Genomic DNA, 57,671 nt, shown 5'->3' on the forward strand with positions numbered 1-57,671 from the left:
CATCAACGCTACCCTGCTCGATGGGAAAATAAAAGTACAGGACCAGATCCTGCGCCCTGGTCAGCAGGCCGTACTGGCACTTGCCGGACATCAGCTCACGGTAAAAGATGCCGATGTCAATAAAATTATGGCCTGGAAAAACGGGCTGTTWGTATTTAATAATATGGATCTGCCAACCATACTACGGGAAATAGCCCGCTGGTATGATGTGGAAATAGTATATAATACCGCACCCGGTAAGGAACTGTATGGTGGCGGGATCAGCCGGAATCTTAATTTATCAGCCGTATTACACGTATTGGAAGAAAACGGAACAAATCACTTTAAAATAGATGGAAATAAAGTAATTGTATTACCGTAAGACCTGTAAAAAAAATAGATGAAGTAAACTTTTGAACAATGGAAAACCGGAGGTGGTGACACACCCCCGGCCAAAGTCCAGCATCCTGTAAGATCGAGCAAAAGATCATTTAAGAATTCTAAACCTTATTAAAAGTATGCATTTAAAATTTAAGGAGATACCATTTCTCCCCAAGGGACTTTTATTAACCAAAATTTTGCGGGTTATGAAAATGACCACCTGGCTGATCCTGATTGCCTGCTTACATGTAAGCGCCAGGAGTTTTTCACAACAGGTTACCCTCTCTGTGAAAAATATGCCGTTACAAAAAGTGTTTGCAGAAATAATCCTGCAATCGGGCGTCACGATCGTGTATAACGAGTCGACGCTTAAAAATACCGTCCCCGTTACGTTGCAGGTCAACGGCGCTTCGGTGCAATCCGTTCTGGAGCAATGCCTGCTCTATCAACCGGTTACCTTTACTATCAACGATGGTGTATTTGTGATCCGCCCTAAATCATCGCCACCACTACCTGTTGCCGATACCCTGGGTAAAATATCTGGCATCGTAAAGGCGGCAGATGGGACACTACTGCCCGGCGCTACGGTGATGGTAAAAGGAAGCACCCGGGGCAATGCCACCAATGGTGGCGGGCAATTTACCGTTGCCGCCAATCCGGGTGAAATACTGGTCTTCACCTTTACCGGTTATGATAAACAGGAACTGTCCGCCCGCCAGGGCATGCAGGTAACACTCCATGCCAGCAACAGTCAGCTGGACCAGGTAGTGGTAGTGGGCTACTCCGATAAGAAGAAAAGTGAATTGACCAGTGCCGTTACCGTAGTAGATGCCACTAAGCTGAAAGATGTGACCACCAACGATGTAGGCACCATGCTGCAGGGCAAGGTGGCCGGTTTACAAGTGGTAAGCAGCTCCGGTGTACCCGGCGCCTCCGCCGAAATACGCATGCGCGGCATCTCCTCGGTGAATGCCTCCCAAAGTCCACTGATAGTGGTAGATGGTATCATTGGCGGCAACTATGATCCTAATGACATTGCTACTGTAACGGTGTTGAAAGATGCGGGCGCCACAGCCATGTACGGCTCCCAGGCCAATGCAGGCGTCATCATCATTACCACCAAAAGAGCCGCTACCGGCAAAACACAATTCCAGGCGAAGATCACCACCGGCTTCCGTACCCCGGATTTCGGCACCATGGATATGATGAATGGCAGCGAATTGTACGAGCGTCAGAAAGAATTTTACCGCGATTATATTCCAGGCGCAACAGATAATTCCTACAAAATAGACCTGATCAAATTTTACAACGAACGCCCGCTGGCATTGAAAAATCAAAACTATAACTGGTTAACAGATATGTTCCGCCGCGCACCTATGACGAATGTATACCTCTCTGCCAGCGGCAAAACAGAAAAGTCAGATTACTACCTCGGGCTCTCTTACTATAACGAGAAAGGTACTTTTATGAATACCAATTATCAGCGGATAAACTTAAGAGCCAATTCTACTTATCATTTTACAAAAAATATCAGTCTTACCAACAACATTAACCTGAGTGGTAATTTCGGTAAAACGTACGACTACAATGACATGTATTACGCGTACCTGAACATGCCCTGGGATAACCCCTACGATAGCAGTAACAGGGCCCTTTACGTAGATGGCAACTCTCCTTTCAAATGGTGGTCGCGTGATAAAGTAAATCCGATTCATACCATTCAGAATTCCGAGCATCCCTATAAAAATTTTGATGTGAATTATGATATGGGACTCAACATCGGCATCACCAGCTGGCTCACCTTCGCGAGTACCAACCGGTTGTCGCTCGGCTATAACAAAAGTAAAACCTGGTATTCACCGCAGGTAGCCGGACAGTTTCATGGTGATGGCTTCCTGAACGAACAGAGTACCCTCAACTATGGCTATGTGTCTAACAACCTGTTGAAAGTAGATTTTCATATGAACAATCATCGCATCAGTGGTCTTGCAGGTGTGGCATTTGAAGGGAGTAATACCGATTTGTTGGGCGCTTCCGGAAAAGGACTGCCAGTGGGCTTAAAGGTCCTGAATGTGGTATCCCGTAATCAACAGGCGTATGGTAATGTAAATGAGGCCATCATACAATCATTCATCTCACAGGTGAACTATAGCTACCTGGATAAATATTTCCTTACCGGATCTTTCCGTGTAGATGGTTCCTCCAATTTTCCTTCCAGCAACCGCTATGCTCCTTTCCCGGCTATATCTGCTGCATGGTTAATGAGTAATGAAGATTTTTTGAAAGACAATGCTGTTTTCAATAGTGTAAAACTCCGTGCAAGCTACGGTGTTACCGGTACACAGGACATCGGGTCATCGCGTTACCTGGCCTTGTTTTCATTGTCCAGTAAATACAATCAGCAATCGGCTGCCACTCCTTCGCAGTTGCCCAGTCCGGACCTCACCTGGGAAAGCAAATACCAGTGGAATGGTGGAATTGATATCAGCTTGTTTAAGCGTATAGACCTGAGCGTAGATGTCTATAACAACATCACGAAAAACCTGTTGCTGCAGGTATCGCAACCGCTGTCTGTTGGTTTTGAAACCAGATGGGAAAACGTGGGAGAGCTGGTGAATAATGGGGTGGAACTGGGATTGAGTACCCTGAATGTTCGCGCCGGCAAGTTCCGCTGGAACACCGATTTTAATATCAATTTCAATACGAATAAGCTACAGAAATTCCCGGCAAATATTATCAATACACAATCCACCTGGAGTATTTCACAGATCTACCGCAACGGTGGTAACCTGTATGAATTTTACATGCCTAAATGGTTAGGAGTGGATAAACAAACCGGTGCACCGTTATGGGAAGTCGTCAATAAAGATGGCAGCAGGAAAGCTACCTCAGATTATGCCAGCGCTACTTACCAGGAAGTGGGATCTGCCTTGCCAAAGTTCCAGGGAGGCATGACCAACACCTTTACTTATGACGGTATTTCGCTGGGGGTGAATATCTATTTCCTTTCCGGCAACAAAGTATATAGTAACAATCTGCGTTTTGTGGAAAATGATGGTAACGAGCCTTATTACAACCAGGTGAATCTGCCTAAAGGCAGCAGTATCTGGAGTAAGCCGGGAGATGATGCCACTGAGCCCAGTCCGCAGAATTCAGCGAATTCAACGCAAACGTCTACACGCTTTTTAAAAGATGGGAGCTTCCTGGCGTTGCGTAATATCAGTTTGAGTTATGAACTGCCGCATGCATTGGTGAGCCGGTTAAAGATGGAAGGTGTTACTGTAGGTTTCACAGCCGACAATGTGCATACGTTCACCAATTTTTTGGGACAGGATCCGCAAACGACTATCACGCCCGGATCACAGGTGATGCCAGGCGTATCGGATTTCAAGTATCCGAATAACCGTCAATACCTGTTCAACATTAATTTCAGATTTTAAACTGCCTGTCATGAGATCAGCTATTATAATATTGATATTACTGCCGTTGTTGTTATGGCAAACCGGCTGTATGAAAGATGTAAATCCCAGTGATGCGCTGACCACAGAAACGATCACCGGCTCACCGGAAGGCCTGAGAAATGCCGTGAACGGGGCCTATTCCCTGCTTAAAGATCACGTGCCTTTTAATGGTACTACCGATGATAATAACATGTACCTGCGTCAGTATTTCCAGTTGTCTGATTTTGCCAGCGATGATATTGTATGCGGACAAACAACAGAAGATCCGTTGTTTTATAGTTTCTCGCTGGATCATTCGCCAACGCAAACGAATACACGTTATTTCTGGTATATCTCTTACAAGATCATCAATGATGCTAACACGGTAATAGAAGCGGTTGAGAAGTTGTCTAACCCTGACGCCACTACGCAGCAATTGCTGGGTGAGTGTTACTTTATGCGTGCTTTCAGTCATTTTAACCTGGTGAAGTTGTTTGCCATGCCGTATACATTAAATCCGGCTGCTCCGGGTGTTATATTACGTACTTCCACCAGTGATCCGGCACAGAAGGCCAGGGCTTCTGTAGGGGAAGTGTATAAACAGATCATTGCAGATGCGAGGCGGGGAGCGGATTTAATGACGCAGGCAAGAGGAGCGCAGTATGCTTCCCGCGAAGCGGCATGGGCCTTGCTTTCCCGGGCTTACCTGTATGAAGGAGTGAACGACAGCACCATTTATTTTGCCAATAAAGTAATTGAGGGCGGCCGTTTTTCGCTGACAACGGCGGCTACTTATCCTGATTTGTTTGCAAAGGCGATTTCCGGTAGCGAAACTATTTTTTGTGTGGCCTTTAGCGCCGAGTCTGATGACTACGGCAAATTTGGTTCTATTGCCTCTATGATTTATTCTGATGGTAATTCCGGCTGGGGAGAGGAGTTTGCTTCTGCTTCCCTGAGAGATACCATGTCGGCCAATCCGGAAGATGTGCGCTGGAAATATATTGTGCCTTTAAAAGATGACAATGGTGCATTACAGCAGAAGAATGGCATAGACATTTACTATATCTCCAAATTCTCCGGGCAGGATAGCCGTCCTACGCTGAGTTCCCCGATTATGTTCCGGCTGGCGGAATTGTACCTGAACAGGGCAGAGGCGAATGCCAAAGCGGGTAACACCGGTGCCGCACTGGATGATGTGGATATGATCCGCAGCAACCGTGGTTTGGCCAATGCGTTGTATCACCGGCAGTTGCCTGCCGGTAAGTCGGCGCTGGACATTGTATTAAAGGAAAGAAGGCTGGAGCTGGCATTTGAAGGCCACCGGAGTTATGACCTCTATCGGAATAAAAGACCGATGAACAGAACTTACTGGGGCTATCATCTACCCGGACTGAAACAGTCGGATATCAACCCAGCTAAAAATCCTTCCGGTTATCCTAATATGCTGATACAGCCGGATAATCCCAAGATCATCTATTACATCCCGATTGATGAAGTAGAAACGAATAAACTATGCACCCAGAATCCTTAAAACTCCCTGAACATGCAAAAGCAATTGCTATATATATTATTGCTGCTCTGTGCAGCATCCGCCTGTAAAAAAGATGATGTGAAACCCGCACCAGTGGTAGTGTACACCATTGAAGTAGACGGAAATAAGGTAACGTTTAATAATACCACTACCGGCGCCACTTCCTGGAAATGGGATTTTGGTGACGGCACTACCGCTACTGATCAAAGCCCGGTGCATACCTATAAAGGTAAAGGGAAGTATGTACCTACCCTGTATGCTACTTCGGAAGATGGGGTGACCGCCGAAGGGTCAACGGTAATAAGGATCTCCAAAACATCGCCGGTGAAACTGACGGATAATAGCCTGGCTGATTGGGATACTATCAGCCAGAGCATGATGGTAGCTGGCCCGAAAGGAGGCGTATTTAAAAAGGCCAAATTTGATTATGATGGACAGTATGTATACTTCTATGCGGAGATGATGGGTAAGCAATCAGATGGGGTGATCTTCGATGTTTATATCGACAGCGACAATAATGCAGGTACCGGTTATCTGACGTCACTCTTTACTGGCGGTGCATATGATGTGTTGCTGGAAGGGCAGTGGTTACTGAAGGCGCCGGCTATACCTATGGCGATGTATTATCATAGCGGGGCACAAACCGGGTTCAACTTTGATCCGCAATCCGGCACTGATTTCTTTACAATAGGTACGGTATCAGAGGCTGCTGGCGTACTTCGTTTTGAAGGAAAACTGGACCGGTCAAAAATAAAAGGATTTACGGGTACGGCTATACGATTGGGCATGGTGGCCACTACCAGCGATTGGGGAACACAGTTGGGCACTATTCCTGACGAAGGCGCTCCATCTTTTTTATTAAATATGCCGGAATAATTATTAATTTAAGCCTACAATCAGGATAATGAACAGTACAACCAATGTCAACCAACGACTGATTTCCCTGGATGTGATGCGTGGAATTATCATGATTCTCCTGGCAGGAGAAAGTGCCCGCATATATGAGTCGATAGCGCAGTTGCATCCTGCCGGCATAGCCGGTATTTTGACAGAACAATTTTTTCATCATCCCTGGAATGGCCTGCGGGCCTGGGATTTGGTACAGCCGGCGTTTATGACCATGGCCGGATCTGCCATGTACATCTCTTATTATTATAAAACACAAAAGGGCATTACCTGGTCACAAAACTTCCGGCATATTGCACTACGTTGTTTAAAGTTGTTTATATTTGGTACTGCCCTCCATTGCGTATATGCAGGAAGGTTAGTATGGGAGCTATGGAATGTGCTTACACAATTATCCGTTACTACCCTCATTGCTTACCTGATCATACGCCGTTCCTATGGCTTCCAGCTGGGGGTAAGTCTGTTATTATTACTGGCCACCGACCTGCTTTATCGTTTTATACTGGTACCTGGTTATGAACAGCCATTTGTGCAGGATCATAATTTTGGATCTTTTATGGATATGGTGCTGATGGGGAAATTAAATGATGGCGGCGGTTGGGTCACCATTAATTTTTTACCTACCGCGGCACATACCATATGGGGAGTACTGGCGGGGAAGTTGCTCATCAGCAGCCGGTCATCTGCCGGGAAAATTAAAATACTGCTGGTAGCCGGAGCAATAGGACTAATTGCCGGTTTTGGGCTGGATTGGACGGGTATCACCCCTATTATTAAACGAATAGCCACTTCGTCTTTCACATTGGCATCAGGAGGCTGGGTGATGTTATTACTGGCATTGCTGTACTGGATCATAGATGTAAAGCAAAATGTGCGGTATGCCTGGCTGGCCACAGTAGTAGGAATGAACGCTATTTTTATTTACCTCTTTTTCGAAACAGTAGGTGTACAATGGGTCAATGGAGCCATCGGTATTTTTGTAAAAGGCTTCACTGGAATGGTGGGGGTACCGGAAAGTATACAGGAAATCATTTCCGCCTTTGCCGTGCTTGGACTGGAATGGGGACTGTGCTACTGGTTATATAAGAAAAAAATCTTCTTTAAGTTATAAGCTGTCTACTGAAACCCCTGTGAAAAAAAGCTCCGGCATACTTTGCCGGGGCTTTTACTTTTTTTAACATACCCTTATGTTTTTACAATTTTATTATTTACCTTGATTTCAATTTAGAAGTCATTTAGCCAAAATCTTTAGTAACAGCAGTTGAACAATGGAAGAAGTAGATTTCTTCCAATATCATTTATAATCATCAGAATCGGTAACCAGCTGTCTGCATACAGCAATAAGAATAGTTATGTGTTTATGTCACCTGTAAAGTATTATCACTAATAAGGCTGTCTTGTTAAATGAATCATCCTTCAGACATAGAATTGGTTGAACGGCTAAAGGACGGAGATGCCACCGCATACGATGCTTTATTTATGAAGTATCATAAGCTGCTTTGTGTGAATGCTTATTGGTTCCTGCGTAATGATGCGGAGGCAAATGATCTTGTTCAAACTTTCTTCCTGGATATTTGGGACAGAAAGTTATATCTTCAATTTAATGGTGATATTAAAGGATACCTGCATCAGGCAATTAAAAACCGTTGTCTGACACTGCTGAAAAAGCAAAAGGCGGAACGGCAGAAACACGCAGCATTTTCCCAGTTGCAGGAAGAAACTTGTGTAGGCATCCCGGAGGTTTCACCAGATTATTATAAACAGGTATTGACGACTATAAATGATATGGCCATCCAAAAAAGATCGGCTATAGAAATGGTATATATACATGGTAAGCGATATCAGGAAGCGGCAGATGAGATGGGCATCAGTATCAATTCTTTCAAAACCCATTTAAAGCGGGGGCTGAAAGTGTTGCGTCATGCAATCATTAATAAAGGGTATTAGCCCGCGTTTTGTTAACAATCATGGAAGTAGCAGCGGAAAAAATATTTGAATTATATATAGAACGTTTGTCGGGTACACTCTCTGCAGAAGAAGAAAGCTATGTGCAGCAGCAACTGCAACAGGATCCTGCATTTAAAGCTCAGTGGGATTTGCTGGTGAAGGAAGATGAAAGCATGAATGCCGGCGGCTACCTACAACGTATTAATTCAGATGCGGTGCTGAATACCATCAGGGAACAAAGAAAAGATCCTGTAGCCGCCAGAGTAGTGACCCTGAAAAAACTGATGATCGCTGCAGCGGTGACGCTGTTACTGGGTAGCAGTATTCTTGTCTTTTTTATTCGTTATAAAACTACCCGGGTATACTATTCTGCTGCTGCCGTGCAGCAACAACAAAAAAAGCCGGTACGACTACTGACGAGCCATGGAGAAGCTATTGAGCTGAGTAAAGACAGCGGCACCAAAACAATCGCTTTAAATAATGCCACGCTGAATACCAGCAACGGCGCTTTACAATATACCTCTTCAGATACCGTACAAAATACACTGGATGTTCCTGCGGGAGAAAGTTATAAATTAACCCTGTCCGATGGAACAGAGGTATGGCTGAATGCCGCCACCCGTTTACGTTTTCCTTTTCGTTTCGGGAAGTCTTCCAGGGAAGTATATGTAGCAGGAGAAGCTTATTTTAATGTAGCAAAGGATGCACAGCGTCCTTTTATCGTGCGTACTGCATTGAACAGTGTGCAGGTATTGGGTACAGCTTTTAATATTAATACTTATCAGGCCGGCACCGTGAAAACTTCGCTGGTATCAGGTGCTGTCATCGCCCATGGTAAGGGAACGGAAAAACAAATCCTGCAACCTGGTGTACAAGCCGACTACGGCACAGATAAAGGATTTACCACCAGTCATTTTGATGAAGAAGAAGTATTGTCCTGGCGCAACGGTGTATACTACTATCACCGGATGCCGCTGGTTTCGCTTATACAGGAAGCCACCCGTTTCTATGGGATGCACTTCGTCATGGATAAAGATAAATTTGCCGGCAAGTCCGTTACAGGATTGATGGACAGGAACAGGTTAGATGATTTTTTATCTGATCTTAAAACCACCGCGCATGTGGAATATCAATTATCCGGCAGCGAAATTATTTTGAAGTAAATATTCTCCATATAACTCCTTAAGATTGTCACCCGTTTTTCCGAAAACGAGTAGTTATACTGAAAAGCATTCGTGCATGTAAGTATGCTGTTTTCCCGTATACTTTGTAAAAACAGAGATGGGCTTTTCAACTGTTGTTCTCAATGTGTATTTCCTCACCGTAAATCTAAAATTGAACGAACATGAAAAAGTTCATTGTACTTCCTGTGCTATTCCTGATGATAGGATGGCAGTCTGTTAACACCGTAAAAGCGGCTACCAGTGACCACAGTCGCCACCTTCAGCCATCTGCTGTACGGCATTTTAGCCCATCTGCTAAAGTAGCCAGCATCGTGTTTAATCCGTATCCGGCATTAAGCCTGGTGGTGACCATGAACTGGGTATCTGTTTTCACCGGTGACGTGCAGGTGCAGTTCCAGTCGGATACCAAAACAGCTTATTATTATGGCTCGCATACCGTTACGTTTTACGGATTGCCTGTACAGCCGGGAGTAGAGCAAAGAATTACCAGTGAAGGTAACTGGTACACCAAGTTTATCTGGCCAGGTTCAGGCACTGCTGTGAACATCACCTACGAAGGGTATACTTATTAAAAAAAAAGTCCGCTCTGCCTGTCACCCGTTTTTGCAAAATCGATGTAGTTCTATTGATAAGCATTTGTAAATGCCATTTGCTGTATAATCGTTTTAACTTGTAAACAATTCCCGAATGAGAAAAAGTATACGCCACTGCCAACTGGCTATGCGAAGAGTGGTACGCTTACTGGTGCTATGCGGCCTTGTATGTACTTCATTTTTCACTGTGCAGGCACAAGCTCCAACGCCTTCATTACAGTCCATTGTTACTGTTACAGGAAATGATGTATCGCTGCTGCAGGTATTCCGTGCCATTAAAAAGCAAACTGGTCTCACGCTGGTGTACAGCAATCAGTTGCTGAATGATGGGGAGAAAATTTCACTCAATTTTCAACAAGCCAAACTGGATGATGTACTGAACTTTATTTTCAAAAGTAAAAACATCAGCTATGTTGTACAGCGGAACCGCATTGTATTGGATAAGAAAGCGGCGCCGCAGGAATCTGTTTCTGCAGCACCAGCTTCTGCTCCAACGGAAAAACAGGCAGAGTGGCTTATCCGGGGACTTGTAATGGACGCCGATGGTAATCCTTTACCCGGTGCCACTATTTCCGTAAAAGATTCAAAGAAAGGCACCGTTACCGATGTAATGGGTGTTTTTTCTATTAGTGCGGCAAAAGACGAGATCCTGAAAATTGCGATGATGGGTATGAAGCCGGAAGAAGTTCGGGTGAGTAGCCAGAAAACGCTGAAAATCAGTTTGGCTGCGAAAGTGGATGAGCTGAATGAAGTAGTGGTAGTGGGATTCGGGGCACAGAAAAAGGTAACAGTTACCGGTTCTGTGGCCTCTGTAAACATGGCAGATATGAAAACGCCGGTTCGTTCTTTAACGAATGCATTGGTGGGAAAAGTAGCCGGTGTGATTTCCATGCAGAGTGGTGGTGGCGAACCAGGCTACGACAATCCTAATTTTACCATTCGTGGGATCGGAAGTTTTACAGGTAGCACCTCTCCGCTGGTTATTGTAGACGGGGTGCAAAGAGAAGATGTAAACAGCACCTATGGTGGGGCTTTTAATAATATTGATCCCGAAGATATTCAGAGCATTTCCCTGTTGAAAGATGCATCTGCTACGGCGGTATATGGCGCCAAAGGCGCTAATGGGGTACTGATCATTACTACCAAAAGAGGTGTTGCCGGTAAGCCCAAAGTATCCGCTAAAGCAGAAACTGGTCTCAGTGGTTTAACGCAATTACCTAAGATGCTGGATGGAGTTACCTATATGAAGCTGTATAATGAAGCGCAGGTGAATATGGGGAATAAAGCAACTTATTCTGATGAAGTAATCAGGAAAACAGAAAGCGGACTGGATCCTTATTTGTATCCCAATGTGGACTGGCTCAATACTATTTACAAGAAATGGGCATCTATGACCAATGCCAATGTAAACGTCAGCGGTGGTGGAGAAGCCATGCGTTATTATGTTTCCATGTCCTTTTACAACCAGGATGGTCAATATAATGTATCTAAAGAAAAATATAATCCCAACCTTAATTTTAAKAGATACGATTTCAGAAGCAATGTAGATCTGAATGTCACCAAAACAACCGTTCTTTCCCTTAACCTTGCTTCGATGCTGGTGAACAGCCGCTATCCCGGCAACTCTGCCGGCGCCATCTGGTACTCTGCCTATGGCACTAATCCTATTTCATTCCCTGTTCAATACCCCGGTAATAAATGGGCTGGTCCCAGAAATAATGGAGGCACCAATCCCTTTAACCTGGTACAAAATTCCGGATATGCCACAGAGTTCAGACCTTCTGTGCAATCCGTGTTAAGTCTTAATCAGAAACTGGATGCTATTACACCTGGCTTGAGCGCCAACGGCAAATTTTCTTTTGATACCTATGGTGAATTTGATAACCGCCGGAGTGGAGCGAATGATCTCTGGTATGCTGACAGAAGGAACGAAGATGGTAGCCTGAATTTTGAGCGTACCCGTACAGGCGATACCTATCTCTATTATAGTTCCTCTTCTCAGGGAGAACGCATGATGTACCTGGAAGGTACCGTTAATTACGATCGTAGCTTTGGCAAACATAACATAGGTGCGCTGGTGGTAGGAGCCCTCCGGAACAGGTTAATAGGATCTGCCGATAATCTGAAAAGATCCATTCCTTTCCGCAGTCAGAATGCTGCGGCCAGGGTTACTTATTCGTATATGGATAAATACCTGGCGGAAGTGAATATGGGCGCTACCGGTTCTGAAAATTTTGAGAAAGGAAAAAGATGGGGATATTTCCCGGCAGCATCCATAGGATGGGTCATTTCAAAGGAAGATTTTTTCCAGCCATTGACCAAAACAATCAGTCTGCTTAAGATCAGAGGCTCTTATGGTATGACAGGTAATGACCTGATCGGAAATGGAAATGGTGCCGACCGTTTTGGCTATCTGACCTATTTGGAAGGTGCTAACGGCACCTCTTTTGGTGGTTCTGGCACTCCTACTTATTATGGCGGTATCGCCGCTACTGTAATTGGTACACAGAATCTTACCTGGGAAAAATCAGCTAAAACAAATATTGGCCTGGAACTGGGATTCTGGAATAAGCTGAATGTGGTGGTGGATGCGTTCCGCGATAAAAGAACTTCCATCCTGGTGCAACGTAGCTCTATTTCGTCTATTGGTGGTTATAGTGGTATTAACATCTATGGTAACCTTGGGGAATTGGAAAATAAAGGTATCGATGGAAGTGTAGAGTATTCCGATCGTATTGGCAAAGACATTACTTTCCGCGTATTTGGTAACATTACCTACGCTAAAAACAAGATCCTGTATGCAGACAGGCCTAAAGCGATCTTCCCTTATCAACAGTTGGAAGGCCATAGTTTTGGTGAGTTTTACGGGTATAAGAGCCTGGGATTGTTTGTAGATCAAACGGACATAGATAAAAGTCCTACGCAAACAAGAAAGGTATATCCTGGTGATATAAAGTATGCTGATTTAAGTGGTGATGGAAAAATAGATGCCAACGATCAAACCTATCTTGGCAAGTCATACTTCCCGGTATGGTCATATGGTTATGGATTTAATGTAGGATATAAAAACTTTGAGTTGTCCGCTGTTTTCGCCGGTGTGGCGGATGTAAGCATTATGGCAAATGGAGCAGAAATATCCCATGACCAGGATGGTGCGCCTGGCGTAGGTGTGGTGCCTTTTGCAGGGATGGGTCAGTATCCGGCTAACGGCATTACAGACATGCTGAACAGGTGGACGCCTGATAATCCCAGCCAGAACGTGCATTATCCAAGATTAACTCAGGCAAGTACCAGCGATAATAACTATTTAAACAGTACCTGGTGGATGAAGAACGGCAGTTTTATGCGTCTCAGACAGGCCTCCCTCAGCTACTCTTTTATTACGCCTCAGATGAAGCGCAGAGGTATCAGCAGCTTGCAGGTGTATGGTGCAGCTACCAACCTCCTCACTTTCACGAAGTTTAAATTATGGGATCCTGAACTGGGTAATAACTCAGCCAAGTATCCTTATCCGAAAACAGTGACCATTGGCGTGAGAGCGCAATTCTAATCAAGCAAAAAAGATCATGTTATGACCAGATATAAATACCTGTTTCTCTTCTTTTGTGGTATTATCTCCATTAGCCTGGTATCCTGCAGCAAATACCTGGACAAGAAACCGGATAACCTGTTAACAGAAGACCAGATATGGCAAACAAAGGCTAACGCAGAAGCCTATCTGAATAATATTTACACCGGCCTGCGTGGCCCGGATGGTGGCGACTGGGCTACCCTTGGCTTTTCGGACGAATCCTCCTGCGCTATTCCTACCGTTGCGGTAAGAAACATGGTATCGGGCAACTGGGATCCCTCTAATTCACCCTGGGATAACTGGGGGACGCAGTATTCGTTCATTCGGAAGACTTTCATCTTTGAACAGAATATTGATAAGGTACCGGAAATACAGCTAAGCCAGGATTTAAAAAAGCAGTACAAAGCAGAAAACTATTTTCTGCGCGGTTACTTTTATTGGTTGCTGCTAAGAAAATATGGTCCCTATGTAATTGTACCTGGTCTGCTGGGACAGGATGAAGATTACAGTAAATTTTCCCGTGCACCTTTCGATGCCTGTGTGACCAATATCAATAGCCTGATGGATCAATCTGCAGCAGGATTGCCTTCCGCGTGGAGTTCTTCCGGTAACCTAGGCAGAATCACCAAAGGCGCCTGCATGGCCATTAAAGAGAAAGCAGCGCAACTGGCTGCCAGTCCCTTATGGAATGGTAATCCCGATTTCAGTAACTTCAAAAATCTGGATGGAACTGCATTGGCACCAGTTTCAGCAGATCCCAATAAATGGAGGATTGCCGCCAAAGCAGCAAAGGATATTATTGACTCTGCACGTTATAAACTATATACCGCTACAGATAAAAATGGTAATGTGGATCCTTACCTTTCCGTTCGTGACCTGTTCCTTACTTCCTGGAATGATGAAATCATCCTGGCCAGTCTCGACTGGAGCCGCTGGGGGTTCACCAAATGCGCCTCTCCCGGACCCGGTGGTTATAACATATACAATGCTACACAGAACGTAGTAGACGCTTTTTCAATGGATAACGGCCGCACCATTGATGACCCGGCTTCGGGATATGTGGAAACAGGATTTTCACCTGACAATGGTACACACGACTGGGATTATAAGCAGGGCGACTGGAACATGTATGTGAAAAGAGAGCCACGGTTCTACGCCTATATCGCTTATAACGGACGTCCGGTATTACCAGCAGTAACAGTAGATGACAAAAACTATTACTCCTCTACCAACAATATAAATGGTACAGGCAGACAAGAGTTTTACTATACCGGTAAATCCGGCCAGAGAGCGATGGCGAGCAGTAACATCACCGGTTACCTGCCGCTGAAAAGAATTAGTCCGAATGATAATATCCGCCTTGATAACACCGCATACCGCGGGCCGTATATCCTTATCCGTTATGCAGAAGTATTGCTGGATTATGTAGAAGCATTGAATGAATATGATCCCGGCAATGCCGACATCGTGACTTACCTGAACATGGTAAGGAAAAGAGCCGGACTGCCCGGCATAGAAGAAGTATATCCCGGCGCTTTGGGCAATAAAGACCAGATGCGGAAAATTATCCTGAGAGAAAGACAGGTCGAACTCTGCTTTGAAAGTGATCGCACGTTTACACTGCTGCGGAGGAAAATGCTCGGCAACCCGGAAAACCAGGTGATCTATGGCATGGATGTAAATGCCAATGACAATGACCTTGGATTTTCTTTCACCGGTTATTATAAGCGTACTGTTTTCCAGAGAAGAGTTTGGAATAACAAAATGTACCTGTTTCCAATCACCCAGGGTGACCTGGAAAGAGACAGATCATTAATGCAGAATCCGGGCTGGTAATCTTTTATTTATTCAATCTTAATTAACTGCTATGATCAGGTCACTGAATTCATATATATTGACGGGTTGTTTTTTGATGACAGCGGTATTGGCCGGTTGTAAAAAAGACAATGACTTAAAACACAGCTCAGGCTCACCCATTTCGGTAGCTGACTTTATTCCGGCACAGGGCGGAGCTACCACCGAAATATTAATTACAGGTAATAATTTTTCTACAGATACTTCGGAAATAAGTGTCACCATCAATGGTAAACGATGCGCTATTGTGGGCGCTAATACCAAACAAATTATGGTAGTGGTGCCAAAGCGTTGTGGCTCCGGTAAAGTGGTAGTGAAAATTGGAAATGACACTGTGACCAGCGACAGTACTTTCCGGTACATTTTTACCAGAACTGTTACTACGCTGGCAGGCAATGGTAAAGCAGGTTATGCAGATGGTGCAGGAACAGATGCGATGTTTGCATTTAACAAAGAAGGTTGGTACAGAATGATGGGGATAGCAACAGACGATAACGGAAACGTATACGTAGCCGATCCGGGTAATGCCTGCATCCGTAAAATCGATAGTGTAGGCAACGTGAGTGTGCTGGCTGGCTTTCCGGGCAGCACGGGTACTGACGATGGAAAAGGACCGACAGCGCGTTTTGGGATTCCATACGGGGTAGCTACTGATGCTGCAGGAAATGTATATGTAGCGGATCCGGGAAGAGCTATTCGTAAAATTACACCGGATGGGACTACCACTACACTGGGAAATGCCATTGCAGAGGCGTGGAATATAGCGGTAGATAAAACAACCGGAAAAGTATATTATTCCAGTGTTGGTGCAGGAAACGTCATCGAAATGAAGCCGGATGGCAGCAGCCAGGAGATTATCAGTGGCATTAATAATCCTGGTGGTATGAATTTCGATAAAGCGGGTAATCTTTATGTATCCGCCTATGGAGATCAAACCATTCTTCAGTTTAAAGCAGGTACCTGGGCTCGTAGTGTGATTGCTGGCGCCACCGGAGTTCCTGGCTTTGTAAATGGTATTGGCTCCGCAGCACGGTTTGCCAATCCATGGGGTGTAGCTGTTGATGGCAGTGGCAATATTTATGTAGCAGGCAACGGTAGTTATGGTGCTAATGTGGATGAAAGTATCCGTTTTATCTCCGCTAATACCTGGGATGTAATTACCTATGCCGGCAACGGTAAAGCTGGTTTTGCAGATGCTATCGGAGAAGCCGCCTCTTTCAATGCACCTATGGGTGTGGCGGTGGATAAAAAAGGTATCGTGTATGTGTTGGATAAGAATAATAACAGGGTAAGAAAAATAGTTACAGAATAATAATCTATATGCGAACCCGGGGCGGCAATACATCGTATTGCCGCCTTATACTTTAATAACTATGTTAAACAGGAACATGTATATTTTCTTATTGGCATTCCTTGCAGGGGCCTGTAGTAAAGGCAGTACAACCGAACCCGTTGTAACTGCAACAACACATACCTATTATGTGTCTGTTACCGGTAATGATGCCGCAAATGGTGCTATTGGTACACCCATGCGTAGTATCAACAGCGCTTTAGCGAAGGCTATCCCGGGCGACAGCGTTATTGTGAGAGCCGGTAATTATTACGAAAAAGTATCTTTCCCCAAAGCGGGCCGCCTCGAAAAACTAATTACACTAAAAGCATATGCTGGCGAAAAAGCCGTTATTGATGGTACCGGACTTACAGTTTCCGGTCAGGAAGCCCTCGTTACTATCAGTAACGTCAGCTACGTAGTGCTGGAGGGGTTTGATATCTGTAACCTAAAGAGTAGCGTATCCTGGGCAAGCGTAAATGGTATCACCGTCAACGCAGGATCCGGCAATATCATCATCCGTAAAAATAAAATTTATAACATCGAACATAATGTAGATCCTTCCCAGGGAAGAAGCGGTCATGGCATAGAAATCATTGGTAATACCGCTGACGTGATGAAGAATATCCTGGTAGAAGATAATATCATCCATGATACCAAAACAGGCTACAGCGAAAACCTTACTATTAATGGATATGTAGATGGCTTTACCATCCGCAGAAATACCATCTACAATACAGAAAATATCGGCATTGATGCAGCAGGTGGTTATGCTGCCAACACCAATCCTGCTTTTAATTACGCCCGAAACGGTGTGATCAGCGATAATGAATTGTATAACATTGATATGACGCGTGGCCCTGTAGGTGGTACACACGGACACGGCGCCATTGCTATTTATGTAGACGGCGCCAGGAATATTACCGTAGAAAGAAATCGCATACATGAAGCCGATCGCGGTATCGGGATTGTAAGCGAAAACGATGCATACCCTACCAGCAACTGTATCGTCAGAAATAATTTTGTGTTTAACTGCTGGCGCACCGGTATTTACCTGGGTGGTTACCTGGGCTACACTTCGGGTGGTACCCGTAACTGTTATGTGTTGAACAATACGCTGCTGTTTAATAACAAAGAAGTGGGCGCCTTTGGTGAAATTGAAGGAGAGATCAGGTTGACAGAATCATGTTTTGACAATGTGATCAAAAATAATATCGTATATGCGAGGCCGGTAGATATATTTATACATAAGTATACCAACACCGGTTCCGGCAATGTGATAGATAATAACCTTTTTTATACTACCGGCACACCGCAGTGGATTTGGGGAAGTACGAAAGATAATGTCATTACAGATTTTGCAGCGTGGAAAACAGCTTCCGGTGCAGATGCCGGTTCCGTATATGGAGCGGATCCTTTGCTGATCAGTACTACATTACCTGATCTGCATATTTCCGCAAATTCCCCTGCGAAAAATACAGGGGTAGTGATTTCGGCAGAAGTGAATGGGAGCCTGGATATAGATGGTAAGGCCCGGATTGTAAATAATCAGATCAGTAAGGGGGCACAACAATAATAAATCCCCTTTTTACGTGATTGTTATTGATAGGTTCTTTGCGTAGATTCAATTAACCATAATCTGTACAATCATGAAAAAGAAAATCAATTCAAAACTGAAGCTCACAAAAATCACGGTGGCAAGTTTGAGCAAAGCACCGCAGGAAACAGATAAACAGCGCACATTGCCAACAACGCGGTTTATCAGCTGCGGAGAAACTTTTTGGGTATGCTAATAGCCGGTTACCCAATGGCTCAAGTTTTGTTTTAGTCATTGAACCCGCCGTAGTGGCGGGTTCATTTATTTAAGCCTTTTCTGTTGTTTCATACGCCGGGTAATCTGTATACCCATGTGCTGCTCCCCCATAGTGTAAGTTCCTGTCTGGTTCGTTCAACGGCCAGTTGTTTTTCAGGCGGGCAGTAAGATCCGGGTTGGCAATAAATGCTTCTCCGAATCCGGCCAGGTCAATTAGTCCATCTGCTAAAAATTGGTTCGATTTCTCTTTATCCATTCCACCGGTCAGGATAAGGGTACCGTTATATTGTTTTCTGAACCGGGCCAGATAGCCATCAGGTAAAGCGTAGCTGCCTCTTGACTTTTGATCCATGATGTGCAGGTAGGCAATATTGCGTTTGCTTAATTCTTTCGCCAGGTAACTATAGGTTGCTTCCAGCTCTTCATAGTGCGGCATTTCATGCAAACCGCCATAAGGCGTAAGCCGGATGGCTACTTTATCTGCACCGATGTTGGCAATACTGGCGTCAATCGCTTCCAGCAGGAAACGGCTGCGGTTTTCTATACTGCCACCATATTCATCTTTGCGGTTATTGATTTGCGGGTGCAGAAATTGTTCTATCAGGTAGCCGTTGGCGCCATGCAGTTCTACGCCGTCGAAACCAGCGAGAATAGCATTGGTAGCTGCCTTGGCAAAATCCTGTACTACTGTTTTTACTTCTGCGGTAGTTAGTGCGCGTGGGGTAGAACAGGGCACAAAACTTTCTTTCCCGTTTTCATCATAGCCCCAGGCAAAAGAATGCGCAGCAGCAATATTGGATGCACTCACCGGTGCGATGCCACCGGGCTGATTGGAAGTATGAGACACCCTGCCCACATGCCAGAGCTGCGTAAATATTTTAGTGCCAGCCTCATGAACAGCCTGTGTGACCAGCTTCCAGCCTTCCACCTGTTCCTGCGTAAACAGTCCGGGTATGTGCAATACACCTGCAGCTGTGGCAGAAATGGAAGTGCCTTCTGTGATAATTAATCCTGCATTGGTTCTTTGTTGATAATACAGCGCATTCATTTCATTCGGAATCCCGTTTGGATTGCGGGCACGGGTCATCGGCGCCATCACGACCTTATTTTTTAGTATCAGGTGCTTGCTGTAAAATGGCTCAAATAACGACATCTGCTGTGTGTTTAATGGTAGAATAATCCGTATAGCCTTTGGCGTTACCACCAAAGAAAGTTGTTTTGTCTGGTTCGTTCAGTGCTAAGTGATGTTGCAAACGATAGGGGAGGTCGGGGTTGGCAATAAATGGTCTGCCAAATCCAATCAGATCTGCCCATCCTTTGTTCAGTGCTCCCATGGCTCTTTCGGCGGTATATTTGCCGGAGTAAATGAGCGTACCGGAGAATGTTTTTCTGTAGGCCGCTTTAAAAGTCACCGGCATTACCGGCGCATTGTCCCAGTCGGCTTCCGCGATGTGTATATAGGCAATGCCGATTTCTTCCAGCACTTTTGCGGCAGCAATATAGGTTTCTTCCGGATGGTCATCCATAGCGCCCATTAATGTGGTTAAAGGGGCTTGTCGTACGCCTACTTTATCTTTTCCGATAGCGGCAGCTACGGCGGTCACTGCTTCTTTCAGAAAACGCAGGCGGTTTTCCAGGGAGCCACCGTATTCATCTGTCCGGCGATTGGTTTGTGAATCAATAAACTGTTCTATCAGGTAGCCATTGGCGCCATGCAGTTCCACGCCATCGAAGCCGGCAGCGATTGCATTTTTAGCTGCCTGTGCAAAATCGTTTATAATGGCCTTAATTTCTGTTTTTGTCAATTCCCGGGGCATAGAGTGCTGTATCATTTCACCAGCCCCATTTTCGGCTCCTTTGCCCGCAGGATCAGCAAATACTTTTACGCCTGTTGCCAGGATGGCGGAAGGAGCTACCGGTGCAGCGCCGTTTTCCTGTATGGACGTATGGGATACCCGACCCACATGCCACAGCTGTGCGAAGATGAGCCCGTCATTGTCATGTACCGCATCTGTTACCTGCTTCCAGCCCGCTATTTGTTCCGGACTGTAAATGCCTGGCGTCCAGGCATATCCCTGTCCCTGCCGGCTGATTTGTGTGCCTTCACTGATGATCAGTCCTGCTGAAGTACGCTGACGGTAATACTCCGCCATTAAAGCGGTGGCTACCTCTCCTTTCGCCGCCCTGGAGCGGGTCATGGGCGGCATCACGATCCGGTTTTTCAGGGCCAGTCTGCCTAGTTTATAGTTTGTAAAAAGCATGTTCTCTTGATTTGATAAGGCAAAATTGACCCAAAAAGATTCATTATCATAATTATTTAACTTATACCTTTGTATCAGAAAAATGATAGTATATGGGGATTGATCTGGAATGGTTACGCACCTTTAAAGCCATCTACGAACATGGAACGCTTACCGGCGCAGCACAGGCACTGTTTATCTCACAGCCGGGGGTGAGCCTGCACCTGAACTCACTGGAAGCATATACCGGGTATAAACTATTTGACCGCTCGGCAAAAAAGCTGGTGCCCACCGAAAGAGGGAAAGTGATCTACAACTTTGTAGAAGAGCCATTGCTAAAGCTGGAAAATGCAGAACAGCTTTTTCATAAGAGTACTAAAACAGAACGGGCTACCATCAGCATCGGGATGTGTTTTGAAACGTTTCAGTACACACTGGAAAAGTATATTGCCACCCTGCCTTTTAATGTTATCATCAAATTCGGAGAATATCACCAGATGATCCATGACCTGGATAAAGGATTGCTGGACCTGATCATTACCCCGCAGAAGGGAGAACAGAAGAACCTGGAATTTCATCCGTTTTCCAAAGAACGGATTGTACTGATAGCAGGAGAGAAAACCGATACAAAAGGACTGACAGCCCTTTTAAAAAAGAAGGACCTTACCGGAGCTGAAAACTGGCTGAAAGAACAGATCTGGTACAGCACCGCAGCTGATATGGAACACCTGAAGAAGTTCTGGCAACTGAATTTTAAGCATCATCTTGATTTCAAGCCCAATTATATTGTGCCTAACATGTGCTCCATCATCCGCTGTTTAAGCGGAGAAACCGGCTATTCTGTAGTACCTGATTTTTTATGCAGACAGGAAATTGCCGCCGGCAAACTACAGCTGGTATGGGAAGGGGATCCGATCACAGAAAATACCCTGTATTTCGGTTCCAGGAAGAAAACCATGTATGCGGCAGAAATCAAGCAGATACAACAGATTTTTCAGGAGGAGCATAAAGCATAAAACATAAAATTATTGAAGTGGATACAACTGCGATTTCATACGCTTATATCTCCGCTTCAATGGATTTACGCCTTCTGCTTTCAGCTCTCCTGTTTGTTCCGCTGCATTTACTAACAGCTAACAGCTAATGGCTAACAGCTAAAAGCTGGATCGCTATTCTTCCAGCTTTCTTACCATTAATACAATCAGCAGTCCGCATATTGCCATAATAGCAAATGAGAGGCGCAGACTGGTAGCCTGGGCTACAAACCCGATCAGTGGTGGCACTACCAGGAATCCCATGTAGCCGATGGAGGAAATAGAGGCAAGTGTTTGTCCGCTGTTGGTGGTTTTTGATTTACCTGCCAGGCTGAATACCAGCGGCACCACGCAGGCAACCCCTAATCCGGCAAAAATAAATCCTATGCCGGCAGTAACCGGATAAGGCAACAAAATGGCCAGCAGCAAGCCGATGAGGATAAGCCAGCCACTATATAACAGGATAGATTTGATCCCTATACGTTTTACCAGTTTATCACCCATGAAACGCCCGGTGGTCATAGCCACCATGTAAATTACAAACGCCGCTACCGCAGTAGCGTTGCTGGCACCCACTACTTTCTGAAAATATAACCCACTCCAGTCGTACATGGTATTTTCGGTAGCCATACAGGCAAAGCAGATCAGCGAATATTTCAGCAATGATTTATCTGGCAGAGAAAAGGCTGGCTTTTTTACCGTACTTTTTACCGGTTGATCTGGGAATGTTTTGGGGTAATAATAAACCGTGAATACCAGGAGCAGCACACTGACGATCAGGAGATGATAGGAGGGTGCTACGTTCATAGTCACCATCAGTAAACCGGTGAGTGCTCCCACAGATCCCGCCACACTCCAGATTCCGTGAAAGGTAGTCATGATAGACCTGGAATAGAGATGCTGCACGGCCACTGCCTGGGCATTCATAGAGAGGTTCAGCAGATTACGGGCTGAACCAAAGCAGAATAATACCAGCGCCAGTTGTACAATGCTGTTGGCAAAGCCAGGTAAACTCAGTACCACATTAAATACCATGGCGCCAAACATCATGATCTTCCGACTGCTGAAGTTACCCAGCAGCTTGCCGGTAACAGGCATAGTGAGCATCAGGCCTATAGGCAGAGCAAATAATACGGCCCCCAACTGCGCTTCATTTAAGTGCAACTGTTGCTTGATAGAAGGTATCCTGGATGCCCAGGAAGAATAACCTAATCCGGAAATAAAAAAGAATACAGAAGTGGCGATTCGGTATTGCCGTGCATCGGTTTCGTTATGAATATCTGCTAACATGATCTGCGGAACACACCTGTTTGCGGCGCTGAAGTTGGCAAAATTAGCTAAATCTGCGGAAAAAGTAGGGATAGATTGTCTTGTTGACACGGAAAACGGCAGTAGTATTGAATTTGCGGTGTAAATTTATCATCCGGGATATTTAAACCTCTTGGAACTACCCGGCGGCATGCAATGTCGCCTCATTCACTTCCTTAAATTCACTTAACGGCGCCGCACATACGAAGCATTCATAATTTCCCGGTAAGTTTTTAAACAGCGTGCCTGCAGGTACCTGCTGTTCTGCATCTCCCACGGTTTCATCATATACGGTAAGACAATGCCGGCATTGATATACCTGTTTTTCCACCACCGGTATCGTTACCAGCGATTGCTGTTCCCGTACATAATGCTGTAGCACATTCGCTTCACTTTTCTGCTCATAAAAAGTTTTGCACAATGCAACAATGTAAGGTCCCAGGTGCTCTTTAGATACCCCCTCGCGGTATAGCAGCAGCTGTGCGGAATTGGCGTTGTAATCAGCGGTGTACAGGATATCATAGCGTTGCATGTATTTGAGTTTGCTGCCATGTTTGTTTTCCTGTTTGCGGATCACTACCGTACCAAAAAGACTGGCGGGGCGGTTGATTCTCACACTGAAACACAATCCGTAGGTACGTACATCGGCGGTGTCGAAATAACGGATGATATGCCGTTTCAGAATCAGGCCATCTTCACAGTTGTCTTCTACCTGCCAGTTCAGTTCATTGGCTGCATGGCGAACATTGATACCATGCTTGCCCAGCACATAATCCCATAGCGTACGGTGAATGGCATCTATATTTTTAATGATGAGTGATTTCCAGGGAGTGGCATACAGTTGTCCGGTGCGGGTTTCCAGACAAATAGTACATGCTTCTTTCAAAAAAGGAATGGGGAAATCTTCATCGCGGCGATAGATGCCCAGCCAGTAGCTGTTATCGTATTTATTAAATCCTTCGTAATAAGGTAAATGAAATGCCGGCAGGTCTGGTTCCTTATCTTTAGCGCGACTGATATAAGTCAACGTTTTTTTTATGTGTGCATATACCTGCTCAGGGGAATCACCATTGCTGAGCGCGGTTTCCATTTGTTTGCTCACCGCTGCAATATTGTTGGTATAGATTTGTTCCGGCCATGCAAATAACTGCTGACTGCCCGGCACGCGGATATATAAATACCAGTAATGAAGGTTGGGAGAAGTAATCCAGTTGATATGCCCGGTGAATAAGGGCACAAAGGTTTGCTGACTATCACAGATGTTTATCTTCAATGCCGGGGCATAGTCAAAAAGATTAAACACATCTTTGTAGATGCCTTCACTTAACCAGCTGTTGTGAATGAAAATACCTGCTGCCGGATAAGAACTCATGATATTAGGCGTGTCGGCAAAGTTGATCTGTTTTTCGGCGCACTGACTTTTAAATGAAGCGGCACATTTATCAGGGATGTCTACGAGTAGTTGCTGCCGCAATCCAAAACGGATATGCGTGGCCTGCGCGGCGCTGGCAGTATCCAGGATTTCCAGCAGATACCCCGGCGAAATAATGCCGCCGGTGAAATTGATAGGAAAAGTATGTGTGAGTTTCGCCATAGTTATACAAGTGCTGCAACGTTTTTGGGAATAGATTTCTCCAGCAGTGCCTTTACTTCCGGTTTACAGCTGCCACAGCCCATGCCGGCGCCGGAAGCCTGACATAATTGTTGCAGGTTATTGCAACCAGCGGCTATTTTTTCCATGATATTACCTTCTCCCACATTGCCGCAGGAGCATACCAGTTTGCCGATAACGGGTGTGCCTTTTTTGCCGGAACGCAATAACTCCAGTCGTTTATCTGACAGCTCAATTTTTTGTTGAATAAGATCCCTGAATTCAATGAACTCTGATTTGTCGCCGATCAGGATAGCGCCCACTAACCTGTCCTGGTGAATGATACATTTTTTATAGTATCGTTTTGCTTTATCAATAAAAACCACTTCTTCATAAGCCGGATCTTTAGGGGTTTCTACCATGCCCAATGAGCAGAGGTCGGTGCCATGCATTTTAAGAATGTTCATAAAAAGAGAGCCCTGGTAGTATTGACTGATATCTCCGTTCAGATAGCGGGCCACTACAGCAGCCTGTTGTTCCGCTGCGGCGGTGATTCCATACAAAGTGCCGTTGAAAGCTGCTATTTCTCCGATGGCATAAATATCCGGATCGCTGGTTTGGAGATATTCATTTACCACTACGCCGCGATTGCAAAGCAGTTGTGCCGCCTGTGCCAGTTCTATGTTAGGAACGGTACCAATAGACATCACCACCGCCTGGCAGGGAATGTATAACCCGCTTTTCATGCGTAGTCCTTCCAGTTTTTCCTGACCTGAAAAACGATCAATTTCATCATTGTAATAGATGTCAATACCTCTGTCGGTCAACTCCTCGTAAAGGAGTTGTCCGCCGAGGGTATCCAGCTGCCGGTCCATTAGCCGGGAGGTACGTTGTATAACGCCAACGTCTATATTAATTTCTTTGAGAGATGCTGCCAGCTCTATCCCTAATAATCCTCCACCTACGATCATTACTTTCCCGCGTGCAGGATCTATATGTTGTTTGAAGGCGTCTGCATCCATGCGGGTACGCATGGTAAAGATGCCCGGAATAGGCGGAATGTCCCGAAGGGTGGCGGCCCGGCTGCCAGTGGCCATCAGGAGGATATCGTACGTATGTACCTGACCGTTACTATCGGTTAATAATTTGTTGGGACGGTCAATATGTGTGATGCTTACACCGCGGTGGAGCGTAATGTTATGTGCCGTTTCTTCTGCCCTTGTCATTTTAATCAGTTGTTTCCATTGCTGGGTACCACTGATGTAATCAGGCAGCATCACCCGGTTATAGAAGGGTAGATTTTCTTTGCTGAATACCACTATTTCATCGGTGGTATTCAGCTCCCGGTACGACTTTACAAAGCCACAGGCGCCTGCGCCCGCACCGATGATCACAATTTTCTGTACCGGTTTCTGATAGCGTTGTACCTGTACGGCGGTGTATTTAAAGTCGGGTTGTTTGGATATCGGATCCAGCAGGTGGTTGGTGAGATTATTGGCCCGGTGCAAATCGTTGTTGAGTATTTTTCCCCAATGCATCGGTAAAAAAACAACCCCTTTTTTAATGGTGTTGCTGAGTTGTGCTTTTACCCGTACTTCTCCTCTGCCATTGCGGATGGTTACAATATCATCTGCCTGTATCCCCCGCTGTAGGGCATCTTTGGGATGTATTTCGAGGAAAGAAGAAGATATATGTTGTTTCAGTTTACTCACTTTCCCGGTTTTGCTCATGGTATGCCATTGATCGCGTATGCGACCGGTGGTGAGTATCAACGGCAATTCTTTGGTGAGTGATTCTGAGTGGTTGGCATCTTCAAAGCTGTGGATAACTGCCCTTGCATCAGGTGTATAAAACTGGTGATCTTCAAACAGTCTTGCCGTACCATTGCCGGAGCGGTAAGGCCATTGTATGCTGCGCTCAGCTTTTAATGTTTTATAATCCAGTCCGCTGATATCTATGTTGGTACCGGCGGTTAACCGGCAATGCTCTTCATAGATCTCCGACATATTCGTATAATCGAAACCGTGATAGCCCATTTTTTGTGCAAAGCGGCAAATGATCTCCGCATCGGGTAATGCTTCACCAGGTGCATCGGTGAGTTTAGTAAGATAGCTGATGCGGCGTTCGGCATTGGTCATGGTACCCTCTTTCTCTGTCCACGCGGCGGCAGGCAGTACTACATCCGCATAACGCAGCGTTTCCGGTTTATTGGAAATTTCCTGCACCACCACAAATTTGGTTTTTAGCAGTCCGGCTTCGGCAAAACGAACATCCGGTAAGCTCACCAGCGGATTGGTACACATGATCCAGATCGCTTTTAGTCTGCCATCGTGCATAGCGTTGAACATTTCCGTTGCAGTGAGACCGGGCTTATCTGATAACGTGGTGCCGCCCCAGAAGTCCTGCACTTCTTTACGGTGTTGGGGATTATTGAGTACACGATGTGCGGGCAACAGGTTGGAGAGTCCGCCTACTTCCCGTCCGCCCATGGCGTTGGGTTGCCCGGTTAAGGAAAAAGGACCGCTGCCGGGTTTGCCGATATGGCCGGTGATCAGGTGCAGATTAATCAGGCTGAGATTTTTGTTCACACCAACCACACTTTGATTGAGCCCCATGGTCCACAGGGTCATGAAGCCGGTGGCATTGCCTATGTAATCTGCGGCGGTGTAAATATCCGCTGCCGCAATACCGCAGATGGCAGCTGCTTCTTCAATGCTGCGCTCCATCACGGTATCCTTGTATTGATCAAATCCGTTGGTGTGGGCTTGTATAAACGAGCTGTCGGTATGGCCGGCGGTGATGAGTGCACGACCAATGGCATGGTGCAGTACGATGTCGGTACCGGGATTTACCTGCAGGTGCAGGTCGGCTGCAGAGCAGCTTTGTGTAACGCGCGGGTCGCTGACAATAATTTTCAGCGCGGGATTCGCGGCTTTGGCGGCTTCTACCCGCCTCCATAAAATGGGATGACACCAGGCCGGGTTGGCGCCAGCTACAAAGATGCAGTCGGCAAGTTCTATATCGTCGTAAGTGCCGGGCACCGCGTCTTCTCCCAGCGCCAGCTTATAAGCAGCTACAGCGCTGCTCATGCACAAACGTGAGTTGGTATCGATGTTGTTGCTGCCAATAAATCCTTTGATCAGCTTATTGACTACATAATATTCTTCCGTGAGGCATTGCCCGGATGCGTAGAAGGCAACTGCATCCGGGCCATGTTTTTTGATGATAGCAGCAAATACAGCTGCCGTTCTTTCCAATGCCTGATCCCAGGTAACCCTTTGTCTTGGCAGGTTACGATGGTATCGCATTTCCGGATGCAGCAGCCTGTCTGATGTATCCATAACGGTATAATGCAGGTTCATGCCTTTGGAGCAAAGCATGCCTTTATTTACCGGGTGTGTTTTATCACCTTCTACATGCAGCTTTCCCTGCCGGTCCTTATGTACTACTATTCCGCAGCCTACGCCACAGTAACAGCAGGTGGTTTTAAATGATGCTTGCATGCCGGAAGTTTTAATAAATGATTTACGATACGGCTACCGGTGTTCTTACCGGTACTGCTTCCGTAGCGGGTTGCCGGGTAAACCTGGTCAGCATTACAATACAGGAGATGCCTATCACAATAAAGCCGATATACGTGAATGCCTGTACGTAAGTGATGCTGTCTGATTTAAACAGGAAGCCGAATAACATGCCGCCCATGTTACCTCCCGCGCCAACAATACCGCTGACGAGCCCCGCATTTTTTTCGTTAATAAAAGGTACAATGCCGTAAGTGGCGCCGTTAGCCATTTTCAGGAACAACGCAAAACTCAGCATCGCCACAATTGCGACTACCAGCGATCCCGCCTGTGCAAATAGTAATAAGCCAATTCCTTCTGCCAGCAGCATCAGGGCCAATAACCATCCTTTGCCTTTCATGCCGGACTTTGCGCCGACCCTGTCTGAAATAATGCCACCCAATGCACGGGCAAAAAGGTTCATAAAACCAAATATACCCGCCCAGAACCCTGCGCTGCCTTGAGAAAGATGAAATGTATCCACAAAATGTAAAGACGCAACATTGTCGAAGGTGATCTCCATGCCAAAACACATGCCGTAGGCCATGGTGAGTGCCCATATGCGCCAGTCGCCCAACACGGACCAATCCGTTTTACTGTTCTTTTTATGATGCCCCAGCTCATCGAAGTTACCATTAGGTGTGTCTTTTGTATAACGGTAATACAGATACGCAACTATCAGCATCATTACGCCAGGCACAATCATAGCATAGCGCCACGCTTCCGCTTTGGTGTAACCAAAGCCCACAATAGCGGCGAAGATGAGTGGCATTACCATATTGGTGACACCGCCACCCAGGTTACCCCATCCGCCGGTGATGGCATTGGCAGTGCCTTTAATGGCCGGCGCAAACATCAGTGATGTATGGAACTGGGTGATAACAAATGATCCACCTATCACGCTGATGGCTAAACGGAAGAGGAGAAAGGAGGTGTAATCCTTTGATAACCCCACCAGGAACACTGGCAAGGAACCTATCAGTAATAGGCGCACCGCCGTTTTCCGGGGACCCCAGGTATCACATAGACGGCCAATGATGAGTCGTGCAATGATGGTACCGGATACCGAAGCAATAATAATGTTGCCTATCTGGGATTTGCTTAAGCCCAGATCAGCACGGATAGTGGGCATCAATGGCGCCAGACCAAACCAGCCAAAGAAACAGACAAAGAACATCAGCCACGTGATATGAAACGTGCGCATCTGTATGGTATCGAGACTAAAGATTTTTATTTTATTGAGTGGAGCGAGCATAGTAGTGATTTTACAGGTTATTTAATCAGAAATTCAGGACGTATGTTTACAGAGAGATACGCCCAGTTGCTGTTACTGCCGGCATTTTTTATATTTTTTACCGTGGGAGAGGAGAGGCTGGCCGTATTCCAGAAGTGGCTGTAGCCAGCTTCCAGTCCAATCATTTTGGTCAGGGTATAATTGGCAGTAACATCAGCCTCTGTACCAAATTGTTTGCTCATACCTGTGATGGCTGAGGCAGCGTAAAATTCATGTACATCTCCTGTAAATGCCCAACGGGTACCGGGTTTCAACTTCGTTTTTACATAATAGTCCTGTAATCCTTTATTACCAAATCCACTGGCTACGTAGAAATAGTCCATGTTGCCCCAGAATTTATGTGGGGTGCCATACAGCGGATCAAAATCAGGCGTGGTGTAATCCACCCCGGCGCCTGCGCTGAAAGCTTTGCTGACACTGTATTGGAAAGATCCGGATAGTAAACTACCATTTACCGTTTGCCCGTTGCTGTTAGTGCCGAACTGATGATAGGCGGCAGCGGTATAGCTGATCCTGTTGAATTGCTGCGTGTAAAACAAACCGGTAGTTATGCGGGTATAGGTACCTGTTTCCCATACTTTCGTAGCCACATGTTCTATACTGTCTGTATGGTATTTTGAAAACTGGTCGGAGAGGAAAAGGAACGATAAGTTTCCTTTCGTTAATTTCCTGGACACGTATACGAACTCCAGGCTTTTATAGGCATTACCGCCGTTGGTGTTAGCGGTGTAGTTGCCTGCCGGAGTGGGGTTGTAAACGGTGCCACTCGCATTTTCTTTATTCTGGTTAAAAGCAACAGCGGCATGTAAGGTCCAGTAGTTACTTTCATATTTTAATACTGCTGCATCATGCCGGCGTCCCTGTTGCAGCCAGTCGAGGTTGCCCAGCAGGCGACTATCGTCATATACCAGCTCCTGCCGGCCTACTTTGAGCGACAGGCTTTTATTTTTTACGATGGTATCTGTCAGTAATATTTCTGCCCAGGCTTCATGTAACATAAACCCGTTGTTGTCCGGGGTGGTGGTGCGGTTAATGGTAGAAGCATCCTGTCCCCATACCCGTACATCCTGCACCGTTAGACCCAATTTGATGCGGTAGGCGCTGAAACCGGCCGTGAGGCGGGTGCGCTGGGAAGTAAAGAAGGCCGGGTCGGCGCCTTGTACCTGTGGCGCGCCTTGTCCGTTACGTAGTTCGGTGCGTGTTCTTAGTTGTGCACCGAAGTTAAGTTGCGCGTAGCCATACTGTGACAACAGCAGGCCGGGGAGTATCATTGATACCCTGCGGGGAAACCATTTTTTCATGTAACTTTGGTTGATTTTGAATGAGCCAATCATTTACGGATCAGAAGCCCGGTTAGCCTGCCAGCTACCGGGTTTCGTTTTTTATATTGCTGCATTTACCATTTCCGCATCTGCCATTACACCGATGTATACCATATCATCTATGATTTTTACCGGGTAGGTAGTGAGTGAACATTCTGTTTCGTCAGACAAGCAACGGCCATCTTTCAGGGAGAATGTTTTTTTGTGAAAAGGGCATGCTACTTTAGGCTCATCTTTTACAGTGCCTGTCATGCCGCGGCTGAGGGCCATCTGTTGACGGTGCGGGCAAAGGTTTTGCGTGGCATACCATTCATTTCTGCGGGCAAAATAAAACAGGGCAATCTGTTCTTCTTTATACTTTACGCATACGCCGCCATTGGTGGGCACATCTGATGTTTTACAGGCAAAGAACCAGGTGGTAGCAGTAGTGTGAATCGTAGACATAGCAGTATATTTTTGTGTAAAGAGATTATTTCCATTCTGCGGCTTTCTTTTGTGCACGCATGGTTTCGAATTTTACTGTCGGATCTTTATCGGCAGGTGCGTTGATGAAGTGAGAGAAGCGCTTGCGCAGTTCTGGATTTTCCACTACTTCTCTCCACTCGCATTTATAGTTATCTACCAGCAACTGCATTTCTGTTTCCAGTTGAGAAGCGATACCCAGACTGTCATTCAGTACTACGTTGCGGAGATAGTCCATGCCGCCATCAAGTTTATTCAGCCAGGTAGCCGTGCGGGTGAGCGGATCGGCTGTTTTGATATAGAACATCAGGAAGCGGTCAATGTATTGAATGCAGGTGTCGCTGTCTACATCCGCTACCAGGAGTTGTGCATGTTGTGGCTTGGAGCCGCCGTTGCCGCATACATACAGGTTCCATCCTTTTTCAGTGGCAATGATGCCAAAGTCTTTCGACTGTGCTTCCGCACATTCCCGAATGCAGCCGGATACAGCAGATTTGATTTTATGTGGCGCCCGTAATCCGCGGTAACGTTCTTCTATTCGGATGGCAAAGCTAACACTGTCGTGTAAACCGAACCGGCACCAGGTAGAGCCTACACAGCTTTTTACCGTGCGTAATGCTTTACCGTATGCATGTCCGCTTTCAAATCCGGCGGCAATCAGTTCTTCCCATATATTGGGCAGGTCGCTGAGATGTGCGCCAAATAAGTCTATGCGCTGTCCGCCGGTGATTTTCGTATAGAGGTTATATTTAGTACCGATCTCTCCGATGACCACCAGCTTCTCAGGTGTAATTTCTCCACCGGGAATGCGGGGTACTACAGAATAGGTGCCTCCTTTCTGTATGTTGGCGAGGTAGCGGTCATTAGAGTCCTGTGCGGTATCATTGCCTTTGTCGAGGATCATGTCGTTCCAGAGACTGGCCAGTATGGAGGCGATGACGGGTTTGCATACTTCGCAGCCTTCGCCTTCTCCATAGTGGTCCAGTACTTCATCAAAGGAGCGGAGTGATTTTACGCGGATGAGGTCCAGCATTTCCTGGCGGGAGTAGGCGAAATGTTCGCATACTACGTTGCGGATGTATTTGCCCTGGGCCTTCATGGTGGCGGTGATCAGGTCTTTTACCATAGGGGCGCAACCGCCGCAGCAGGTGCCGGCTTTCGTGCATTTCTTTACTTCATCGAGTGTTTCGTGACCATCTGTTACCGCCTGGCAGATAGTGCCTTTGCTAACGCTTTCGCAACTGCAGATGATGGCTTCATCCGGGAGGGCCGTAACGCCGGCACCTGTATCGGCGCTGCTACGGCTACCACCCAGCAGTAAGTCTTCCGGATTAGCCGGCAACGTCAGTTTGTTTTTAGTCGTTTGCAGCAGCATATTATAAGCAGCTGCATCGCCAATTAAGATGCCTCCCAGCAGGAATTGACCATCTGTTGTAATATTGATGCGTTTATAGGTGCCTTTGTATTTATCTTCAAATACAATGCTATGGCAGTTTTCCGGATCAGAGAAAGGGTCACCGAAGCTGGCCACATCTACGCCGATGAGTTTTAATTTGGTACTCATATCAAATCCGGTGAAGGCTTTTGCTTCACCGGTGATATGTGACGCTGCTACTTCAGCCATCTCATAGCCGGGGGCTACCAGGCCATAGATCATGTTATTGTAGAGCGCGCATTCGCCGATGGAATATATAAAGGGGTCGTTGGTTTGCATTTGTTCATTGACAACAATACCGCCGCGTGGGCCGGTAGTGATGTTGGCGGCTTTTGCCAGTTCATCGCGGGGTTTGATACCGGCGGATACCACCAGGATATCCGCTTCCAGGATGGTATCATCTGCAAACTGTAAACCGGTGATGGCATCGTTGCCCAGTATTTCGCGGGTATTTTTGCCGGTGAGCACTTTCAGGCCCAGACTGCCGAGTTTTGTCTGAAGGATGGCAGACCCCTGTTCATCTATTTGCCGTGGCATGAGGCGGGAGGAAAACTCGATCACATGCGTATTGGAGATGCCCAGGTCCAGCAGTGCTTTGGCTGCTTCCAGTCCCAGCAGGCCACCACCGATTACCGCTCCACGGGTAGCTTTCGGGGCGTATGCCTTCATCATTTCCAGGTCTTCGATGGTGCGGTAAATAAATACACCTTTTTTATCCATGCCCGGCACTGGTGGTACGAAGGCGGCGGAGCCGGTAGCTATTACCAGGTAATCATATGTTTCCACGATGCCTTTGTGGGAGCATACGGTTTTGTTGTCGCGGTCAATTTGCTGCACCGGGTCGCCCAGGTGGAGTTTGATGCCTTGTTGGCTGTACCATTCGGCTGTAGCCAATAGGAGATCATCGGCTGTTTTGCCATCAAACCAGGAGGTGAGATGCACGCGATCATAGGCGGGGCGGGGTTCTTCTCCGAATACAACCATTTCGGTGGGAAGGAGGCCGGATTTGGCTATCATCTTCTCACAAAATTTATAGCCCACCATACCGTTCCCTATAACTACTATTTTCATTGGATTATATTTAAGGATCAGAAAACTTAAATTATATTATAATTAAATTAATATAATATTATTTCGCGTTTTGGAGATGATTTTAGAGGTAGGTGTATGATGTTGGTTATAAAATTACGCGATTTTGTTTTAATTTTAGGTATTAACCTTTGTGAAAGTATTATATAAATTTAATTGTAATATATATGCATGTGTCAATTCCATCTCTATCTTTAGTAGGAGCAGGACCGGGAGATCCGGAAATGATTACCCTGAAAGCCATTAATACCATCCGTAAGGCAGATGTGATATTATACGACGCATTAGTGAATGAATCATTGCTGGCATATGCGGCGCCAGGTGCCATCATCCGGTTTGTTGGAAAGCGCTATGGCTGTCATGCACTATCCCAGCAGGAAATCAACCTGCTCATTGTGGAAATGGCCAATGCCCATGGACACGTGGTACGGTTAAAGGGAGGTGATCCTTTTGTATTTGGCAGAGCAGTGGAAGAAATACAAACTGCCAGACAACACGGTATCAAAGTGTCCATTATACCCGGTATCTCCAGCGCCATAGCAGTTCCGGCCTCACAAATGATTCCGCTTACCTGGAGAGGTATTGCGGAGGGCTTTTGGGTAACCACCGGTACTACCAGTTCCGGCGACATTTCCGGTGATATTGAACTGGCTGCCCGTTCCACTGCTACGGTGATAATACTGATGGCGATGAGCAAACTGGAGGGCATCATGGAACTTTTTGCCAAACAGGGGAAAGGTGATACGCCGGTGGCCATTATACAAAACGGTACCACACCCCAACAGCAAATGGTGATTGGTACGGTGAAAGACATTGTATGGAGAGCACAGGCGGCCGGTATGGGCAATCCGGCCATTATTGTAGTAGGAGAAGTAGTGAAGCTGCACACCATATTAGCAGATGAAACGTTGCAACAATTACAAAACAGCGATATTATACATGAAGAAAGACAAAGCGGGTTGTGATGGTAAAACCTGTCTCCTTTGCAGACTATCCATTAAGGAATGGTCACCGGCAGTAGCTTTACACCGAAAAAACTTTATCCTCAATAAAGGCGAAATGCTGTTTAAAGAAGGTGATAAAGTAACGGGTATCTATTTTATTTATGAAGGCCGCATGAAAGTGCACAAACACTGGGGAGCAGAAAAAGAACTGATTGTTCGTTTTGCGCAAAAAGGAGATATTGTGGGACACCGTGGCATGGGAGGAGTGGAACATCTATACCCGGTATCTGCCACCGCGCTGGAACAGGTAAAAGTTTGTTTTATAGAGATGGATTTTTTCCAGTCATCTCTCAAAGTAAACCATGAACTGTTATATGAACTCATGCTGTTTTATGCACAGGAATTACAATCTTCCGAAAAGCATATGCGCAACCTCGCACATATGTCTGTCAAAGGCCGCATGGCCAATGCCCTGTTACTGCTGCAACAAAAATTCGGATTTAATAAAGAGGGATTTATAGATCTTTCCCTCTCCAAACAAGACCTTGCTTCCTATATTGGCGCTACCTATGAAACTACTTTCAGGATATTGAATGAACTAATAGAAGAGCGGCTGGTTGCGGTTTCCGGGAAGAGCTTTACAATACTGAATGAAGCTAAATTATTGCGGTTAACAGAAATAGTGTGACATCTTAACCCACATACTTTTTCAACTTCTTGTCATTTAAAATATGAATGGCTTTTCCTTCTACGGCAATTAATTTCTCCTGTATAAACTCCTGTAGATTGCGATAAATAGTTTCATAAGTGGTGCCTGCAAAAGAAGCCAGATCCTGCCGGCTGATGGTAAATTGTGTATCATTATGCAAACGGCTGATTTCAAGCAAAGCATCTGCCAGTCTGCCTTTTACATCCATGTGTACGAGGTTGCGCATCTTTCTCTCTGCTTCCTGTAACTCATCCGCATAAAATTGCATCAGCTTCAAAGTTAGATTGGGATTCACTTTCAGCGATGCTTCAAAAAAAGTAAGGTCGGTATAGCATACGGTGGTGTCTTCCAGCGCAGTGGCAGACACGGTATATAAACGCTCTCCACTGCCCAGTCCACGATGCCCGAGTATATCTCCTTTTTGCGCAAAACGAACAATCAGATCTTTATCCTCTCCCCATTGCTTATGCACTTTCACTTTTCCTTCATACAGGAAAAAGATGCCCTTTACAGGCTGTCCTTCCTGGAAGATGATTTCATTCTTTTTATAAAACAGGTGTTGTTTATGATCTGCTACCGCGGCAATCCACTCCGGAATGCTGAACTGGCAAAGAAAACACGTTTTTAAATCGCAGGTTCCGGCTTTTTTCATGATTGCAATAGTAATGTTTTTTTGTGTTTTTGAAAGAAAAAATAGGTTTTAATATGATTTAGATCATATTTTTGTGCTGTTTATAAGTTTCTGATTGTCATTTTATATAGTATGAATCATAAAAAAGAACAAAAGTTTGCCGGAAATATGTCACGGAGAGTGCTTTACCTCAGTATGCAGGCAGGTGTCAACGCGCTGGCAATAGGCTTTGTGGCAAAAGGACTGGTGATGCTGATTAGTCTCATTACCAACCTGTCGTTCTACGGCCGGTTTTCATTTGAAGAAGCAGGACCTGCCGGAAATCACCTGGGCTGGATCGTTATATTCATCCCTGTTATCGGTAGTTTAATTGTGGGTGTAATGGCACGCTTTGGTAGTAAAGCTATCCGTGGTCATGGCATCCCGGAGGCCATGGAAAATATTATTTTGAACGACAGCAAAATACCCCCGGTGATTACTTTGCTGAAACCTTTGTCTGCCGCCATTTCTATTGGTACGGGCGGACCCTTTGGTGCAGAAGGTCCCATCATTGCCACCGGTGGGGCCATCGGTTCATTCACCGGACAGGTTATTCATATTTCTGCTGCCGAAAGAAAAGTATTACTGGCAGCCGGCGCCTGTGCCGGTATGGCGGCTATCTTCGGCAGTCCGCTGGCTGCTATTCTTTTGGCTATCGAATTATTGCTGTTTGAATTTTCTCCCCGTGCGGTGATACCAGTAGCCATCGGTTGTATTGTGGGCGCAGGTATGCACATCGGTTTATTCGACAGTCATCCGGTGTTTGCAATGCCGGATATTCCGGCGGTATCAGATATCGCGCTGCTGACCTATGTGCTCATGGGTGCGCTGGTAGGCGTAATAGCAGCCTATGTATCAAAGTCCGTTTATTTTGTGGAAGATATGTTTGAAAAACTCCCCATTCACTGGATGTGGTGGCCTGCACTGGGTGCGATAGTGGTAGGTGTAGTGGGATATTTTGCCCCACACACCATGGGCGTAGGATATGACAATATCAAGACCCTGTTGACCGGTAACGTGCCACTGGCGCTGGTAATATCGCTTTGCGTACTCAAATATATTTCATGGGTAATATCCCTGGGTAGTGGCACCTCTGGTGGTACACTGGCGCCTTTATTCACGATTGGTGGGGCTTTAGGCGCTTTGTTGGGCATAGTGGTACTGAAATTATTTCCCGGCAGTGAAATCAACATTGCTACTGCGGCACTGATCGGAATGGCTGCTATGTTTGCAGGAGCTTCCCGCGCATTGTTGACTGCCATTGTGTTTTCACTGGAAACAACCGGGCAGCCACATGGTTTGCTCCCATTGATAGGTGCCTGTACGGCTGCTTATTTCGTATCCTTTTTCCTTATGAAAGGAAGTATCATGACCGAAAAGATCCGGAGAAGAGGCGTTACCGCACCGGATGAATATACGCCGGACATCCTGCAGCTCATCAATGTAGCAGCGGTTGTTTCAGCGTCTCCAATAACTTTGCGTAACAACATGACACTGGCGCATGCATACAGCTTTTTGCAGGAACACAGCAGCCTCTATTATTATCAGTACCTGCCGGTAACAGATGAGGAAGGACATTTTAAAGGATATCTCAACAGGACTTGTTTATCGGCGTCCAATACATCCGGTATCAGTGAAAACCTGGAAGTGGCGGCGCCTTACGTGTATGCTTCCGATGATATTAACCTGGTCACGGAATTATTCGATAGCTATCCCCCGGATATACTGGCCGTGCTGGATGCTAATAAAAAAGTAACAGGGATGGTAACCGCAGATGCGGTATTGAGGGCTTATGGCGAACGCCGCAAAGCAGATGGCAGGTATCATTCTGCTTTTTACGGCAACACCCGTCTGTTGCGGTTGATGGCCAGGGGGAAAAGATTACTGGCACGTTCATGATTTTTGTTTTCGAGATAGGTTGGATGCAGGGCTGCTCTTAATGGGCAGCTCTTTTATTTTAGGTACCTTTAAAATATATCCCGCCGTTGTCCGTCTACTGTATAAGACGTTTTTAACAAAACCCTTCTTAACTTTAATACATGCAGCGAAAATCATCTTCTATAAAGGAAAGAATAAAGCATTCGCAGAATTTCCGGGATGGCGTATTCCAGAATTTATCGCTCACGCCCATGAAGCCGGATGATGTTACCTATTACCAGATGCTGAAAGAAACTTTTCAGCGTCCGGCAGATGTAAGACCACCGGCACCATTGACTCCCGTAAAAACAAACCTGAAAACATTGTACTCAGAGAAGCCGGTGATCGTATGGTTCGGGCATTCTTCCTACCTCATTCATGTAAAAGGTTTCAATATACTGGTAGACCCGGTGTTTAGCGGCAGCGCTTCCCCGATGTCTTTTATGATCAAGGCTTTCCCGGGCGCAGATGCTTACACACCTGCTGATATGCCGGAAATAGATCTGATGATTATTACACATAATCACTATGATCATCTTGATAAAAAAACACTGGCACTGTTAAAGCCGCATACCAAAAGGATTTTCACTTCACTGGGCGTAGGCAGGGATCTGCAATCCTGCCTGGTACAGGAAAATAATATCACGGAAATGGACTGGTGGGAAACACAGGACATTGCAACAGATATTACTATAACGGCAACGCCTGCACGACATTTTTCCGGCCGCGGATTAAAAAGAGGCGGCAGTCTCTGGTCGTCTTTTGTATTGCAGATATTCGGATACCAGCTTTTTCTTGGCGGAGATTCCGGATATGATACCCACTTTAAAGTCATAGGTGATAAATACGGTCCTTTTGACCTGGCAATATTGGAATGCGGACAGTATAACGACAACTGGCCGTTTATACACATGAAGCCCGAAGAAACCGTGCAGGCAGCCATTGATCTGCAAGGTAAAGTGTTGCTGCCGGTACACTGGGCTAAATTTGCCCTCGCCAACCACCCCTGGAATGAATCAGCCAAACGGGTGACCGCCAGCGGAGTACAAAGAGGATTGACTGTTACCACCCCGAAAATAGGAGAGCCGGTAATAGTAGGGGAGCATTACCCACAGGAACACTGGTGGGATAGCTTTTAGCCATTAGCTTTTAGCTTTTAGGCGAATGCAGCGGAGATAAATATATGATGGTCTTCGCTGCATTCGCCTAAAAGCTAAAAGCTAATGGCTAAAAGCTAAAAGTTATCATAAACTAAAGCTCAGCATTTCTATAACGCCTTCGCCGGGAGAATGGAAAATTTTATTGCTCCCGGTGATCTTTCTTTCTGTTTCACACATGGGTTCCAGGTTCTCCAGTGTGGCATCCAACTGATAAATAATGCCGGCCATGTCGGCATGACTGTTAACATTTAAACGGGTGTTAACAAATGTTTCCAACATCCTTATCACCCCCTGGTGATACCGCAAAAATTTTGCAGGTACATCTTCTTCCGATAAAGAATAATCCAGCATCACGAGGTTCCTTCTATCCGGTGTTTTAAAAAGTTTCATGGTGTTGATAAAGGCATCATTGCTGACGTAATGAATCACGCCTTCAAAAACAACAATGGCAGGCATCTCTTCCTGGTAGCCATATTCCAGTAGTTTATTCCAGAGTAATACCGTATCCGTTACGTCACATTTTGATAAGCGGATGATTGATTCTCCGGGAATAATAGTGGTGTAGAGCTGTTGTTTTTCTTCTATATATCCGTTATCTATTTCTATAATCCTGCTGACCTGTTCCCGGTAATTTTCCAGGAGATGTAAAGAAAGCGGGTCTAGTCCTGCGCCCAGCAGGATCACCTGTTGTCCTGGTAACCGGGAAATCCTTTCCTGCAGCATGGCGCGGATACTTTGTTTGCGCAAACAAATCGCATCTATTATATGGGGGTAATGCCGCTTCAGGTCATAAAAAAGACGGCTGGTTTCGCTGAAATCGATGGACTCAATATAGCGTTGTTGTAAAGGTGTTGTATAGAGTTGCATGGCTGCTTCCAGCACAAGGCGGGAAGTCGAGGGGACTTTTAATTGTTGCGGCATTTTGAGGGGTATTTGGGATAAAGCTAGGAAGTGCCGATGCGTGGGCATCGCAGGGTTATTTTAATATTAAAACGGTATAAAAGGTTCATAATTAGCTATATTGTATAAACAAAACCTTTGAGTCATTGTTTCCTTAATGTTGTCAACTAATCATTTATTATGGAGCCTCGTATCGCGTCACTCAGCAAGTTGGAAAAGGATGGAAAACAGATTTCCCGTCTGCCTTTTTCCATCAGGATTTTATTAGAAAATGTATTACGGAACCACGATAACTTTGCCATTACGGATGAACACCTGGAAACGTTGGTGAACTGGGACCCCGCGGGCACAGACAAAGAAATACCTTTTAAGCCGGCCCGTGTGCTGATGYAGGATTTCACCGGCGTAGCGGCAGTAGTGGACATTGCCTCCATTCGGGCGGAAGTGATCCGGAAAGGGAAAGAAGGTGGTAAAATTAATCCGGCCATACCGGTAGACCTGGTCGTTGATCACTCAGTGCAGGTAGACTTCTTCGGCACTGATTATTCCTATACAAAAAATGTGGCCTATGAATATGAGCGCAACAAGGAGCGGTATCAGCTGCTTAAATGGGCGCAACAGGCTTTCGACAATTTTACCGTAGTGCCTCCGGGCATGGGTATTTGTCACCAGGTAAATTTGGAATACCTGGCCAAAGGTGTTATTAACCGCGATGGCTGGCTGTTTCCCGATACCCTGGTTGGAACAGATTCTCATACACCCATGGTGAATGGGATCGGGGTATTAGGCTGGGGCGTAGGTGGTATAGAAGCGGAAGCAGCTATACTGGGACAACCCATTTACTTTTCCTGTCCACAGGTGATCGGATTAAAGCTCACGGGCCGTTTAACGGAAGGCGTAACGGCTACTGATATGGTGCTTGCCATCACGCAACTGCTGCGTAAATACGGGGTAGTGGATAAATTTGTGGAAGTCTTTGGCGATGGACTGGATCATTTGTCAGTGCCGGACAGGGCTACTATTTCCAATATGTCTCCTGAATTTGGTTGCACGGTTACCTATTTCCCGATCGATCATCAAACGTTGCAGTATATGCACCGCACCAATCGTCCACCGGAACAAATAGCGCAGGTGGAAGCTTATTGCCGGGAAAATATGTTGTGGCGGCATGGCAATGAAGAGATCACTTATACGGATATACTGGAAGTAGACCTGAATGGTATACAGTCGGCTGTAGCAGGACCTAAGCGCCCACAGGACCGTATCCTGGTGAGAGATCTGCACAATGAATTTGAGAGCCTGTTGAACAAGGAGTTCAAACGCATGTATACACCGGAAGGAAAACGCCGGGATACGGCCTGGTTGTCTGAAGGTGGTTCGGGTACGGCTTTTACCTATGAAATTCAGAAGTCTTCGGAAGAAGTGGCGGTAGAAGTGGACTACCTCAAATCTGTCCGCATTAAATTAAAGAATGAAGAATATGTGCTGAGTGATGGCGCTATAACTATTKCGGCGATCACCAGCTGTACCAATACTTCCAACCCCAGCGTTATGATAGGAGCGGGACTGGTAGCCAAGAAGGCCATCAGCCGAGGATTGTATGTAAAGCCCTGGGTAAAGACCAGTCTGGCGCCCGGTTCCAGGGTGGTGACCGAATACCTGAAACGCGCCGGGCTGTTGACAGAACTGGAAGCACTACGTTTTCATATAGTGGGCTATGGCTGTACTTCGTGTATTGGTAACAGTGGTCCTTTGCCGCCGGCCATTGCAGAAGCCGTGGATAAGGGTAACCTGGTGGTAGCCTCCGTATTATCAGGCAACCGTAACTTTGAAGCCCGGGTACATCCGCAGGTGAAAATGAATTTCCTGGCATCGCCGTTGCTGGTGGTAGCCTATGCCATCGCCGGACGGATAGATGTGGATATGCTGACAGCTCCACTGGGTTATGATCCTAACGGGGAGCCGGTATATCTCCGCGATATCTGGCCTACACAGGATGAAATTAATGAAGCCGTAGCCGCCGCGGTGAAACAGGAAGATTTTGAAAATATATATAAAGTGATTTTTGATGGAGATGAGCAGTGGCGTGGATTGCTGGCACCTTCCGGAAAAGATTATCACTGGAGCAACGACTCCACCTATATCCGGGAAGCGCCCTTTTTTAACGGATTGCCGGAAGATCCGGCGCCGCTGGAAGATATAAAAGATGCCCGCGTATTGCTGAAGCTGGGTGATTCGGTGACCACCGATCATATTTCTCCTGCCGGTTCATTCAAGGCCGATACTCCTGCCGGTAAGTACCTGCTGGACCATGGCATCGATCCCCGTTTATTTAACTCTTATGGTTCCCGCAGGGGAAATCATGAGGTGATGATACGGGGTACTTTTGCCAACGTGCGTATTAAGAATGAACTATCGCCAAAAGAAGGCGGATTTACTACGGTGATCCCTTCCGGCATGGTGATGCCCGTTTATGATGCCGCAGCGCAATATGCGGCCAATAAGGTGCCATTAATCATACTGGCTGGTAAAGAGTATGGCAGTGGATCGTCCCGCGACTGGGCGGCGAAGGGCACCAATCTCCTGGGAGTAAAGGCGGTCATCGCGGAAAGTTATGAACGTATTCACCGCAGTAACCTGGTAGGCATGGGTGTTTTGCCCCTGCAATACATGGAGGGTGAAAACGCTGCTTCGCTGCAACTGTCAGGTACAGAGGCATATACTATCAGCGGAGTATCCACAGATCTCACTCCGGGTAAAATACTAACGGTAACGGCTATCCCGGCATCGGGAGATCCGGTTGAGTTTAAAGTGAAATGCAAACTGAACTCATTGATAGAAATTGAATATTATCGTCATGGCGGTATCCTGCAGTATGTGCTGAGAGCATTTCTGCAAAAAGCCTGAGTGCATATCTTCTTACAAATAAAAAATGCAGCGGATGTTTTCTCCGCTGCATTTTTTATTTGTAAGAAGATATTATTACGCGTTACTCCGTGAAAATTCCATGATTTTTTTCCGATTACCTACCAGCCATACCACATCTTCCCATTCAAAAACGGTTTCAGAAGCAGGATTCAGTATTTTTTCGCCACCACGCGCAATGCCTACTACCAGGGCTTTTGTTTTTTCCCGGATACCGGAATCGCGGATACTTTGTCCTTTGAGACCATTGTGTTCATCAACTACCAGGCTGGTTAAGCCTATGTTTTCATCTGCCACATCATCACTCCGGTGAATATTCAGGGTATTTACTACGCGGTTAAATTCTTCCAGCTGTGCCTCTGTACCGATGGCGGTGAGGATATCATGCGGGAATAATTTTTCATCGCGGGTAGGAGCGTAAATAGTCACATTCCCTCTTTTGATAGCGCCTACGTTGATGCCATATTTTTCGCGCAGCTGCAGGTCTATGAGGGGTTTGTCCACCAGGCTTGACCAGGGATCTATTTCTATTTCGGATACCTGCGCATCCCATGGCAAGAGGTCTGCCGCCGCTGTTTTATGTGCTGCAGCATCTGCATTTTCGCGTGCATTCAGATTCGCCAGGAAACGGCGTTCAATACGGTTATAGTATTTCTGTAGCTGTGAACGCAGTACCAGCAGCACACAGGCCAATACTATAGCGGTGCCCAGCAGTGCCTGCCAGAAAGAAAAGTATTGGTTTACGAGGAAACCTACCAGCAGCACCGCCACAATGTTACGCACTACTTCCACCACCACCAGCGGACCGTGATTGTATTTGGAATCCAGCCACAGCGCCTTGTAAGAGATGCTGGAGATTTTTTGTACCATCAGCGCCCAGATAAATGGCGACATCATCGCAATACCGATGACTACACAAAGTAGTCTTGCACTGAACGTGTTGTTCAGATACTTTATCACAAAAGGTCCGATGTAATAGGTATTCAGCAGGATGATGGCCAACATGATAACGCTATTCAGCACAATTACTTTTACGTAACTGCGTAATACAATGCGCCAGTCGCTTTCCGCCTGTAAGGTTTGTGAACTGGCACTATAGCGATTCATAGCATTTAACCAGCGTGCAGGAATAATTTTTTCCAACCAGTTGTATAGCGGCACGGAAAACTTAATCATGTAAGGTGTGGTAAAGGTGGTAATGGCCGAAACGCCTACTGCCACGGGGAAAAGGAACTCGCTTGTCACGCCCAGGGTAACACCCAGTGTAGCAATGATGAAAGCAAATTCACCCACCTGCGCCATACTCATACCTACCTGTACGGCTTGTTTCAGCGGCTGGCCGGACAGCAGCGCGCCAATAGTGGTGCTGAGAAATTTACCGGTTAATGTTAATAACGTTATCCACAATACCGGCCATTTATATTCAACAATCATTTCCGGGTTAATGAGCATGCCCACAGATACAAAAAAGATGGCGCCGAATAAATCTTTTACCGGTTGTATCAGGTGTTCTACTTTTTCGGAAGAAGTAGTTTCTGCGATGATAGAACCCATGATGAATGCACCCAGTTCTGCAGAGAAACCAACTTTGGTGGCCAGTATTACCATGCCCAAACAGAGGGCTATACTCAGTATCAGCAGGGTTTCACTGTTCATATACTTTTCCATTTTCCGGAGCGCTGTTGGCAACAGGAAGATGCCGGCGAGAAACCAGATGGCCAGGAAGAACATCAGTTTGGCGATGGTAAATAACATCTCCGTGCCTTCAAACTCCCGGCTCACGGCCATGGTGGATAGCAGCACCATCATGAGGATAACTACAATATCTTCTATCACCAAGACGCCGAATACGATTTTGGTAAAGGATTTTTTCTTGATACCTAATTCTTCAAATGCACGGATAATAATGGTAGTAGAGGAACTGGCGAGTAAGCCGCCGAGAAAAAGACTGTCCATAAAACTCCAGCCCATGAGTTGCCCGGTGAAGTAACCGGCAATGGTGATACAGGCTATTTCTACAAATGCGGTGATGGTGGCGGTGCCTCCTACGCGCATGAGTTTTTTGAAACTGAATTCCAGTCCCAATGAAAATAAAAGGAATATTACGCCGATCTCGGACCATGTTTTTATTCCCGTGGCATCTGCGATGGTAGGAAATAAATGAAAGTTCGGACCCACTAAAAATCCTGCAATGATATACCCTAGCACCATCGGCTGTTTTAGCCTTCTGAATAGTAAAGTAATAACGCCCGCCGCTCCTAATATTAATGCCAGGTCAATGATCAATGATGGTAGATGCATACAGTAAATATCGATTTAAGGTTCGTGTGTTGTACATTTATGGCAATGAGAAATCACCGCACATATGTGTCAGATGCCAGTTTCCGGATCTATGAATATCGCTAATATATCATTTTTCCTGCGGGGAAGCAAGAGAATATTTGGCAAGACGGAGTAACAATAGTAGAAAATAGTGGTGTATTATATCATTTCAGATAAGCGTTTTATCAGGACTTATCTGGTTGCGCTTTACTTTCTTTATTTCGCTTATCAATAGCTTTTAATACGATTGCAGCCCGGTTAACTGGTACCAATTCAACACTTAATGCTGCCTCCAGTTTTGTAATGGTTTGCAATGTTAAGTTTTCGCTTCCCTGTAGTATTTTGGTGATCTGTTGAGGAGAAACATCCATTCGCTTCGCTAATTCTTTTTTGGTGATATTTAATGCATCCAGGGCATGTAACACAGCGCTGGCAATAGCTCCGGATTTATATAACCATGCTTTGTTTTCCCTGCGGAAATTTACCCATTCCACAAAGTCAGCTGACTCATCTTCAGTTACCAATGCGTCCAGTTTTTTTCTAAGTTCGCTCATAATATCGTGTTTAAATCTTCAGGGACATAGATGTTGTTTGATTGGAAAAATACTTTTGCCCGTTCCAATTTGTTTAATTCCGCCTGCAGATGCGGTGCCTGCATATTGTGGGTTAGTTTAATAGCGCCACCGGTAATAACAAAACAATTCCTTTCTAATCGCAGTGCATATAACCTTAACCAGCTTCTTCTTAATTTTCCTTTACTTTTTTGGAGAGAGATTAACCGGTACTCACTGTTGTATAATGGCTGAAATATGAATTGCAGCTCATATTTTCCACCCTGACAATAAGTTAATAACGCATCTTCAAACTGATCAGCATCAATCATCGTGGTTAATATCGCATCATCAATGCTTAAATCACCCCAGAATCCGTTTTTAAGATCAGTTATATGGCTATTGAAAAAAGTGTACAGCGATTGATGATCCCGCCAGTACTGCCTTACACGTTTATATTCACTCATGCCTGACTGGTCATACTGCAAGGAATATAATCCGCCAGGACTAGTACTAATTGCTGAATCAAAGATACGTTTTATTTCCATGAAATCAACTTATAGGTTTACTTTTTTGACAAAAAACACCTGAGTTGCAATGTTGATTTATGGGAAAGGGGAAAGTGAATCAGCGATGAATACTGCTGATAACTAAAAGTAGTGAAGTTTGATAAAACAAAAAAATAAAACGGCTAACAATCTCTCTCTGCCTGTATTTGCGCTACATACCTCGATGGTAGTATTCCAAACTGCTTTTGAAAATTCTTACCGAAATTAGTCAATGAACCAAAGCCACTCAGCTCTGCTACTTCATTGATTTTATATGCACCGGTAGATAATAATGCCGCTGCTTTTTTGAGACGCGCAATATTAATTAGTTCATGCGGTGTTAAATCTGATATTGCTTTTATTTTCCGGTAAAAAGTAGGACGGCTCATATTCATGAAATCAGCCAGTTGCTCCACATCCAGGTCCATATTGGTCAGATGCTGATTGATGAGGTCGTGGAGTTTTTCCAGGAATTGTTCATCTGCATTGGTATTGGCCATACTGCGCAGATGTACCAGCGGACTGCTGGCATAATAGGATTTTATTTTATGCCGGTTGCTCAGCAGACTGGCTATTTGTGCCTGCAGAAATTCCGGGGAGAATGGTTTTTCTACGTAAGCATCTGCGCCCAGTTCCAGGCCTTCAATTTTAGATTGCAGGGTGTTGCGGGCCGTGAGCAGGATCACGGGAATATGGCTGGACTCCACACCGGATTTAATAATACGGCACAGTTCAAAACCATCCATTACCGGCATCATTACATCACTGATCACCAGCTGCACAGGCTGTTCCTGCAATATTTCAAGCGCCACCGCCCCATGAAGCGCCGTGGCTACTTTATATTTCTCTTCCAGGTCATCAGCGATGAAAGAAAGTATTTCTTCGTTATCATCTACCAACAGTATCAGTGGTTTATTTTCCATTTGCTCAGATTAAATTCTATTTCCTGATGAATAGGTAAGGTAAGCGAAAATACATTGAGTTCAGCATCCGCTGTAATCAATTCCAGGCTGCCTTTATGCAGTATCGTCAGGGATCTCGACAGTGATAAACCGATACCGGTGCCGGATTGTTCCGCCGTTGCCTTTACGCGGAAAAAAGGTTCGAATATTTTTTCCTTCATCTCCGGAGGAATAATATACCCGTCATTTTTTACCAGTATGGTAAAGGTAAGATCTCCTTCGGTTACCGGCAGCAGGTGTATAGATGCTTTGGTAGCAGCATATTTGATAGCATTGTTAATAAGATTGCCTAATATTTTGTGCAATGCTTCTGTATCTACATACGCAAAGAAATGCAGGCTGGATAATTCTATTTTGAAACGGATAGTTTTTTGCTCGGCCGCTGGTGTAAAGCGCAGGTGGTTTTCTTTCAGCAGATCAGGAATATCCGTGCGCACAAAATTAAGACTGAATCCATTGATCTCTGTTTTACGGAAGTCCAGTAGCTGATTCGTTAAATCCAGCAGACGATCGGTATTCCGTTCCATAATCCGCAGGTTTTTTTGTATCAGCGGCACCTCTTCCGATTTGCGGATCACCTTTTCCATAGGCCCTTTGATGAGTGTGAGCGGCGTCCGTATTTCATGTGCCAGGTGAGTGAAGAACTCTATCTTGGCCTGGTACACTTCCTTCTCTTTTTCATGTGCCAGTAACTCCAGTAATCTGTTTTGTTTTTGTAATGCCCGTTGATGGTACCAGCGGATAATGCCATAAATAATACTGCACAGTAAAATCGCGTACACCGTGTATGCCCAATAGCTGGCCCAGAAAGGAGGCAATATTTTAATGAAAAGTATCCGTGGCGATACACTCCAGCTACCGCCACTGTTGGCTGCTTTTACCATAAAGCGATAAGTGCCGGGAGATAGTTTGGTAAAATAAACTTTACGGTTGGTTTCTAAATAAGTCCAGTCTTTGTCCAGCCCATCCATCATATACGCATAGGCCGTCATCTCCGGGGATGTGTAACTGAGTGCCGCAAAGTCAATACTGAACGATGACTGGTCATGCGACAATACTACTGTGTCGGTAAATGATACCGACTTTTTCAGGATATCACCTACCTGTGCTTCTTTATTAAACACCTGGAAACCGGTAATGTATATAGGCGGCAGGAAGCTATTATGCAGGAAATGATCCGGGTTAAAACGGATCATGCCTTTCACGCCGCCAAAGTACATATTGCCGCTGCTATCCTGGTAAACGGAATTATAGTTGAACTGATCATTTAATAATCCATTGGCTTTCGTAAAAACAACCGCCTTCTCCGTAGCCGGAGAAAAACACGCGAGTCCTTTAGACGTTGTTACCCACAGCTGTCCACGCTTATCCTCCAGGACGCTGAACACCATATTGCTCAGGAAACCGTGGTGGGTATCGTAGGTGGTGAAATTATTTTGTTGTGGGTGAAATAAGCAAAGACCATCGTCTGTCGCCAGCCACAGGCGATGCTGACTGTCCTGAAATATCCTGTTGGCGCGGTTGTTACTCACGCTATGCGGATTGGCAGGATCATGCAGGTAGACTCCTTTTTTACCGGTGCGGCGGTTATAATAATATAGTCCATCTCTCACAGTACCCAGCCAGATGGTGCCTTCATTGTCTTCAAATACCGCGGTATAAAATATATAATCCGGCGCTTCGGTCACCGTATCAAAATCATCACGTTCACGGTTATACTGATATAATCCCCTCGTTGTGCATATCAGGATATCGCCACTACTGGTACGTAGCATACAGTAAATAAAATTGCTGTGTAGTTCATGTAGCTGGCTGCCTGCATTGTAATGCCGGATAAATTTACCGCTGGGGATATCCATGACATCCAGCCCATGTTCGAAAGTGCCTATCCACAAAGAATCTCCGGTAACCAGTAATCCATGGATATTATTATGTGAGAGGCCACTTTGTGGCGGTGGCAGCGGCTTTATATTGCGAAACTCACCGGTAGCGGGCGTGAATTTATTCAGGCCTCCGTCTTCTGTTCCTATCCATAAATGTCCGTAACGATCGTTGTGGATTTCTCTTACGGCATTGCCACTGAGGGAGGCAATACCTGTTTGCGGGAAAAATTTTTCAAAAGAAGTATAGGGCTGCGGAAAATAGTTGATGCCGCCAAAGTAAGTATCCGCCCATATTCCACCTTCCTTATCTTTACAAAAATTATATACTGCATTGTCAGATAAAGAATAAGGGTCGTTGTATTTTTTTTTCAGGTTGATGATTTCCCCGCTTTGAAGATGATAAATATAGATGCCCGATTCTGTGGCTACCCAATATTCATCACCTGTTCGTTGAATAATATCCCGCGCAAATATTTCTGTATGATCAGGTGCGGTAGAAAAAAAATCTTTGTAAGTACGTGTGCGTGTATCAAATAATTTAACGCCCTGTGTATTGGTGCAGGCCCAGATGGAGTCTTTCCCGATAGCTACAATTTTTTGTATCCAAAGCGTGCTGCTTTTCGGAGAATGGTCAAAGAGGGAGTAGCTGAGCATCGTATTTTTATGCCTGTCATATACACCTATTTTCCCTTCAGAAGATGCTAGCCACAACTGACCATCACTTCCCATACAAATGGACGATACGTCCCGAAAACCGGGAACATCGTACAAACTGTCTGTAGCTGCGTGGTAACGGAATAGCCGCCCGCTCGACGTGATCCAGATATCGCCCTGTGTATCTTTGGTAATACTGTGTATGTCTCCGTTTGTTCTTTTGTTGAATTCGCGGAATTGTTCACTGTACGGGTCGTATACATACACGCCTTTATCTGTTCCTACATATAACAGCCCGTTATCATCCTGGAAAAGACTGAGTATAAAATTAGCTCCCAGGCTGCCCGGTTCGTTTGATCTGCGGAATACGCGGAACGTATAACCATCGAACCGGTTTAAGCCATACATGGTGCCAAACCACATAAAACCCTGCCGGTCCTGTAGTGTACAAATAACCGCGTTATGAGACAATCCGTTCTCTACCTGGTAGTGAATGAAGTTGGCTTCCTGGCTATAAAGTGTTTTGCTCACCAGCAACAGTAAAAGGAAAATATAGTATCTGACTTTTATCATCTGGTCCTGTCCGGATTGTAAAAGCTAAAACTAACAGTTTTTTAGCTAAAAGCTCATTCCCCGTGTCTATCTCCTAAATTGATACAAAAAAGAGAAAGATTGAGATAAATGAGCAAACAAGTAACAATAGGAAGTGTTTTCTTTGGAGAATAGATATAAGCGTGATTTTTACGCTTATATAGGCCATTTTCTAAATCCATGTTATGAAAAGTAGCCAACTACTTTCGCTGCTATGCCTGTTACTGATCAGCAGCCTTTGCCATGCGGCCCGGCCTGATACCAGTGGTGTTTTTACCAATCCCTTGCTCGGGAGCGGTCCTGACCCATGGGTGATACAACAGGATGGGATGTACTATTATTTAAACACCACCGGCCATAACCTGGTGATACGTAAAACTGCTGCCATGTCTGCCCTGAGGCAAACAAAGGAAGTGGTGATATGGACACCACCAGCCAAAGGCCCTAATGCCAGGGACATCTGGGCGCCGGAGTTGCATCGTCTGAATAATAAATGGTACCTGTATTACACCGCGGGATCCTCAGACAGTATACATCCGCAGCACACCTTTGTGCTGGAAAATACTGCTAAAGATCCTACTACCGGTACCTGGACAGATAAAGGCCAAATCAGGGATACCGCGGCCAATTACTTTGCTATAGATGGTACCATCTTTACGCACAAAGGCAAAAACTATTTTATCTGGAGTGGACATAATGGAAAAGATATTGTGCAACGATTATACATCGCCCGCATGGCCAATCCCTGGACACTGATATCTCCAAGGGTGGAAATAGCTGCGCCACAGTATCCATGGGAACAGAATGGCGTAAACGAAGGACCGGAAATACTGAAGAATGCCAAGGGAGAAGTGTTCCTTATCTTTTCCGCCTGCGGTTGCTGGACAGAAAACTATGCACTGGGTATCATGCAGCTCAAACATGGTGCAGACCCGCTGCAACCGCAAAGCTGGACGAAGTCTGCCGAACCTGTGTTGCAAAGTAAACCGGAAAACGGCGCTTACGCCCCAGGTCATAATGGCTTTTTTAAATCACCGGATGGAAAAGAGGACTGGATTATCTATCACGCCAACTCCAAAGCAGGAGAAGGTTGTGGACAGCGCAGAAATCCGCGTATGCAACGGGTCAACTGGAAAGCCGATGGGAGCCCGGACTTTGGCCTGCCGGTAAAAATAAATACCGCTATTAAAAATCCTTCAGGAGAATAAAATCACTTCAAGTATACATATGAAAAAAACACACTTAATTTTTGCATTGGTGCTCGGACTTGGATGGAATGCTGCATCGGCACAACAGCAAGCGTGGAAAATGGTTACAGGAAAAATTGCGACTTCCTGGAGTGAACAGGTAACTCCTACTACTACCTTGCCCGAATATCCACGCCCACAGTTGGTACGCGGCAACTGGAAAAATCTGAATGGACTGTGGAACTATGCCATTAAACCTAAAAATGAAGATAAGCCCACTGCATGGGACGGACAGATACTGGTACCCTTTGCCGTAGAATCAGCACTCTCCGGTGTAGGACGTAATGTGGGAAAAGACAATGTATTATGGTATAACACCTCGCTTACACTGCCTTCCGGCATGCAGGGGAAAAAAGTGCTGCTGCATTTTGGTGCGGTAGATTGGCGTACCACCGTATACGTGAATGGTCAGGAAGCAGGCAGCCATGAAGGAGGTTTTGATCCTTTTACCCTGGATATTACTGCCCTGCTGAAAAAAGGGAAGCAGGATATCGTAGTGCGTGTGTGGGATCCTACCGATGAAGGCGTACAGCCAAGAGGTAAGCAGGTGAAGAGACCGGAAGGTATCTGGTATACACCGGTAACAGGTATCTGGCAAACAGTATGGGTGGAAGCGGTAGCTGATACTTATATAGCAGGTACCAAACAAACACCGGATATTGACCAGGAAAGCCTGACGATAAATGCCAATATACAGAATGCAAAAGCCGGAGATGTAGTCACCGTAGCCGCTTTTGATGGCAGTACCAAAGTCGCCGAAAGTGTGATGAGTGGAGAGAACACCGTATTGAAAATTGCATCGCCTAAACTATGGTCACCGGAATCTCCTTTCCTGTACGATCTAAAGTTAACGGTTACACGTAAAGGAAAAGTGATTGATGAGGTGAAGAGTTACTTCGCGATGCGCAAATCTTCTATCGGAAAAGATGCCAACGGTACGGAACGCATGTTGCTGAACAATCGTTTTGTATTTCAGTTTGGTCCACTGGATCAGGGTTGGTGGCCTGACGGATTGTATACTGCCCCTACAGATGAGGCATTGAAATTTGATATTGTGCAAACCAAAGCGATGGGCTTTAATATGATCCGCAAACATATCAAAGTTGAGCCGGCACGTTGGTACTACTACTGCGATCAGTTAGGCATCATGGTATGGCAGGATATGCCAAGCGGCGACCTGGGCAACGGCTGGGAACCCCGCCCGGGTGTAATTGACCGTGGTTCGGATCAGCAACGCTCCGCTGAGTCAGAAGGCTACTATAGAAAAGAATGGAATGCCATCATCGATCATTTATATAACTATCCTTCTATTGTGGTATGGACCCCTTTCAACGAAGCATGGGGACAGTTTAAAACCATGGACATTGCCCAATGGACCATGCAGAAAGATCCTTCCCGCCTGGTGAATACCGCCAGTGGAGGTAACTTCTACCCTGTAGGACATATTATCGATCTGCATAACTATCCGGAACCAGCTATGCCGGATCCGGCAGTGTATGGTGATAAGCGTGCTATCGTGCTGGGTGAATTCGGTGGACTGGGATTGCCGGTAAACGATCACGTATGGCAGCAGAAAGATAACTGGGGATACCAGAGCTTCAAAAATGCGGAAGATCTTTTTAAACGTTACAGCGGTTTTACCGACAGACTGGAAACGTTGATCAGGCAAGGATTGTCAGCAGCAGTATATACACAAACCACGGATGTGGAAGTAGAGACAAACGGCTTAATGACGTATGACCGGAAAGTGCAGAAGATGCCATTGGAAAAATTGAAGGCCGTTCATCAGAAATTGTATAACCCGGCTTTGGTCACCTTAAAACCATAAGAATGAGAAAGCGAAAGTCGACAGGCTTATTTATTCTTTCTGCTTTTTTGGTTGGTATTGTCCCGGCGGATGCTATGCATTCGCCGGGTGCCAGGGCTGACACAAACGCCTATGTAACGCCGGTATACAAAGCATTGCCACTGGGAGCCGTAAAGCCACAGGGATGGCTGCGCCACCAATTGGAGATTATGCGGGATGGCAGCACCGGTCACCTCGATGAAGTATATAATAAGGTAAAAAACGATAATGGCTGGCTGGGAGGAAAAGGCGATGGGTGGGAAGAAACACCATACTGGCTGGATGGGGCAGTACCACTGGCATACCTGCTGGACGATAAAACATTACAGACAAAGGTATTGCGCTATATTAACTGGACGTTGCAACAGCAGCGCCCTTCCGGATATTTTGGTCCACTGACAAACTCAGAGCGGGAAAAAAATATACCCGTTGGCGTTAGTAACGCAGCGGACGGAGAAGATTGGTGGCCCAAGATGGTGATGCTCAAAGTACTGCAACAATATTATACGGCCACAAATGATACCCGCGTTTTAACTTTTATGACACGGTATTTTCATTACCAGTTACAGGCGTTAAAGACTTGTCCACTGGGTAAATGGACAGAGTGGGCCACTTCCCGTGGATCAGAAAATATCATGATGGCGCAATGGCTGTACAGCATCAATAAGGATAAAAAACTACTGGAGCTGGCGGGATTACTGGAATCACAGTCTTTTGCCTGGAGTACCTGGTTGGGCAACCGCAACTGGGTGATAGATGCCGCAGCACAGCAAAATGACCAGCACTGGATGCGCCGCCATGGTGTGAATGTGGGGATGGGACTCAAGACGCCAGCCCTGAACTATCAGCGTACAGGTAATAAAAAATATCTGCAGGACTTACATACCGGGTTTACAGACCTGATGAACCTGCATGGTTTACCCATGGGTGTTTTTTCGGCCGATGAAGATCTGCACGGTAATGCACCTACGCAGGGAACAGAGCTATGTGCGGTGGTAGAGTCTATGTTTTCGCTGGAAGAAATTATCGGCATCACCGGTGATCCCATGTATATGGATGCCCTGGAGCGTATGACTTTTAATGCACTGCCAACACAGACCACAGACGATTATAATAGTAAACAGTATTTCCAGGTCGCCAACCAGGTGAATATTAAGAAAGGCGTATTTAACTTTTCACTTCCTTTTGACCGGGAAATGAATAACGTGCTGGGCATGCGTAGTGGCTATACGTGCTGTTTGGCTAACATGCATCAGGGCTGGACAAAGTTCGCAACACACCTCTGGTATGGTACTGCCGGCAATGGCTTGGCTGCACTGACTTACAGTCCTAATGAAGTCAGCGCCAAAGTAGGGAAAAACAATACCGCTGTAACCATCAAAGAGGCCACTTGTTATCCTTTTGAAGAGCAGATAAGGTTCAGTATGGCCATGCAGCAATCAGTAGCATTTCCGCTGCAGTTGCGTATTCCTGCCTGGTGTACGGAAGCCGTAGTGATGCTCAACGGCGAAAAGATCCGTTCAGAAAAGGGAGGACAGGTGATCACCATTCAACGTACCTGGAACAACAATGATCAACTCATCTTGCAATTACCTATGGAGGTAAGTACTTCCAACTGGGGGCGTAATTCCCGTACGGTAGAACGTGGCCCGATCGTGTATGCGTTAAAGTTAGCAGAGCAGTGGGAAAAAGGACACGATGAGGTAGAAGGTGATTATTTCAGCGTGTATCCCAAAGACGACTGGAATTATGGCATCCCTGAAAAAGTTATTCAATCACCCGCGCAATATCTGCAGGTAAATAATATAAAACCGGTAACAGCAGATTTTGTATGGAACCTGGAGCATGCACCCCTTACCATTACCACCACCGGTAAAAAGATTCCGGAATGGAAGCTGGTGGATGATGTAGCGCCTCAACCCGTTACTGATAGAAATGGCGTATATAAAGGTAAAGTGAGTGATAAAGAAGAAGTAATCACCCTGGTACCATATGGTTGTACCAAGGTAAGAATAGTAGCATTCCCCGTAGTAAAGTAAGAAGATAGCACCATCAACCAAAGAAACAGTTATGTAAGCCTGATAAATTTAAAAGACCACAAAAAATAGTTATGAAAAAACGATTACGTATCCGGGATCTGATCCGGAAAGTAATACTGGCTGGCCCATGCCTGCACTTAACAGTATGCCTGCTCTTTGCTGTGCTTATGGCGCACGGAGCTCCCACAGATATTAACATTACCGGTAAGGTAACAGATGAGCAGGGAGTTGCACTGCCTGGTGTCACGATCAGTATAAAAGGCACCACCAGGGGAACATCTACCAATGGTAATGGTAGCTACCAGCTTTCTGTTCCGAACAAAAATGCGGTGCTGGTGTTTTCATTTGTTGGTTATATAAAACAGGAAATTTCAGTAGGAGAAAAAAAGGAAGTGAATGTTCGGCTGCTGACAGATAGCAAAGGACTGGGCGAAGTAATTGTGGTAGGTTATGGCACGCAAAAAAAGGAATCGGTTACCGGTGCTATTTCCGGCGTTACCAGTAAAGACCTGGAAAGAGTACATGCTTCTACAGTAAGCGCTACACTGGCGGGTAAAATACCTGGTGTTTCTTTCCGTATGCCGGACGGCAGACCTGGCGCCAGCGCCAATATTCAAATCCGTAATTTTGGTAACGCCCTGTATGTAATTGATGGTATTCAGAAAGATGCAGGTCAGTTCAATAATATTTCCCCTAATGATATAGAAAGTATTACTGTGCTGAAAGACGCCTCTGCCGCCATTTATGGCGTAAGGGCGGCGAATGGCGTGGTCGTGGTTACTACCAAAAGAGGGAAACCTGGTAGTGGCAACGCCATTAACGTAGACGCATATACGGGATGGCAAAACTGGTCCCGGTTTCCTAAAACAGTGAATGCTTATGAATGGATGCTGGGGAAAGCAGATGCGGAAATGAATGCCGAAGATCCCAGAACAGATATCACCAAAGCAGAACTGGAGAAATGGAAAGCCGGTTCAGAAAAAGGATACCAGAGCTTCGACTGGTACGATTTCATCATAAAGAAAAATGCACCGCAGCATTCCATCAACGTAAACGCTACCGGTGGATCGGAAAATATCAACTATTACTTGTCTGTTACCCGCCTGGATCAGAAGTCTGTATTGGGAAGGGAATTTGATTTTAATCGTACCAACATCCAAAGTAATGTGGATGCTAAAATCACCAAACGGCTTAAAGTAGGGGTACAGATCAACGGCCGTATTGAAGAACGGGATAACCCCGGAGTACCCGGCGGAGATGACTACTGGGCGCCACGTTTTGCGCTGTTCCGTAACAGACCTACAGAAAGACCGTATGCGAATGACAACCCATTATATCCTAATGATATTGGCCATAATACGGAGAACTGGGCAGTACAATCCAAAGCCATCTCCGGCTATTGGACAGAAGACTGGAGAGTGCTGCAAACCAACTTTAATGGCACCTACGAAACACCCATTAAGGGACTGACCTTAAAAGGTATGTACTCCTATTACTACGCGGACAAGCTGATGAACGGTCACGAATATACGTATGACACGTATACCTATCATGCAGACAACGACACCTATGAGCGTACAGGCGGTAGCTCCAACCCATGGCGCGAACGCGGTACGCATAAGGTGCTGGAGAATGTATTGCAGGGACAGGTGAACTATAACAACACTTTCGGCAAACATACCATTGGTGCTACTTTCGTGTCAGAAAGAATTAAACGCCGGGAACTGGATGTATGGGTGCATGCCGTGCCTAAAAGTAATGTGCTGCCATTGATCCAGTTTTCTGATATGGACACCTACAATGACGCCGACTGGACGGAAGCACGAATTGGCTACATTGGCCGTTTTAACTATAGTTTCAGTGATAAGTATTTCCTGGAAGTAGCCGGACGCTATGATGGCTCCTGGAAATTCGCACCGGATAAAAGGTGGGGCTTCTT

At 45.8% G+C, this 57,671-nt stretch carries 39 protein-coding genes (2 of these 39 running past the window's edge); 23 read left to right on the forward strand and 16 right to left on the reverse strand.

Going from position 1 to position 57,671, the window contains the following annotated elements; all coding sequences use genetic code 11:
- The 13 genes from AC1DCV_RS03895 to AC1DCV_RS03955 all read left to right on the forward strand — a co-directional run.
- Positions 1-361: the 3' end of a FecR family protein gene (locus AC1DCV_RS03895; protein WP_477021925.1), read on the forward strand. 767 nt of this gene lie to the left of the window's left edge; only the last 361 of its 1,128 coding nucleotides appear in the window; its start codon lies beyond the left edge, outside the window; the stop codon is at positions 359-361.
- A 205-nt stretch (positions 362-566) separates the two neighbouring features.
- A complete protein-coding gene (locus AC1DCV_RS03900) occupies positions 567-3,800 on the forward strand; it encodes a SusC/RagA family TonB-linked outer membrane protein (RefSeq protein WP_477021926.1) in 3,234 nt (1,077 codons plus the stop codon).
- Between the two features lie 10 nt (positions 3,801-3,810).
- The gene (locus AC1DCV_RS03905; RefSeq protein ID WP_477021927.1) at positions 3,811-5,331 is read left to right on the forward strand and encodes a RagB/SusD family nutrient uptake outer membrane protein; all 1,521 of its coding nucleotides are present in this window, start codon (positions 3,811-3,813) and stop codon (positions 5,329-5,331) included.
- A 12-nt stretch (positions 5,332-5,343) separates the two neighbouring features.
- Entirely contained in the window at positions 5,344-6,207 is an 864-nt protein-coding gene (locus AC1DCV_RS03910; RefSeq protein WP_477021928.1) for a PKD domain-containing protein, read from the forward strand.
- Between the two features lie 28 nt (positions 6,208-6,235).
- Positions 6,236-7,348 carry an acyltransferase family protein gene (locus AC1DCV_RS03915; protein WP_477021929.1) on the forward strand — a complete coding sequence of 371 codons (1,113 nt, stop codon included), beginning with the start codon at positions 6,236-6,238 and terminating at the stop codon, positions 7,346-7,348.
- 293 nt (positions 7,349-7,641) lie between these two features.
- Positions 7,642-8,184 carry an RNA polymerase sigma factor gene (locus AC1DCV_RS03920; RefSeq protein ID WP_477021930.1) on the forward strand — a complete coding sequence of 181 codons (543 nt, stop codon included), beginning with the start codon at positions 7,642-7,644 and terminating at the stop codon, positions 8,182-8,184.
- 20 nt (positions 8,185-8,204) lie between these two features.
- Entirely contained in the window at positions 8,205-9,347 is a 1,143-nt protein-coding gene (locus tag AC1DCV_RS03925) for a FecR domain-containing protein (protein ID WP_477021931.1), read from the forward strand.
- A 182-nt stretch (positions 9,348-9,529) separates the two neighbouring features.
- Positions 9,530-9,940, forward strand: a complete 411-nt coding sequence (locus tag AC1DCV_RS03930) for a hypothetical protein (RefSeq protein ID WP_477021932.1) — start codon at positions 9,530-9,532, stop codon at positions 9,938-9,940.
- Positions 9,941-10,055: 115 nt separating this feature from the next.
- Positions 10,056-13,511, forward strand: a complete 3,456-nt coding sequence (locus AC1DCV_RS03935; protein WP_477021933.1) for a TonB-dependent receptor — start codon at positions 10,056-10,058, stop codon at positions 13,509-13,511.
- Between the two features lie 21 nt (positions 13,512-13,532).
- Positions 13,533-15,368, forward strand: a complete 1,836-nt coding sequence (locus AC1DCV_RS03940) for a RagB/SusD family nutrient uptake outer membrane protein (protein WP_477021934.1) — start codon at positions 13,533-13,535, stop codon at positions 15,366-15,368.
- Positions 15,369-15,399: 31 nt separating this feature from the next.
- Positions 15,400-16,698, forward strand: a complete 1,299-nt coding sequence (locus tag AC1DCV_RS03945) for an IPT/TIG domain-containing protein (RefSeq protein ID WP_477021935.1) — start codon at positions 15,400-15,402, stop codon at positions 16,696-16,698.
- 76 nt (positions 16,699-16,774) lie between these two features.
- On the forward strand, positions 16,775-18,292 hold the full coding sequence (locus AC1DCV_RS03950) for a right-handed parallel beta-helix repeat-containing protein (RefSeq protein WP_477021936.1): 1,518 nt from the start codon (positions 16,775-16,777) through the stop codon (positions 18,290-18,292).
- Between the two features lie 73 nt (positions 18,293-18,365).
- Positions 18,366-18,509: a hypothetical protein gene (locus AC1DCV_RS03955; protein WP_441572108.1), complete on the forward strand. Its 144-nt coding sequence runs from the start codon at positions 18,366-18,368 to the stop codon at positions 18,507-18,509.
- Positions 18,510-18,578: 69 nt separating this feature from the next.
- Here AC1DCV_RS03955 and AC1DCV_RS03960 read toward each other — a convergent pair whose 3' ends face one another.
- Entirely contained in the window at positions 18,579-19,682 is a 1,104-nt protein-coding gene (locus AC1DCV_RS03960) for an alkene reductase (protein ID WP_477021937.1), read from the reverse strand.
- Positions 19,669-20,790 carry an alkene reductase gene (locus AC1DCV_RS03965; RefSeq protein ID WP_477021938.1) on the reverse strand — a complete coding sequence of 374 codons (1,122 nt, stop codon included), beginning with the start codon at positions 20,788-20,790 and terminating at the stop codon, positions 19,669-19,671. The genes AC1DCV_RS03960 and AC1DCV_RS03965 overlap by 14 nt, the downstream gene beginning before the upstream one ends.
- 92 nt (positions 20,791-20,882) lie before the next feature.
- Here AC1DCV_RS03965 and AC1DCV_RS03970 point away from each other — a divergent pair, with 92 nt between their 5' ends.
- Positions 20,883-21,785, forward strand: a complete 903-nt coding sequence (locus tag AC1DCV_RS03970) for a LysR family transcriptional regulator (protein WP_477021939.1) — start codon at positions 20,883-20,885, stop codon at positions 21,783-21,785.
- A 153-nt stretch (positions 21,786-21,938) separates the two neighbouring features.
- Here AC1DCV_RS03970 and AC1DCV_RS03975 read toward each other — a convergent pair whose 3' ends face one another.
- The 7 genes from AC1DCV_RS03975 to nirB form a co-directional block, all read right to left on the reverse strand.
- Entirely contained in the window at positions 21,939-23,183 is a 1,245-nt protein-coding gene (locus AC1DCV_RS03975) for an MFS transporter (RefSeq protein WP_477021940.1), read from the reverse strand.
- A gap of 67 nt (positions 23,184-23,250) precedes the next feature.
- The gene (locus tag AC1DCV_RS03980) at positions 23,251-24,705 is read right to left on the reverse strand and encodes a rubredoxin (protein ID WP_477021941.1); all 1,455 of its coding nucleotides are present in this window, start codon (positions 24,703-24,705) and stop codon (positions 23,251-23,253) included.
- A 2-nt stretch (positions 24,706-24,707) separates the two neighbouring features.
- Positions 24,708-28,205, reverse strand: coding sequence for a molybdopterin-dependent oxidoreductase (locus tag AC1DCV_RS03985; protein WP_477021942.1), 3,498 nt, complete (start codon positions 28,203-28,205; stop codon positions 24,708-24,710).
- Positions 28,206-28,227: 22 nt separating this feature from the next.
- Positions 28,228-29,517 (reverse strand): NarK family nitrate/nitrite MFS transporter, encoded by a 1,290-nt coding sequence (locus tag AC1DCV_RS03990; RefSeq protein WP_477021943.1) that lies wholly within the window; start codon positions 29,515-29,517, stop codon positions 28,228-28,230.
- Positions 29,518-29,534: 17 nt separating this feature from the next.
- On the reverse strand, positions 29,535-30,857 hold the full coding sequence (locus tag AC1DCV_RS03995) for an alginate export family protein (protein WP_477021944.1): 1,323 nt from the start codon (positions 30,855-30,857) through the stop codon (positions 29,535-29,537).
- An 81-nt stretch (positions 30,858-30,938) separates the two neighbouring features.
- The gene (gene nirD / locus AC1DCV_RS04000; protein ID WP_477021945.1) at positions 30,939-31,322 is read right to left on the reverse strand and encodes a nitrite reductase small subunit NirD; all 384 of its coding nucleotides are present in this window, start codon (positions 31,320-31,322) and stop codon (positions 30,939-30,941) included.
- A gap of 25 nt (positions 31,323-31,347) precedes the next feature.
- Positions 31,348-33,846 carry a nitrite reductase large subunit NirB gene (nirB, locus tag AC1DCV_RS04005; RefSeq protein ID WP_477021946.1) on the reverse strand — a complete coding sequence of 833 codons (2,499 nt, stop codon included), beginning with the start codon at positions 33,844-33,846 and terminating at the stop codon, positions 31,348-31,350.
- Between the two features lie 185 nt (positions 33,847-34,031).
- On the opposite strand from nirB, the gene cobA reads away from it, so the two are divergent.
- Together cobA and AC1DCV_RS04015 are read left to right on the forward strand one after the other, a co-directional pair.
- Positions 34,032-34,829 carry a uroporphyrinogen-III C-methyltransferase gene (gene cobA, locus AC1DCV_RS04010; protein ID WP_477021947.1) on the forward strand — a complete coding sequence of 266 codons (798 nt, stop codon included), beginning with the start codon at positions 34,032-34,034 and terminating at the stop codon, positions 34,827-34,829.
- The gene (locus AC1DCV_RS04015; RefSeq protein WP_477021948.1) at positions 34,804-35,496 is read left to right on the forward strand and encodes a Crp/Fnr family transcriptional regulator; all 693 of its coding nucleotides are present in this window, start codon (positions 34,804-34,806) and stop codon (positions 35,494-35,496) included. The genes cobA and AC1DCV_RS04015 overlap by 26 nt, the downstream gene beginning before the upstream one ends.
- A gap of 4 nt (positions 35,497-35,500) precedes the next feature.
- Here AC1DCV_RS04015 and AC1DCV_RS04020 read toward each other — a convergent pair whose 3' ends face one another.
- Entirely contained in the window at positions 35,501-36,169 is a 669-nt protein-coding gene (locus tag AC1DCV_RS04020; protein WP_477021949.1) for a Crp/Fnr family transcriptional regulator, read from the reverse strand.
- A gap of 111 nt (positions 36,170-36,280) precedes the next feature.
- Here AC1DCV_RS04020 and AC1DCV_RS04025 point away from each other — a divergent pair, with 111 nt between their 5' ends.
- Both AC1DCV_RS04025 and AC1DCV_RS04030 read left to right on the forward strand, forming a co-directional pair.
- Positions 36,281-38,086, forward strand: a complete 1,806-nt coding sequence (locus AC1DCV_RS04025; RefSeq protein WP_477021950.1) for a chloride channel protein — start codon at positions 36,281-36,283, stop codon at positions 38,084-38,086.
- Between the two features lie 140 nt (positions 38,087-38,226).
- Positions 38,227-39,243, forward strand: coding sequence for an MBL fold metallo-hydrolase (locus AC1DCV_RS04030; RefSeq protein ID WP_477021951.1), 1,017 nt, complete (start codon positions 38,227-38,229; stop codon positions 39,241-39,243).
- Between the two features lie 105 nt (positions 39,244-39,348).
- Here AC1DCV_RS04030 and AC1DCV_RS04035 read toward each other — a convergent pair whose 3' ends face one another.
- A complete protein-coding gene (locus AC1DCV_RS04035) occupies positions 39,349-40,185 on the reverse strand; it encodes a class I SAM-dependent methyltransferase (protein WP_477021952.1) in 837 nt (278 codons plus the stop codon).
- A 159-nt stretch (positions 40,186-40,344) separates the two neighbouring features.
- Between AC1DCV_RS04035 and acnA the strand changes: the two genes are divergently transcribed.
- Complete coding sequence (gene acnA / locus AC1DCV_RS04040; protein ID WP_477021953.1) at positions 40,345-43,071, forward strand: aconitate hydratase AcnA; 2,727 nt, start codon at positions 40,345-40,347, stop codon at positions 43,069-43,071.
- A gap of 75 nt (positions 43,072-43,146) precedes the next feature.
- Here acnA and AC1DCV_RS04045 read toward each other — a convergent pair whose 3' ends face one another.
- The 5 genes from AC1DCV_RS04045 to AC1DCV_RS04065 form a co-directional block, all read right to left on the reverse strand.
- Positions 43,147-45,390: a monovalent cation:proton antiporter family protein gene (locus AC1DCV_RS04045; protein WP_477021954.1), complete on the reverse strand. Its 2,244-nt coding sequence runs from the start codon at positions 45,388-45,390 to the stop codon at positions 43,147-43,149.
- A 206-nt stretch (positions 45,391-45,596) separates the two neighbouring features.
- Positions 45,597-45,965 carry a helix-turn-helix transcriptional regulator gene (locus tag AC1DCV_RS04050; protein WP_477021955.1) on the reverse strand — a complete coding sequence of 123 codons (369 nt, stop codon included), beginning with the start codon at positions 45,963-45,965 and terminating at the stop codon, positions 45,597-45,599.
- Positions 45,962-46,510: a hypothetical protein gene (locus AC1DCV_RS04055; protein WP_477021956.1), complete on the reverse strand. Its 549-nt coding sequence runs from the start codon at positions 46,508-46,510 to the stop codon at positions 45,962-45,964. Before AC1DCV_RS04055 ends, AC1DCV_RS04050 begins: the two co-directional genes overlap by 4 nt.
- Before the next feature lie 143 nt (positions 46,511-46,653).
- The gene (locus tag AC1DCV_RS04060) at positions 46,654-47,433 is read right to left on the reverse strand and encodes a response regulator transcription factor (protein WP_477021957.1); all 780 of its coding nucleotides are present in this window, start codon (positions 47,431-47,433) and stop codon (positions 46,654-46,656) included.
- A complete protein-coding gene (locus AC1DCV_RS04065) occupies positions 47,415-50,582 on the reverse strand; it encodes a ligand-binding sensor domain-containing protein (RefSeq protein WP_477021958.1) in 3,168 nt (1,055 codons plus the stop codon). The genes AC1DCV_RS04060 and AC1DCV_RS04065 overlap by 19 nt, the downstream gene beginning before the upstream one ends.
- A gap of 203 nt (positions 50,583-50,785) precedes the next feature.
- Here AC1DCV_RS04065 and AC1DCV_RS04070 point away from each other — a divergent pair, with 203 nt between their 5' ends.
- The 4 genes from AC1DCV_RS04070 to AC1DCV_RS04085 form a co-directional block, all read left to right on the forward strand.
- Positions 50,786-51,808, forward strand: coding sequence for a glycoside hydrolase family 43 protein (locus AC1DCV_RS04070; RefSeq protein ID WP_477021959.1), 1,023 nt, complete (start codon positions 50,786-50,788; stop codon positions 51,806-51,808).
- A 19-nt stretch (positions 51,809-51,827) separates the two neighbouring features.
- Entirely contained in the window at positions 51,828-53,675 is a 1,848-nt protein-coding gene (locus AC1DCV_RS04075; RefSeq protein ID WP_477021960.1) for a glycoside hydrolase family 2 protein, read from the forward strand.
- Between the two features lie 2 nt (positions 53,676-53,677).
- On the forward strand, positions 53,678-55,732 hold the full coding sequence (locus tag AC1DCV_RS04080) for a beta-L-arabinofuranosidase domain-containing protein (RefSeq protein WP_477021961.1): 2,055 nt from the start codon (positions 53,678-53,680) through the stop codon (positions 55,730-55,732).
- Between the two features lie 71 nt (positions 55,733-55,803).
- Positions 55,804-57,671, forward strand: the 5' portion of a protein-coding gene (locus AC1DCV_RS04085; RefSeq protein WP_477021962.1) for a SusC/RagA family TonB-linked outer membrane protein. The gene runs 1,294 nt beyond the window's last position; only the first 1,868 of its 3,162 coding nucleotides appear in the window; its start codon is at positions 55,804-55,806; the stop codon falls past the right edge of the window.

Source organism: Chitinophaga sp. 10T418 (assembly GCF_056394125.1).

Excerpts from the sequence above, each read along its gene's own strand:
- AC1DCV_RS03900 (WP_477021926.1), top strand. The coding sequence starts at position 567 with ATGAAAATGACCACCTGGCTGATCCTGATTGCCTGCTTACATGTAAGC.
- AC1DCV_RS03905 (WP_477021927.1), top strand. The coding sequence starts at position 3,811 with ATGAGATCAGCTATTATAATATTGATATTACTGCCGTTGTTGTTATGG.
- AC1DCV_RS03910 (WP_477021928.1), top strand. The coding sequence starts at position 5,344 with ATGCAAAAGCAATTGCTATATATATTATTGCTGCTCTGTGCAGCATCC.
- AC1DCV_RS03915 (WP_477021929.1), top strand. The coding sequence starts at position 6,236 with ATGAACAGTACAACCAATGTCAACCAACGACTGATTTCCCTGGATGTG.
- AC1DCV_RS03920 (WP_477021930.1), top strand. The coding sequence starts at position 7,642 with ATGAATCATCCTTCAGACATAGAATTGGTTGAACGGCTAAAGGACGGA.
- AC1DCV_RS03925 (WP_477021931.1), top strand. The coding sequence starts at position 8,205 with ATGGAAGTAGCAGCGGAAAAAATATTTGAATTATATATAGAACGTTTG.
- AC1DCV_RS03930 (WP_477021932.1), top strand. The coding sequence starts at position 9,530 with ATGAAAAAGTTCATTGTACTTCCTGTGCTATTCCTGATGATAGGATGG.
- AC1DCV_RS03940 (WP_477021934.1), top strand. The coding sequence starts at position 13,533 with ATGACCAGATATAAATACCTGTTTCTCTTCTTTTGTGGTATTATCTCC.
- AC1DCV_RS03945 (WP_477021935.1), top strand. The coding sequence starts at position 15,400 with ATGATCAGGTCACTGAATTCATATATATTGACGGGTTGTTTTTTGATG.
- AC1DCV_RS03950 (WP_477021936.1), top strand. The coding sequence starts at position 16,775 with ATGTATATTTTCTTATTGGCATTCCTTGCAGGGGCCTGTAGTAAAGGC.
- AC1DCV_RS03955 (WP_441572108.1), top strand. The coding sequence starts at position 18,366 with ATGAAAAAGAAAATCAATTCAAAACTGAAGCTCACAAAAATCACGGTG.
- AC1DCV_RS03960 (WP_477021937.1), bottom strand. The coding sequence starts at position 19,682 with ATGTCGTTATTTGAGCCATTTTACAGCAAGCACCTGATACTAAAAAAT.
- AC1DCV_RS03965 (WP_477021938.1), bottom strand. The coding sequence starts at position 20,790 with ATGCTTTTTACAAACTATAAACTAGGCAGACTGGCCCTGAAAAACCGG.
- AC1DCV_RS03970 (WP_477021939.1), top strand. The coding sequence starts at position 20,883 with ATGGGGATTGATCTGGAATGGTTACGCACCTTTAAAGCCATCTACGAA.
- AC1DCV_RS03980 (WP_477021941.1), bottom strand. The coding sequence starts at position 24,705 with ATGGCGAAACTCACACATACTTTTCCTATCAATTTCACCGGCGGCATT.
- AC1DCV_RS03985 (WP_477021942.1), bottom strand. The coding sequence starts at position 28,205 with ATGCAAGCATCATTTAAAACCACCTGCTGTTACTGTGGCGTAGGCTGC.
- AC1DCV_RS03990 (WP_477021943.1), bottom strand. The coding sequence starts at position 29,517 with ATGCTCGCTCCACTCAATAAAATAAAAATCTTTAGTCTCGATACCATA.
- AC1DCV_RS03995 (WP_477021944.1), bottom strand. The coding sequence starts at position 30,857 with ATGAAAAAATGGTTTCCCCGCAGGGTATCAATGATACTCCCCGGCCTG.
- nirD (WP_477021945.1), bottom strand. The coding sequence starts at position 31,322 with ATGTCTACGATTCACACTACTGCTACCACCTGGTTCTTTGCCTGTAAA.
- nirB (WP_477021946.1), bottom strand. The coding sequence starts at position 33,846 with ATGAAAATAGTAGTTATAGGGAACGGTATGGTGGGCTATAAATTTTGT.
- cobA (WP_477021947.1), top strand. The coding sequence starts at position 34,032 with ATGCATGTGTCAATTCCATCTCTATCTTTAGTAGGAGCAGGACCGGGA.
- AC1DCV_RS04015 (WP_477021948.1), top strand. The coding sequence starts at position 34,804 with ATGAAGAAAGACAAAGCGGGTTGTGATGGTAAAACCTGTCTCCTTTGC.
- AC1DCV_RS04020 (WP_477021949.1), bottom strand. The coding sequence starts at position 36,169 with ATGAAAAAAGCCGGAACCTGCGATTTAAAAACGTGTTTTCTTTGCCAG.
- AC1DCV_RS04025 (WP_477021950.1), top strand. The coding sequence starts at position 36,281 with ATGAATCATAAAAAAGAACAAAAGTTTGCCGGAAATATGTCACGGAGA.
- AC1DCV_RS04030 (WP_477021951.1), top strand. The coding sequence starts at position 38,227 with ATGCAGCGAAAATCATCTTCTATAAAGGAAAGAATAAAGCATTCGCAG.
- AC1DCV_RS04035 (WP_477021952.1), bottom strand. The coding sequence starts at position 40,185 with ATGCCGCAACAATTAAAAGTCCCCTCGACTTCCCGCCTTGTGCTGGAA.
- AC1DCV_RS04045 (WP_477021954.1), bottom strand. The coding sequence starts at position 45,390 with ATGCATCTACCATCATTGATCATTGACCTGGCATTAATATTAGGAGCG.
- AC1DCV_RS04050 (WP_477021955.1), bottom strand. The coding sequence starts at position 45,965 with ATGAGCGAACTTAGAAAAAAACTGGACGCATTGGTAACTGAAGATGAG.
- AC1DCV_RS04055 (WP_477021956.1), bottom strand. The coding sequence starts at position 46,510 with ATGGAAATAAAACGTATCTTTGATTCAGCAATTAGTACTAGTCCTGGC.
- AC1DCV_RS04060 (WP_477021957.1), bottom strand. The coding sequence starts at position 47,433 with ATGGAAAATAAACCACTGATACTGTTGGTAGATGATAACGAAGAAATA.
- AC1DCV_RS04065 (WP_477021958.1), bottom strand. The coding sequence starts at position 50,582 with ATGATAAAAGTCAGATACTATATTTTCCTTTTACTGTTGCTGGTGAGC.
- AC1DCV_RS04070 (WP_477021959.1), top strand. The coding sequence starts at position 50,786 with ATGAAAAGTAGCCAACTACTTTCGCTGCTATGCCTGTTACTGATCAGC.
- AC1DCV_RS04075 (WP_477021960.1), top strand. The coding sequence starts at position 51,828 with ATGAAAAAAACACACTTAATTTTTGCATTGGTGCTCGGACTTGGATGG.
- AC1DCV_RS04080 (WP_477021961.1), top strand. The coding sequence starts at position 53,678 with ATGAGAAAGCGAAAGTCGACAGGCTTATTTATTCTTTCTGCTTTTTTG.